Origin of the sequence: Limnothrix sp. FACHB-406, assembly GCF_014698235.1 — a bacterium.
Taxonomy (GTDB): Bacteria; Cyanobacteriota; Cyanobacteriia; order CACIAM-69d; family CACIAM-69d; genus CACIAM-69d.
Genome location: NZ_JACJSP010000004.1, coordinates 57,672 through 113,632, shown reverse-complemented (window position 1 = coordinate 113,632; position 55,961 = coordinate 57,672). Strand labels below are relative to the sequence as shown.

64 protein-coding genes (2 of these 64 cut by a window edge) are annotated in these 55,961 nt (G+C 55.1%); 15 read left to right on the top strand and 49 right to left on the bottom strand.

Translation table 11 applies throughout. From position 1 onward, the window contains the following. Positions 1-236 carry the end of a PEP-CTERM sorting domain-containing protein gene (locus tag H6G53_RS05725; RefSeq protein WP_190531413.1) on the top strand. The gene continues 946 nt to the left of window position 1, outside the view, so only the last 236 of its 1,182 coding nucleotides appear in the window; its start codon lies beyond the left edge, outside the window; it ends in the stop codon at positions 234-236. Between the two features lie 397 nt (positions 237-633). Here the strand turns inward: H6G53_RS05725 and H6G53_RS05720 are convergent, their stop codons facing one another. After that, positions 634-1,029 carry a type II toxin-antitoxin system VapC family toxin gene (locus H6G53_RS05720; protein WP_190531411.1) on the bottom strand — a complete coding sequence of 132 codons (396 nt, stop codon included), beginning with the start codon at positions 1,027-1,029 and terminating at the stop codon, positions 634-636. 392 nt (positions 1,030-1,421) lie between these two features. Here H6G53_RS05720 and H6G53_RS05715 point away from each other — a divergent pair, with 392 nt between their 5' ends. The 4 genes from H6G53_RS05715 (at position 1,422) to H6G53_RS05700 (ending at position 5,555) form a co-directional block, all read left to right on the top strand. Further along, the gene (locus H6G53_RS05715) at positions 1,422-2,057 is read left to right on the top strand and encodes a Uma2 family endonuclease (protein ID WP_190531409.1); all 636 of its coding nucleotides are present in this window, start codon (positions 1,422-1,424) and stop codon (positions 2,055-2,057) included. A gap of 88 nt (positions 2,058-2,145) precedes the next feature. Then, positions 2,146-2,763, top strand: coding sequence for a Uma2 family endonuclease (locus H6G53_RS05710; RefSeq protein ID WP_190531407.1), 618 nt, complete (start codon positions 2,146-2,148; stop codon positions 2,761-2,763). Positions 2,764-3,087: 324 nt separating this feature from the next. Further along, positions 3,088-4,017 carry a PEP-CTERM sorting domain-containing protein gene (locus H6G53_RS05705; protein WP_199309135.1) on the top strand — a complete coding sequence of 310 codons (930 nt, stop codon included), beginning with the start codon at positions 3,088-3,090 and terminating at the stop codon, positions 4,015-4,017. Positions 4,018-4,193: 176 nt separating this feature from the next. Next, on the top strand, positions 4,194-5,555 hold the full coding sequence (locus H6G53_RS05700) for a dihydroorotase (RefSeq protein ID WP_190531405.1): 1,362 nt from the start codon (positions 4,194-4,196) through the stop codon (positions 5,553-5,555). 129 nt (positions 5,556-5,684) lie between these two features. Here the strand turns inward: H6G53_RS05700 and H6G53_RS05695 are convergent, their stop codons facing one another. From H6G53_RS05695 to H6G53_RS05675, 5 genes are all read right to left on the bottom strand, one after another. Then, positions 5,685-6,320, bottom strand: a complete 636-nt coding sequence (locus H6G53_RS05695) for a hypothetical protein (protein ID WP_190531403.1) — start codon at positions 6,318-6,320, stop codon at positions 5,685-5,687. 362 nt (positions 6,321-6,682) lie between these two features. Beyond that, entirely contained in the window at positions 6,683-7,195 is a 513-nt protein-coding gene (locus H6G53_RS05690; RefSeq protein WP_190531401.1) for a hypothetical protein, read from the bottom strand. A 251-nt stretch (positions 7,196-7,446) separates the two neighbouring features. Continuing rightward, complete coding sequence (locus tag H6G53_RS05685; protein WP_190531399.1) at positions 7,447-8,388, bottom strand: tetratricopeptide repeat protein; 942 nt, start codon at positions 8,386-8,388, stop codon at positions 7,447-7,449. Between the two features lie 152 nt (positions 8,389-8,540). Next, on the bottom strand, positions 8,541-8,870 hold the full coding sequence (petJ, locus tag H6G53_RS05680) for a cytochrome c6 PetJ (protein ID WP_190531397.1): 330 nt from the start codon (positions 8,868-8,870) through the stop codon (positions 8,541-8,543). Between the two features lie 147 nt (positions 8,871-9,017). Continuing rightward, positions 9,018-9,971, bottom strand: a complete 954-nt coding sequence (locus tag H6G53_RS05675) for an NAD-dependent epimerase/dehydratase family protein (RefSeq protein ID WP_190356071.1) — start codon at positions 9,969-9,971, stop codon at positions 9,018-9,020. Between the two features lie 306 nt (positions 9,972-10,277). Here H6G53_RS05675 and purD point away from each other — a divergent pair, with 306 nt between their 5' ends. The 6 genes from purD (at position 10,278) to lepB (H6G53_RS05645) (ending at position 16,968) form a co-directional block, all read left to right on the top strand. After that, positions 10,278-11,636 (top strand): phosphoribosylamine--glycine ligase, encoded by a 1,359-nt coding sequence (gene purD / locus H6G53_RS05670; protein WP_190531395.1) that lies wholly within the window; start codon positions 10,278-10,280, stop codon positions 11,634-11,636. 31 nt (positions 11,637-11,667) lie between these two features. Then, positions 11,668-13,815 carry a HAMP domain-containing sensor histidine kinase gene (locus tag H6G53_RS18660; RefSeq protein WP_190356073.1) on the top strand — a complete coding sequence of 716 codons (2,148 nt, stop codon included), beginning with the start codon at positions 11,668-11,670 and terminating at the stop codon, positions 13,813-13,815. A gap of 165 nt (positions 13,816-13,980) precedes the next feature. Next, on the top strand, positions 13,981-14,319 hold the full coding sequence (locus H6G53_RS05660) for a phasin family protein (RefSeq protein ID WP_099534726.1): 339 nt from the start codon (positions 13,981-13,983) through the stop codon (positions 14,317-14,319). Positions 14,320-14,385: 66 nt separating this feature from the next. Then, positions 14,386-14,982 carry an FKBP-type peptidyl-prolyl cis-trans isomerase gene (locus H6G53_RS05655; protein WP_190531393.1) on the top strand — a complete coding sequence of 199 codons (597 nt, stop codon included), beginning with the start codon at positions 14,386-14,388 and terminating at the stop codon, positions 14,980-14,982. Positions 14,983-15,220: 238 nt separating this feature from the next. Next, entirely contained in the window at positions 15,221-15,946 is a 726-nt protein-coding gene (gene lepB / locus H6G53_RS05650) for a signal peptidase I (protein ID WP_190531390.1), read from the top strand. 329 nt (positions 15,947-16,275) lie between these two features. Further along, entirely contained in the window at positions 16,276-16,968 is a 693-nt protein-coding gene (gene lepB / locus H6G53_RS05645; protein ID WP_099534723.1) for a signal peptidase I, read from the top strand. Between the two features lie 180 nt (positions 16,969-17,148). Here lepB (H6G53_RS05645) and rpmE read toward each other — a convergent pair whose 3' ends face one another. From rpmE to H6G53_RS05485, 32 genes are all read right to left on the bottom strand, one after another. Further along, complete coding sequence (rpmE, locus tag H6G53_RS05640; RefSeq protein WP_099534750.1) at positions 17,149-17,373, bottom strand: 50S ribosomal protein L31; 225 nt, start codon at positions 17,371-17,373, stop codon at positions 17,149-17,151. A 201-nt stretch (positions 17,374-17,574) separates the two neighbouring features. Continuing rightward, positions 17,575-17,988, bottom strand: coding sequence for a 30S ribosomal protein S9 (gene rpsI, locus H6G53_RS05635; protein WP_099534722.1), 414 nt, complete (start codon positions 17,986-17,988; stop codon positions 17,575-17,577). Then, positions 17,988-18,452, bottom strand: coding sequence for a 50S ribosomal protein L13 (gene rplM, locus H6G53_RS05630; protein ID WP_099534721.1), 465 nt, complete (start codon positions 18,450-18,452; stop codon positions 17,988-17,990). The genes rpsI and rplM overlap by 1 nt, the downstream gene beginning before the upstream one ends. A gap of 82 nt (positions 18,453-18,534) precedes the next feature. Then, positions 18,535-19,386 carry a tRNA pseudouridine(38-40) synthase TruA gene (truA, locus tag H6G53_RS05625; RefSeq protein ID WP_190356077.1) on the bottom strand — a complete coding sequence of 284 codons (852 nt, stop codon included), beginning with the start codon at positions 19,384-19,386 and terminating at the stop codon, positions 18,535-18,537. Positions 19,387-19,421: 35 nt separating this feature from the next. After that, positions 19,422-19,772 carry a 50S ribosomal protein L17 gene (gene rplQ / locus H6G53_RS05620; RefSeq protein WP_099534719.1) on the bottom strand — a complete coding sequence of 117 codons (351 nt, stop codon included), beginning with the start codon at positions 19,770-19,772 and terminating at the stop codon, positions 19,422-19,424. Positions 19,773-19,853: 81 nt separating this feature from the next. Then, entirely contained in the window at positions 19,854-20,798 is a 945-nt protein-coding gene (locus tag H6G53_RS05615; protein ID WP_099534718.1) for a DNA-directed RNA polymerase subunit alpha, read from the bottom strand. 152 nt (positions 20,799-20,950) lie between these two features. Beyond that, positions 20,951-21,346 (bottom strand): 30S ribosomal protein S11, encoded by a 396-nt coding sequence (gene rpsK / locus H6G53_RS05610; protein WP_099534717.1) that lies wholly within the window; start codon positions 21,344-21,346, stop codon positions 20,951-20,953. Between the two features lie 51 nt (positions 21,347-21,397). Continuing rightward, the gene (rpsM, locus tag H6G53_RS05605; RefSeq protein WP_099534716.1) at positions 21,398-21,775 is read right to left on the bottom strand and encodes a 30S ribosomal protein S13; all 378 of its coding nucleotides are present in this window, start codon (positions 21,773-21,775) and stop codon (positions 21,398-21,400) included. 76 nt (positions 21,776-21,851) lie between these two features. Next, positions 21,852-21,965 carry a 50S ribosomal protein L36 gene (rpmJ, locus tag H6G53_RS05600; RefSeq protein ID WP_015186054.1) on the bottom strand — a complete coding sequence of 38 codons (114 nt, stop codon included), beginning with the start codon at positions 21,963-21,965 and terminating at the stop codon, positions 21,852-21,854. Between the two features lie 107 nt (positions 21,966-22,072). Further along, positions 22,073-22,309, bottom strand: coding sequence for a translation initiation factor IF-1 (gene infA, locus H6G53_RS05595; protein WP_099534715.1), 237 nt, complete (start codon positions 22,307-22,309; stop codon positions 22,073-22,075). Positions 22,310-22,474: 165 nt separating this feature from the next. Further along, positions 22,475-23,053 (bottom strand): adenylate kinase, encoded by a 579-nt coding sequence (locus tag H6G53_RS05590; RefSeq protein WP_099534714.1) that lies wholly within the window; start codon positions 23,051-23,053, stop codon positions 22,475-22,477. Continuing rightward, entirely contained in the window at positions 23,050-24,372 is a 1,323-nt protein-coding gene (secY, locus tag H6G53_RS05585; RefSeq protein WP_190356079.1) for a preprotein translocase subunit SecY, read from the bottom strand. The genes H6G53_RS05590 and secY overlap by 4 nt, the downstream gene beginning before the upstream one ends. Before the next feature lie 51 nt (positions 24,373-24,423). Then, a complete protein-coding gene (rplO, locus tag H6G53_RS05580) occupies positions 24,424-24,867 on the bottom strand; it encodes a 50S ribosomal protein L15 (protein ID WP_190356080.1) in 444 nt (147 codons plus the stop codon). A gap of 27 nt (positions 24,868-24,894) precedes the next feature. Next, positions 24,895-25,419 carry a 30S ribosomal protein S5 gene (gene rpsE, locus H6G53_RS05575; RefSeq protein WP_190356081.1) on the bottom strand — a complete coding sequence of 175 codons (525 nt, stop codon included), beginning with the start codon at positions 25,417-25,419 and terminating at the stop codon, positions 24,895-24,897. A gap of 23 nt (positions 25,420-25,442) precedes the next feature. Further along, complete coding sequence (gene rplR / locus H6G53_RS05570) at positions 25,443-25,805, bottom strand: 50S ribosomal protein L18 (protein WP_099534710.1); 363 nt, start codon at positions 25,803-25,805, stop codon at positions 25,443-25,445. Next, positions 25,805-26,344, bottom strand: coding sequence for a 50S ribosomal protein L6 (gene rplF / locus H6G53_RS05565; RefSeq protein WP_099534709.1), 540 nt, complete (start codon positions 26,342-26,344; stop codon positions 25,805-25,807). Before rplF ends, rplR begins: the two co-directional genes overlap by 1 nt. 26 nt (positions 26,345-26,370) lie before the next feature. Further along, positions 26,371-26,769, bottom strand: coding sequence for a 30S ribosomal protein S8 (rpsH, locus tag H6G53_RS05560; RefSeq protein WP_099534708.1), 399 nt, complete (start codon positions 26,767-26,769; stop codon positions 26,371-26,373). A gap of 18 nt (positions 26,770-26,787) precedes the next feature. Then, positions 26,788-27,333, bottom strand: a complete 546-nt coding sequence (gene rplE, locus H6G53_RS05555; protein WP_099534749.1) for a 50S ribosomal protein L5 — start codon at positions 27,331-27,333, stop codon at positions 26,788-26,790. 26 nt (positions 27,334-27,359) lie between these two features. After that, positions 27,360-27,728: a 50S ribosomal protein L24 gene (gene rplX / locus H6G53_RS05550; RefSeq protein ID WP_099534707.1), complete on the bottom strand. Its 369-nt coding sequence runs from the start codon at positions 27,726-27,728 to the stop codon at positions 27,360-27,362. Then, a complete protein-coding gene (gene rplN / locus H6G53_RS05545) occupies positions 27,728-28,096 on the bottom strand; it encodes a 50S ribosomal protein L14 (RefSeq protein ID WP_099534706.1) in 369 nt (122 codons plus the stop codon). The genes rplX and rplN overlap by 1 nt, the downstream gene beginning before the upstream one ends. A gap of 17 nt (positions 28,097-28,113) precedes the next feature. Then, positions 28,114-28,362, bottom strand: coding sequence for a 30S ribosomal protein S17 (gene rpsQ, locus H6G53_RS05540; protein ID WP_099534705.1), 249 nt, complete (start codon positions 28,360-28,362; stop codon positions 28,114-28,116). A gap of 18 nt (positions 28,363-28,380) precedes the next feature. Beyond that, positions 28,381-28,608, bottom strand: a complete 228-nt coding sequence (gene rpmC, locus H6G53_RS05535) for a 50S ribosomal protein L29 (protein WP_099534704.1) — start codon at positions 28,606-28,608, stop codon at positions 28,381-28,383. 6 nt (positions 28,609-28,614) lie between these two features. Then, a complete protein-coding gene (rplP, locus tag H6G53_RS05530) occupies positions 28,615-29,034 on the bottom strand; it encodes a 50S ribosomal protein L16 (protein WP_099534703.1) in 420 nt (139 codons plus the stop codon). A 3-nt stretch (positions 29,035-29,037) separates the two neighbouring features. Continuing rightward, the gene (rpsC, locus tag H6G53_RS05525) at positions 29,038-29,769 is read right to left on the bottom strand and encodes a 30S ribosomal protein S3 (RefSeq protein WP_099534702.1); all 732 of its coding nucleotides are present in this window, start codon (positions 29,767-29,769) and stop codon (positions 29,038-29,040) included. Positions 29,770-29,790: 21 nt separating this feature from the next. Continuing rightward, a complete protein-coding gene (gene rplV, locus H6G53_RS05520) occupies positions 29,791-30,147 on the bottom strand; it encodes a 50S ribosomal protein L22 (RefSeq protein ID WP_099534701.1) in 357 nt (118 codons plus the stop codon). A 21-nt stretch (positions 30,148-30,168) separates the two neighbouring features. After that, complete coding sequence (gene rpsS / locus H6G53_RS05515) at positions 30,169-30,447, bottom strand: 30S ribosomal protein S19 (RefSeq protein ID WP_099534700.1); 279 nt, start codon at positions 30,445-30,447, stop codon at positions 30,169-30,171. A 98-nt stretch (positions 30,448-30,545) separates the two neighbouring features. Beyond that, entirely contained in the window at positions 30,546-31,409 is an 864-nt protein-coding gene (rplB, locus tag H6G53_RS05510; protein ID WP_099534699.1) for a 50S ribosomal protein L2, read from the bottom strand. A 21-nt stretch (positions 31,410-31,430) separates the two neighbouring features. Beyond that, positions 31,431-31,757 carry a 50S ribosomal protein L23 gene (locus H6G53_RS05505; protein WP_190531388.1) on the bottom strand — a complete coding sequence of 109 codons (327 nt, stop codon included), beginning with the start codon at positions 31,755-31,757 and terminating at the stop codon, positions 31,431-31,433. Then, entirely contained in the window at positions 31,750-32,385 is a 636-nt protein-coding gene (rplD, locus tag H6G53_RS05500; protein WP_190531386.1) for a 50S ribosomal protein L4, read from the bottom strand. Before rplD ends, H6G53_RS05505 begins: the two co-directional genes overlap by 8 nt. A gap of 40 nt (positions 32,386-32,425) precedes the next feature. Beyond that, positions 32,426-33,070, bottom strand: a complete 645-nt coding sequence (rplC, locus tag H6G53_RS05495) for a 50S ribosomal protein L3 (protein ID WP_099534696.1) — start codon at positions 33,068-33,070, stop codon at positions 32,426-32,428. Between the two features lie 487 nt (positions 33,071-33,557). Then, the gene (gene glyS, locus H6G53_RS05490) at positions 33,558-35,714 is read right to left on the bottom strand and encodes a glycine--tRNA ligase subunit beta (RefSeq protein WP_099534695.1); all 2,157 of its coding nucleotides are present in this window, start codon (positions 35,712-35,714) and stop codon (positions 33,558-33,560) included. A gap of 198 nt (positions 35,715-35,912) precedes the next feature. Further along, a complete protein-coding gene (locus H6G53_RS05485) occupies positions 35,913-36,581 on the bottom strand; it encodes a hypothetical protein (RefSeq protein WP_190531384.1) in 669 nt (222 codons plus the stop codon). Positions 36,582-36,708: 127 nt separating this feature from the next. Between H6G53_RS05485 and H6G53_RS05480 the strand changes: the two genes are divergently transcribed. After that, the gene (locus tag H6G53_RS05480; protein WP_099534693.1) at positions 36,709-37,206 is read left to right on the top strand and encodes a hypothetical protein; all 498 of its coding nucleotides are present in this window, start codon (positions 36,709-36,711) and stop codon (positions 37,204-37,206) included. Here the strand turns inward: H6G53_RS05480 and H6G53_RS05475 are convergent. From H6G53_RS05475 to H6G53_RS05465, 3 genes are all read right to left on the bottom strand, one after another. Continuing rightward, positions 37,203-38,768, bottom strand: coding sequence for an adenylate/guanylate cyclase domain-containing protein (locus tag H6G53_RS05475; RefSeq protein ID WP_190531382.1), 1,566 nt, complete (start codon positions 38,766-38,768; stop codon positions 37,203-37,205). The genes H6G53_RS05480 and H6G53_RS05475 overlap by 4 nt on opposite strands. A gap of 381 nt (positions 38,769-39,149) precedes the next feature. Continuing rightward, a complete protein-coding gene (locus tag H6G53_RS05470) occupies positions 39,150-39,569 on the bottom strand; it encodes a hypothetical protein (protein ID WP_099534691.1) in 420 nt (139 codons plus the stop codon). 136 nt (positions 39,570-39,705) lie between these two features. Further along, positions 39,706-40,476: a hypothetical protein gene (locus H6G53_RS05465; protein ID WP_190531380.1), complete on the bottom strand. Its 771-nt coding sequence runs from the start codon at positions 40,474-40,476 to the stop codon at positions 39,706-39,708. Positions 40,477-41,088: 612 nt separating this feature from the next. On the opposite strand from H6G53_RS05465, the gene clpB reads away from it, so the two are divergent. Beyond that, on the top strand, positions 41,089-43,707 hold the full coding sequence (gene clpB, locus H6G53_RS05460; protein ID WP_099534689.1) for an ATP-dependent chaperone ClpB: 2,619 nt from the start codon (positions 41,089-41,091) through the stop codon (positions 43,705-43,707). 261 nt (positions 43,708-43,968) lie between these two features. Beyond that, the gene (locus H6G53_RS05455; RefSeq protein WP_099534688.1) at positions 43,969-44,538 is read left to right on the top strand and encodes a DUF4126 domain-containing protein; all 570 of its coding nucleotides are present in this window, start codon (positions 43,969-43,971) and stop codon (positions 44,536-44,538) included. 21 nt (positions 44,539-44,559) lie between these two features. Here the strand turns inward: H6G53_RS05455 and H6G53_RS05450 are convergent, their stop codons facing one another. From H6G53_RS05450 to ahcY, 4 genes are all read right to left on the bottom strand, one after another. Continuing rightward, a complete protein-coding gene (locus tag H6G53_RS05450; RefSeq protein WP_190531378.1) occupies positions 44,560-45,156 on the bottom strand; it encodes a Uma2 family endonuclease in 597 nt (198 codons plus the stop codon). A gap of 68 nt (positions 45,157-45,224) precedes the next feature. Beyond that, on the bottom strand, positions 45,225-45,647 hold the full coding sequence (gene ruvX, locus H6G53_RS05445; protein WP_190531376.1) for a Holliday junction resolvase RuvX: 423 nt from the start codon (positions 45,645-45,647) through the stop codon (positions 45,225-45,227). Positions 45,648-45,786: 139 nt separating this feature from the next. Next, entirely contained in the window at positions 45,787-46,410 is a 624-nt protein-coding gene (locus H6G53_RS05440) for a DedA family protein (RefSeq protein WP_190531374.1), read from the bottom strand. Positions 46,411-46,549: 139 nt separating this feature from the next. Continuing rightward, entirely contained in the window at positions 46,550-47,839 is a 1,290-nt protein-coding gene (gene ahcY, locus H6G53_RS05435; protein WP_190531372.1) for an adenosylhomocysteinase, read from the bottom strand. A 208-nt stretch (positions 47,840-48,047) separates the two neighbouring features. Here ahcY and H6G53_RS05430 point away from each other — a divergent pair, with 208 nt between their 5' ends. Further along, positions 48,048-48,731, top strand: coding sequence for a restriction endonuclease subunit R (locus H6G53_RS05430; protein ID WP_190531370.1), 684 nt, complete (start codon positions 48,048-48,050; stop codon positions 48,729-48,731). Between the two features lie 359 nt (positions 48,732-49,090). Here the strand turns inward: H6G53_RS05430 and H6G53_RS05425 are convergent, their stop codons facing one another. The 4 genes from H6G53_RS05425 to H6G53_RS05410 form a co-directional block, all read right to left on the bottom strand. After that, on the bottom strand, positions 49,091-50,377 hold the full coding sequence (locus H6G53_RS05425; protein WP_190531368.1) for a sensor histidine kinase: 1,287 nt from the start codon (positions 50,375-50,377) through the stop codon (positions 49,091-49,093). Further along, positions 50,367-53,000 carry a hybrid sensor histidine kinase/response regulator gene (locus H6G53_RS05420; RefSeq protein ID WP_199309134.1) on the bottom strand — a complete coding sequence of 878 codons (2,634 nt, stop codon included), beginning with the start codon at positions 52,998-53,000 and terminating at the stop codon, positions 50,367-50,369. Before H6G53_RS05420 ends, H6G53_RS05425 begins: the two co-directional genes overlap by 11 nt. Further along, positions 52,997-54,421, bottom strand: a complete 1,425-nt coding sequence (locus H6G53_RS05415) for an ABC transporter substrate-binding protein (protein WP_190531366.1) — start codon at positions 54,419-54,421, stop codon at positions 52,997-52,999. The genes H6G53_RS05420 and H6G53_RS05415 overlap by 4 nt, the downstream gene beginning before the upstream one ends. A 156-nt stretch (positions 54,422-54,577) precedes the next feature. Continuing rightward, on the bottom strand, positions 54,578-55,961 hold the 3' portion of the coding sequence (locus H6G53_RS05410) for an ATP-binding protein (protein WP_190531364.1). Its footprint extends 935 nt past the window's final position; the window shows 1,384 of its 2,319 coding nt (coding positions 936-2,319); the start codon falls outside the window, past its right edge; it ends in the stop codon at positions 54,578-54,580.

Below are 55,961 nucleotides of genomic sequence, written 5' to 3'. Positions count from 1 at the left end.
TTGATGTACCCGCCGGAGATCGTGCGAAATTCGACGTTACGTTGCGCGATCTAGCTGCCGACGGTCGTGGTAAAGATGACACACTTTATCTGACTGCCACAGGATATGGTCGGACTACTGTCAACGTCAGTGTTCCATCTGAGTCTGTGTCAGTACCTGAACCAGGCACTATTCTGGGTTTAGGGCTATTTGCTCTAGGTGGTTTAGCCACAACTCGTCGTCAGCAAAAGCAGTAACCTGCGTCTGGATGACACTTGCAAGATACAGGTAGAAGTGCCGCTTATTCTGATGCCCTATTTCCTATTTGCTGTATAGCAATGCGGAGATAGGGCATTCAACATGATGACAGACTATGATTCAGGTTAGTGACCGAACTAGCTGATCGCCCTTAGCCGCCATGGTCGTCACCATTCCCCTCAACTAGATTACTCTACGTCCCGGCAGCGGTTCTATGACTGTTTTGTCCAGTTGATGGGGGAGCGATCGCCCTTGCTAAACTGGGGACAAAGACAACATCGCCTCAACCGCCATGACATTAACCCAACTCGATCGCGCCACTGCCCAAATCTCGCACCTGGCATGGCGCGATCGAGTAGTTCAGTTCAGTACTTTTAAGTCGTTCTGACCCATTGTCTAGCCTTCCCAATCCTCCCAACGCAACCCCTCAACGCGGCAAAACTCACGAACATTATGCGTTACTAAAACCAAATTCCGCGAAAGGGCGATCGCTGAAATCTGGAGGTCGTAGGGGCCAATGGGCTGCCCCTGGCGCTTGAGTTGGGATCGAATCTCGCCACATTTAATCGCCGCAGCGGCATCAAACGGAAAAACAATCAACGGTTCAAAGAATGTATTCAGCAGTGCAACATTCTCCAGAGCACGGCGACTACTGAATGCGCCGTAGTACAGCTCAAAGCGAACAATTTCGCAAGTGCTGATCTGACTTCTCTCACAACTCAATAGCCGCTGCTGAATCTGAGCATTTCCATTGAGATATTGAATACAAACATTCGTGTCGAGCAGATACATTACCAATTAATCGCATCTCGATGATCAGCAGCCTCTTGACCAGGCCTGATTAAAGGCTCACCTTGCCATTGACCAGCCGTTTTTTGGGCAAACTCAGCCGGCCAACTGGGATGAATGGTTGATAGATGATTGGCTAATCCTGGGGCTGAATCTTCATCATTTAACTGCCCCTGTTGACCAGGCAATAAAGCGCCCAGCAACGATCGCCCCAACGACCACCAAAGCCGCCAGCGATCGCCCCACGATAGGCGCAAGGTTGCTGCCCGTAACTCCGCAAAAGTCATAACCGTAATCCGAGTTTGATGAGGCGATCGTAACACTATGATCGTGACCTATCTTGGGGCGATCGCCCTTGCTAGACTGGGATTCACAGCCGATCGCCCCTAGCCGCCATGGTCGTCACCGTTCCCCTCAATCGGATTACTTTGCGGCCCGGCAGCGCGATCGCAATCGCCGATCTCGACTGGGCAGCTTTCCAGCGGATTGCCGCCGAACTGGGGGACGATCGCCACACCCGCTTGACCTACTACCAAGGACAACTTGAAATCGTGTCGCCCCTTGCTCGCCATGAGCGCCCCCACCGGCTGATTGGCTACCTCGTGACGGCCCTGCTCGATGCCCGCAATTTGGACTGGGAAGATTTTGGCTCGACCCGTTTTGAGCGCGAGAACCTGGCCGGATTGGAACCCGACACCTGTTTCTATGTGGCCAATGCCGATCGCGTGCGCGACTGCCAAGGGCGGGTGGATGTGGCCCAATACCCACCGCCGGACTTGGCGATTGAGGCCGATGTGACTTCCAAAACCTCCCTCGCGGCCTATGCAGCCCTGGGAGTGCCAGAGGTCTGGATTTATGCCGATGGCTTGCTCAAGATTTTTGTGCTAGATGCGGGACAGTACCAACCGCGCGATCGCGGTTTGCTGTTTCCCGATTTGGATCTACCGGCGATCGTGACTGACCAACTCGCCAAGGCCCAGGCGATCGGCAGCGCCCGCACCATTCGTGAGTTTCGCCAAAGTCTCCAGTAATCTTGCGGTCTTGTCCATTTGATGGGGGCGCGATCGCCCTTGCTAGACTGGGGTTTAGTTCCCTTAGTTTGCAGCGTTGCTCACTCCGATGGTTGCTCTGCCCGATCGCCTCTCCGTTGCTGATTACCTCGCCCTAGAAGCCGTGAGTCCCACCAAGCATGAGTATTGGGATGGCTATCTGGTGGCGATGGCTGGGGCGAGCGATGCCCATGTGGCGATCGTGGGCAATCTGTTTGCGGCACTGTTGGGGCATATTGCGCCACCCTGTCGGCTCTATATGACCGATATGCGCCTGCAAATTGTCCACAAAAATCGCTATTTTTATCCGGATCTGTTGGTGACTTGTGACCCCAGAGATACGGTCATTACGCCTGAAAATAATTACGCCAAACAGTTCCCAACCTTAATTGTTGAAGTGCTGTCAGATACGACGGAAGTTCGCGATCGCGGCAGCAAGTTTTTTGACTATCAGCAAATCGAAAGCCTCCAAGAATATGCCCTGATTAACACCAGTTGCCAGCGCGTTGAATGCTTTCGCCGCAGCACGGGGGATGATTGGGTGCTAACCACCTACAGTCCCGATCGCGCCGATCAGTTTCAGTTGAAATCCGTTGATTTCACAGGAACCTTGACACAGCTTTATCGCAATGCGATCGCCCTGCCTAGTCATCCTCCATTGGACACCAGCCCACCCGATCGCCCTTAGTCGCCATCACCGTCACTATCTCCTGTGGCGGTTTTGTCCACTCAATGGGGGAGCGATCGCCCTTGCTCGGTCTGCTGGCCCCCGCTTTTGCAACGATTAAAGGCTTTTATTAAAGATTAAATGAAGGATTGTCTGAAAAAAGGTTTTTAGTTGATTGAATTAAAGATTTTGTGAAAAATAGACTCGAAAACGCCTGATTTGGCGGCTGTTTTTCAGGTTTCAATTGATACATCAAAGCTTATTTATCTCCGGATCTATCGATATAATCAATGCAGGGTGACAGTCATTGAATTGTCTTCATCTTGATATTCCCCCCATAGATCTATGAAGCTTCTTAAAACGGCTCTGAGCTTGACTGCGATTGTCGCTTCTTCAGTGGCCACTTGCTTGGCAGTTTCTGCACCAGCCCAAGCCTATCGAATGTTTTTAGGCGAAGATTTAAATTCAAATCCTTGGGTTCCGGCTGCCAATCTCACCAACTCTCAGGCAGCGGAAGCCGCTTTTTTGTCAAATTTGACCGGTGTGGGTACTGAGACCTTTGAAAGTCAAATCACCGGTACTAACAATCTTCTGAATGTGTCATTTCCCGGAGCTGGAACCGCAACACTCTCGGGAAATGGTCGAATTTCAAGCGTGCCCGTAGGCTGGACAAATGGCGTGGGTCGCTATGCCGTTTCCGGGACTCAATTTTGGGAAGTGGACGCTGGGGGGCGCTTCACAATCAATTTTAGTCAGCAGGTAGGAGCTTTTGGGTTTTATGGGGTTGATATTGGTGATTTTGGTGGCCAATTAACCCTGACTTTGGCGGGCGCGTCCACCACAAAACAGGTGACGGTTAATAACACGATCGGCTCGTCGGGCAGTACGGATGGTTCTGTGCTGTTTTTTGGCATTATTGCGGAAACCATGGAGGAGGCTTTCAGTAGCGTTTCCTTCAGCATGTCAACGGGTCAAGGCGATGTTTTTGCCTTTGACAACATGACGGTGGGCGGTCTGTCTCAGGTCAAGACTCCGGAGCCATCCCCTCAGCCCAGTCCTGAGCCAACTCCTGAGCCGACTCCGGAACCCAGTCCCGAACCCACTGTGACTCCGGAACCCGGCCCTAGCCCAACCCCCAGCCCCTCCGCAACGCCTACGCCGCAACCCACACAGCCCACGGATCCGGTGTCAGTGCCAGAGCCGGGATCGATCGGGGCGTTGTTGGTGGTGGGGGCGATGGGAGTCCTGGGGCTGCGTCGTCGCCGCGCTGACTAGGCTGATTAATAGGCACACCAAAGCTGTGCCACGGGATCACCGATCGGGGAGATCGCAGGAAATCTAAAGAAGCACCTGCAAGAGATCGAGAGGAATCGGAGACAATGCCAAGCTGGAAAGATTCCCAGCTCGGGTTTCTGCCGCTTGGTTCTCTCTTCCTTCAGTGGGTTAAAACCATGACCGATCGACCTACGCTGCTGATTCGGAACGCTCGTATCCTGTTGCCCGACGGAGATTTCCTGCAAGGTGATGTGTGGATCGAAGGCGATCAGATTCGGCAGGTGGCTCCTGAAATCTCCCCCGACACAATTGGGCCGATCGCCCGTGAAATTGACGCAACGGGTTTGACTCTGTTGCCGGGCGCGATCGACCCCCAAGTTCATTTCCGCGAACCGGGCTTAGAGCATAAAGAGGATCTCCGAACCGCCAGCCATGCCTGCGCCAAGGGCGGTGTCACCTCGTTTTTGGAGATGCCGAACACCAAGCCCCTAACCACCACCCAAGCCACGCTGCAAGACAAGCTCGATCGCGCGGCGAGTAAGTGCGTGGTCAACTATGGCTTTTTCATTGGAGCGACCGCCGATCGGTTGCCGGATTTGATCACGGCGAACCCCGTTTGCGGCATCAAGATCTTTATGGGGTCTATGCATGGCCCCTTGTTGGTGGATGAGGAGCCAATCCTCGATCAAATTTTTGCGATGGGGCAACAGCCGGGACAAACGGGCTATGGGCGCTTAATTGCTGTCCATGCCGAAAACCAAGATCGGATTCGTCAGCGCCGGGAGCAATTTGCGGGCATTACCGATCCGGCCATCCATTCTCAAATTCAAGACAACCAAGCCGCGCTGGAGGCCACACAACTGGCCCTCAAGTTGGCGCGGAAGCATCGGCGGCGGCTGCACATCTTGCACATGTCTACGGGTGATGAGGCGAACCTGATGCGTCAGGACAAGCCCGAATGGGTGACCTGTGAAGTTACCCCCCAACATTTGCTGATGGATGTGAGTGCTTACGAAACGATCGGCACTTTTGCGCAAATGAATCCCCCCCTGCGATCGCCCGAAGATTGCGCAATTTTGTGGCAAGCCCTGTTGGATGGAGTCATTGACTTCATTGCCACTGACCACGCCCCTCACACCCTGGAAGAAAAGGCGCAACCCTATCCCAACAGTCCCAGCGGAATGCCAGGGGTGCAAACCTCCTTGCCCCTGATGCTGACCCAAGCGGCGGCGGGGCGCTGCACGGTGGCTCAAGTGGCCCGGTGGATGTCAACCAATGTGGCGAAGGGGTTTGGCATTCCCAACAAGGGGGCGATCGCTCCCGGATTGGATGCGGACTTGGTGTTGGTGGATCTCGATAACTACCGTCCGGTGCTGCGGGAGGAAATGCTGTCCAAATGTGGTTGGAGTCCCTTTGAGGGTTGGAATCTCACGGGTTGGCCGGTTTACACGATCGTGGGCGGTCAGGTGGCCTATGAAAACGGCCAGGTTAATGAATCGGTGCGTGGTCGGGCCTTGAGGTTTGAACCGACGGTGTAGGGCTGATCCCTCACGTCACCGCTGGCAGATCGCGACAGATTGCGACAGATCGTGGCAGATCGTGAACGACAAGGGGCTTCAGCCCCTTGTTCCGACGATTGGGTCATGGACAATCAACCCTAGAAGCACCTAGGGCGTGGGGCGGCCCAGAAACCATTCCAACCGCAGGGCCGTTTGGTCATCGTCGGGGGCAAATTGGCTCAGGGGTTCTTGGCGGCCCAGATTCGATCGCAACTGGGTGGCCGCCCAACTGCTGGGCCGCGTGCGATCGCCCTGGCGACCAAATAGCCATAGGTTCGATCGCCCGCTGTCTTCGGTGCTGATTCCTTGGGCATAGCGGGCCTGCTGCTCGGTTTTGGCCCCAGCACTCAGCAACAACACGGATTCCCCTTCGGGCCCGTAGTAGACTTCCAAGCCGTCCCCTGGATCCACGATCGGCGGGATTTCTTCGGGGCCCCCTAGCCCATATTCCACCCATTGCTGGCAAGTGGCTAGCTCACTGTAGGGCAACTCAAGCTGCGCCAACATGGGCAAAATGGCCGCGCGATCGCACTCCAAACCGCCCGCCACCGTCAGGTCTTGGGCCTTGCCCTCGGGGAGCGGTGGCGTTTGGCTGGCCACACGCTGGGCCAGCACCAGCACCAACAACCCCGTCAACAAAGCAATGGCGCTCGATCGCGGCCAGGTTTTTCTCAGCCAGGTTCCTTCACCCCCAACTTTCCCGGTGTTGATTGGCGGCTGGTGTTGCATGATCCGATCCATCATCCCTGCCCTCCTACGAACCTGAATGGCTCTCGGATGCGGGTTCGATCGCCCGGTCTATGGCCAGAAAGCGGGAACCCGCAAGCGCCTTGGTCTCCATGAATGGGGAGGGGCCGGTTGGAGGTGTGTGAAGCGATCAACCCGAAACCAACCCCATTCCTTTTGATCCTAAAGATCACTAGGCACGGTGGTTTCGAGTGTGACGCGATCGATATTGAACGTTATGCAACGCCATCAGTTGCAACGCCATGTAACACTTCCCACCCTGAATTGGTCACAGAATTTCAGGGCTATTTTGACTGGTTTTGAAGCCTGTTTTTAAAGCCCTCCACCCTGCTTTTCATGGTCTCCAAACCAGCCATTTACTAGGGAACCTGAACCACCGTTTGGGCTTCAACCCGTTGACCATTGGCATACAAATCCTTGTGGTCATTTGTATTCAAGGTCACCTGGATTTGGTTACTGCCACTCGGCAGAGATTCCAAGTAATACCAGTTGCTGTAGAGCCGGGTGAGTTTGCGCCCGTTGAGGTAGAGGTGCGCGTGACCTTGGTTCCAAGCACCGGGTTGGTTAATTTGCTCCGGGGCAAATTGGAAATTTTGAACCGTAAGTTGCAGGTTCCAACCCTGTTTGGGATCCGGCAATACGGAAAGACTGACGGTGGGAATTGGCTGACCAGCAGGAATATCAAAGCGACCGTGCTGATGCTCGCCGCCATGACCGCTGCCATTGTGGGGGCTGTGCGGGCTGGCTGAAGGGCTGGCCGGGGGACTGGATTGGTGATGGTGATGATTGCCATCGGCCCGGGCGGGCTGGTAAATCGATTGGGCGATCGGGCTGAGGAGCGTCACCGCCAGAGTTAAGCCAACCGATCGCAAGGCAACAGGAGAACGAAATAAATAACGAAATAAATTCAGTGGCATAGCAGGCGAAGGGTAGTTTGGGGATTCAGAGGAAATCGTGAACCGGTGACCAACCTTCTCAAAGGGGACGGCGGGGTGAGGCGCGCACAACTGGACAACTCAGCAAACAACCCAACTAACAACCCACCCAACAGCTCAACGCATTCATTCAGCGCATTCATTCAGCGCGTGAACAAACTAAGCAACGGGCGGTCTAACTAGCAGCTTTAGCCGATCGCCACGGAACTGCTCTGCTGAAGTTGTTGCAGGGCCGTTAGGGCCGTTTGCAAAGCACCCCAATCGCCACAGTCATAGAAACAACGGACAGCACATTCCAAGTCATGAATCGCCGCTTGATGGCAATGCATTTGTTGGTGAAGCTGACTGCGGGCCATGTAGGACAGGCCGTTCATGGGAGCCAGGGCGATCGCCCGGTCAAAACTGCCGATCGCTTCCGTGGAACGACCCAGGGCTTGTAGCACCAAACCGCGCAGATGAAAGCCATTGGCTTGTTGGGGGCCGTAGCGCAAACTGCGATCGAGATCGGCTAGGGCTTGGGGCCGATCGCCCTGATCCAGCCAGGTCATCGCCCGGTCGTAATAGACCTGAGCGAGGCGATCGAGTGATTCGTGGCCGAATTGCAGAATGGCTCGGTTGAAATCTTCAATCGCTTCGCGCCCCTGCTGTTGTTCAGCCATCACCAGCCCGTGGTTATACCAAGCGCGTCCATCCAAGGGATGTTGATGCAGCACCGTTTCAAAATCCTGGGTGGCGGCGGCCCGGTTTTGTTGCCCGCGATAGGCCAAACCACGGTTCAGGTATGCATCCCAAAGCTGGGGATTGAGTTCCAGCGCCGTCGTGCAGTCCCCGATCGCGGCCGCCCAGTCGGCGAGCGCCAGCCAGGTCAGGCAGCGGTTGTGGTGGGCCCGGGCTTGCCGGTGGGCATCCGGGGTCTGATCGGCAGCGATCGCGAAGGCCGCTAGCGCATCTGCGTAATCACCACGGCTAAAAGCTGATGCACCCAGCGACATCGGGTCTTGCGGACTAGAAACCGGGACGCTAGCCGGAGTCAGTCGGGATGGCCAGTAGGTAGTAGCTGCGAGGCCCCAAACAACCACGCTCAGCAGCAGCGCGATCGCCCAGCGCCCGGTTCGATCGGGTTCGGACATAGGGTCAGAAGCCTGTTGAATGACCGAAAGGCAATTCAACGCTCGGGTTCAATTGGGTGGGTTAGCCAGAGGGAACAGCGCCAGGGCTGCCCGGCGCTCAAAACCGGTCAAGGCATCTGTGGAGGAATGTTGCCTTGACCGGCTTCCATGACTTACCAACCGGCTTCCGACTTGGACAGCACGAAGGATGCCACATCTTGAATACCGTCTGCCGTCAGCTTGCCCTTGAAGGCCGGCATCGCACCTTTACCGTTGGTGACCTGCTTCACGATCGCCTCGATCGAGTTCATGCCGTATTTTTCCAAGGCATCTTTCTTCAGGGTCTTGTCTGCCATCACCACGTTACGGCCACCCGCATGACAAGCGGCGCAGTTGGCGTTAAAAATTTTGGCTCCATTGGCCACATCAGCCGCATGGGCAGCACCAGCAAAGCTCAACCAAGCAGCAACCAGAGCGATCGCCCAAGATACAAACCGTTTCATTGTCCTTGATCCTGTCAGTCAGTACTGAAGCCGTGAAATGCTTCAGACCCATTTAGTCCAGATCTGTCCAAGACTGTCAAGCCCAGTATCAGTCAAGGTTTGGCAATGGTTTGCAATAATTTTTTAAAATGGTCGATCGAGCAATGGTCAAGCGGCGTAGAGGGTTTTAATCCACTCCCATTCCTGCTCAAGACCCTTGCGAATCGTGACTTGAGGGTCATAGCCCAAAAGATTGCGAGCCTTGGTCACGTCGGCGGAGGTGTGGCGAGCATCCCCGATCGCCCGATCCTGATAATCACGCGCGATCGGGTGACCCACGATCGCCTCCATTTGCTCCAGCACCTCCGTCAACACCACGCGACTGCCGCCACCGATATTGAAAATTTCCCCGATCGCCGCTGGAACCACCGCCGCCGCCAAATTCGCCGCCACCGCATCGCTGACATAGGTAAAGTCGCGGGTCTGTTGCCCATCGCCATAAATGGGAATGGCCTGATGGGCGATCGCCGCCTTAAAGAACTTGTGGAACGCCATATCCGGCCGCTGTCGGGGCCCATAAACCGTGAAGTAGCGCAGGGCCACAAAGGGCACGCCAAAATTGTTGCAATAGAGTCGCCCGAGCTGTTCGGCCGCTAATTTCGTGATCCCGTAGGGCGACACGGGCTTGGGACAGACCAACTCACTGGTGGGAAAGGTTTCCGCATCGCCATAGATGGACGACGTGGACGCATAGACCAACCGTTGCAAATTCGGGGCCTGCTTCGCGGCTTCTAAGAGGCGCTGGGTCGCCGTGATGTTGCGATCGGTGTAGTCCTGGAACCCAGTCCCCCAACTGGCCCGCACCCCCGCCTGGGCCGCCTGGTGATAGACCACATCCGCTTCCGCCAGCAGAGGGGCCCAGTCAATGGCTCGCAAATCCACCTCCAGCAGTTGGAATTGGCCATGATCCAACAGGGGCGCAACGTTTTGCCGCTTGAGGGCCGGGTCGTAATAGTCATTAAAGTGATCAATGCCAATGACCCGATCGCCTCGCAGTAACAGCGTTTCCGCCAGGTGGGAGCCAATGAAGCCGGCCGCGCCGGTCACGATGCTGGTAGTCATGGGGAGTTCAGAAATCGCCGTTTTGCAATAGTTGAGGGGAAATTGGCGCGATCGCCCGATCGCTGGTCTAGGTTTAGCCCAAGTTTTGGCCCAGCGCCTAGCCCAGTCTAGGAAGTTTTGCACCCAAACGTGGAAACAACCAACCCGGAAATGGTCGTTGATGATTGGCGATCGACCGCGATTGAGTCGAAATTGGACAAGATCCAGCCTCCCAGCGGGGATCGGTGGTGAGAGGAGCGGACGTGCGATATTCTGAGATACTGGCTCCTGGCCGAGTTCTGTTCACAACTGCGGGTTAAAGATTCTGTGAAGGTTTTAGTGGTTGGCAATGGTGGCCGTGAACACACGATCGCCCACATGTTGTTGAAGTCGGAACAGGTGGAGCGGGTCTTTTGTATTCCCGGAAATGGGGGAACGGCCCTGAATCCCCGTTGCCAAAACTTTGCCTTCGCTGCAACTGATTTTGAAGCGATCGCCCGCGTTGCCCAAACCCAAGGGGTCTCCCTGGTGGTGGTGGGCCCCGAAGCACCTTTGGCCGTCGGGATTGTGGACTTTTTGCGCGGGCGACAAATTCCCGTGTTTGGCCCCACCCAAGCGGGGGCCCAAATCGAAGCAAGCAAATCTTGGGCCAAGACGCTCATGGCCGAAGCGGGTGTGCCCACGGCCCAGTCCGCCACCTTCACGGAGCTGGCCCCCGCCCGCGACTATTTGCAGCAGACCGGGGCCCCGATCGTGGTGAAGGCCGATGGTCTGGCGGCGGGCAAGGGCGTAACCGTGGCCATGAACCTGGATGAGGCACTCAAGGCGGTGGAGTCTATTTTTGGCGGCCAATTCGGCTCCGCTGGCTCCAGCGTGGTAATCGAAGAATTTATGGAAGGGCGGGAAGTATCCGTCCTGGCCCTGACCGATGGCAAAGCCGTGCGCCCTCTGATTCCAGCCCAAGACCATAAACGGATTGGCGAGGGAGACACCGGCCCCAACACGGGCGGCATGGGAACCTATGCCCCGGCTCCCTTGGTTACGCCGGATCTGATGGCGCGCATTGAAACAGAAGTGTTGCAGCCCACGGTGCGGGCCCTGGCGGCGCGCGGCATTGATTACCGAGGGGTTTTGTACGCGGGGTTGATGATCACGCCTGAGGGGGATCCCAAGGTGGTGGAATTTAACTGCCGTTTTGGTGACCCGGAAACCCAGGTGGTGTTGCCGCTGCTGGAAACGCCGCTTCATGAGCTGATGCTGGCCTGTGTGGAACAGCGGCTGGCCCAGTTTCCCCCGATCGCCTGGAAATCGGGCGTGGCCGGCTGTGTGGTGGTGGCGGCCCAGGGCTATCCGGGCAGTTTTGCCAAGGGCACTCCGATCGCGGGCTTAGCAGAGGCGGAAGCGGTGGGGGCCATGGTGTTTCATGCGGGAACGCGGCTGGTGCGATCGAGCGGCAACACCGACCGACTGGTCAGCGATGGAGGGCGCGTCCTAGGGGTCACGGCGATCGGGGCAGATTTTGACGAAGCCTTCGGAACCGTCTACCGGGCGATCGAGGCCATTGACTACGCCGAAAAAACCTATCGTCGCGACATTGGCTATCAAGTGCGCCAACAACCTTGGGAAACCCTGCCCTTGCCCGGTGCGATCGCCGCCAGTGACCCTATGCCCACCGAAGCCCCTTAAGATCGAATCAATCTGCACGCTCCCCGAGACCATGCTTGAGGCGATCGTTACGTTGCGGCAAATCCTGCGTCGCTGGTGGTCAGAATTCACCCTCCAAACCCGATTGATGGCGGTGGCAACCCTGGTGGTGTCGCTGCTGACCAGCGGGCTAACCTTTTGGGCCGTCAACACCATCCAGCAGGATGCCCGGCTCAACGACACCCGTTTTGGGCGAGATTTGGGGCTGCTCTTGGCCGCCAACACTGCACCCCTGGTGGCGGAGCAAGACTTGGGCGGTTTGGCTGGCTTCTCGCGCCGGTTTTATAACAGCACTTCCAGCGTTCGGTACTTGCTCTATGCCGACGTGGACGGGGATATCTTCTACGGCATCCCCTTTTCCGACACGGAGGTGAAGAACTCCCTAACCTTGCGTCGTCGGATTCAGTTGCCGCCGGACTATGCGGCCGATCTCGATCGCCCCTTGGTGCGTCAACACCTCACCCCCAACGGTCAGGTCACGGATGTGTTTGTGCCCCTAACCCACGAGGGTCAATACTTGGGGGTGTTGGCCGTGGGTACCAATCCCAATCCGACGGTGGTGGCCTCGTCGGGATTGACTCGCGACGTGACGATCGCGGTGTTCGTGTCAATTTGGGTGATGGTGATTTTGGGGGCTGTGTTCAACGCCCTCACCATCACCAAGCCGATTAAGGAATTATTGATCGGTGTCAAAAACATCGCCTCTGGGGATTTTAAGCAGCGAATTACCCTGCCGTTTGGCGGTGAACTCGGGGAGCTGATTGCCAGTTTTAATGACATGGCGGAGCGCCTGGAGCGCTACGAAGAACAGAATATTGAAGAGCTGACGGCCAGCAAGGCCAAGCTCGAAACCCTCATCGCCACGATCGTCGATGGGGCCCTGCTGCTCGATACGGATCTGCGCGTGGTGTTGGTGAATCCCACGGCCCGCCAGATTTTTGGCTGGGATCGCGAAACGGACGGCCAGCCGATCATTGGCAAAAATGTGCTCTATGAGTTTCCACCCGAGGTACAGGTGAAGCTCACGCGCCCGCTCTACCAGTTGGCGGAAGGCAAGGCCGACGAGGGCGAAGAATTTCGCATTACCCTGATGGAGCCGGTGAAGCGAACGGTGCGCATTTTGCTGTCGCCAGTGCTATCCCAACGGGCGATCGGGGACGGGCACTTGTGCGACACCTGCGAGCACCATCAGCAGGATCAGTGCAGCGATGCCCAACGGCCCCTGGCCAGGGAATGTAATCTCTATGCCGATCAAGATGGTGAGGCCCCAGGCGATCGCTACCGCGAAAGCATCCGAGGGATTGCTGTCACGGTGCAGGATATTACCCGGGAAGTGGAGCTGAATGAGGCCAAAAGCCAATTCATCAGCAATGTTTCCCACGAGCTACGCACGCCGCTGTTTAACATCAAGTCCTTTATTGAAACGCTCCATGACTATGGCGATGAGCTGTCGCCGGAGCAACAGCGGGAGTTTTTGGACACCGCCAACCGCGAGACCGATCGCCTGACCCGGTTGGTCAATGACGTGTTGGATCTCTCTCGGTTGGAATCCAGCCGTAGCTACACTTTTGACGCGATCGACCTGGTACAGCCGATCGAACAAACCCTGCGTACCTACCAGCTCAATGCTCGCGACAAGGGAATTGAACTGACCCAAGAGCTGGCCCCCAGCCTGCCGCCCGTTTTGGGTAACTATGATCTGTTGCTGCAAGTGTTCGCCAACTTGGTGGGCAATGCCCTGAAATTTACCCCCAAGGGCGGCCAGGTGGCGATCCGAGCCTATGTTCCCCAAGACCCCGCCGTTCAGCCGGCCCTCTGGGATACCTGCCCGGTGAATGCGGCAACCGGCCCAGCCAAATCTCAGCCCGAGGTGGTGAGCGTGGTGCGGGTGGAAGTGGCCGACACCGGCATTGGCATTGGCCCCGAAGATTGTAATGCCATTTTCGATCGGTTCTATCGGGTCGAAAACCGGGTGCATACCCTCGAAGGCACGGGGCTGGGCCTGTCGATCGTCCGTAACATCATCGACAAGCACCAAAGCAGCGTCAAATTGATCAGTGAAGTGGGTGTGGGGACGATTTTTTGGTTTGACTTGTTGATTTATCGGGATGGGTTGACCCTGCCGGAACCGATGCCCGTCGTTTCCAGCACCCTGGGTTAGACCGGGGGCAATCCTGGGGCGAATCGGGCGGCGATCGCGACTGATCCGCATCCCACAAGGGTCGATCGCCCGTGTTAGCCTAACGATGATTGGCGGGGCCACTCAGTCCGAGCGTCAGCCCGAGCTGTTGATGAACCCTGGTAGGCATACGGAGTCGATCGTCCGATGGATGGAAATAACTGGCTGCAACAACTGCTGACCATTGGTCTGGGCACAACGGCCATTGTTGCAGAACGCCTCAAGGAAGCCAGCGATGAATGGGTTCGCAGCGGCCGCTTGGATCCAGAACAGGCCCGCAAGGTGGTGGATGACCTGATGCAGCGTTTGCAGTCCGGCGGCAATCCCTCCCCCAGCGAAAGTTTTGATTCCCTGATTCAGCAGCAGTTTCGGAAGGTGATGAAGGATTTTGGTGTGCCCGATCGCTCAGAGGTGGACGAACTGCGCGGCCGGATCGATCGGCTAGAGCGCCAAGTGCGCGACCTGGAAAATCGACTGTGGCGTTAGGGCGATCGCTCGTTAGGATCAAGAACGACCCACTTTGCTCGCAGATTGATCGAGGAGACTAGACCCTTGCGTGATGTGTTAATCAGCTTTGGGGTGATGTTGGTTTGCCTAGTGGCCGTGTTGATGGTCACCTTCACGGGCAAAGCCCCCACCGCCGAAGCGAACCCCCTATCCAGTCAACCGGCGGCCGAAGCCACTGCCAACGGTTCCAAACTGGCGGCCCGTCTCATTAGCGACGCGGCCGCCCAACTGCGATCGCCTGAGATCGCCACCCTGCCCACCAATACCCAGGAGACAACCCTCGTGGCCGACGCGAGCAACCTGACCACCACCGATTCTGGCCTGCAATACGAAGACCTCACCGTGGGAACCGGCGCAGCCCCCACTCCCGGTCAGAACGTCACGGTTCACTACACCGGCACGCTCACTGACGGCAAAAAATTCGACAGCTCGCGCGATCGGGGTCAGCCCTTCAGCTTCCGCATTGGCGTGGGTCAAGTGATCAAGGGTTGGGACGAAGGTGTCCTGTCCATGCGGGTTGGTGGTCGCCGCAAGCTGGTGATTCCGCCGGACTTGGGCTACGGGGCCCGGGGAGCTGGTGGGGTGATTCCTCCTAACGCCACCCTGGTGTTTGATGTGGAATTGCTGCGCGTGGGGGGTTAGTTCCCGCTCAGCGTCAGCACTGACAGTTTTTGGACTGTGGGAAGCATCCAAGATCTTGGATAGGGGCGATCACTCCGGCGGGGCGATCGCCCCTTGTGCTGGCCACCGATCGTCGGGAATCACGATCACACCCAGGCCGTATCAACCACCACCCTCCAGCAGATCCCCCGGTCTGGATTCGGTATCCTGAATGAGGTTGACCAGTCCCTAGGTCAACCGACAATCAAGCGTCACGCCCATGTCAACGCAACCCCCAAAGTCCAAGCGGTTGAGAAACGGGCAACCATTGCGCCCCTTTTCCCGCAACGCAGCATCCGCCACGGCTCCCCAGGGCAACCAGGGCGGGCGGTGGCATTGGCAGCAGTGGCTCCCTTCCCTGACGGCAACCCTGCGGCAAGCACCCGCTTGGACTTGGCAACGGCGACATTGGTGGGGGTCGGGATTGGTGGTGCTCTTGACCATGGGGGCCATGCGATCGCTCGTCATCGATTCCTATCTGGTGACCCTGCCGACCATGAGGCCCACGCTGCAACCGGGCGATCGCCTGCTCATTGACAAAGCAAGCTACCAGTGGCGCAACCCCGATCGAGGCGAGTTAGTGGCCTTCATGCCGCCCGGCACGCCGAATCAACCTCGGGGAGTGTTGGTCAATCGGGCCGTTGGTTTGCCCGGCGATCGGGTTGAAATCCAAAGCGGTCAACTCTTGGTCAATCAGCGCCCGATCGCCCATGGCCAGTCCCTGGCGATCGAAATTGGTGATCTTGCCCCCGTGCGAGTTCCCGCCGCCACCTACTTTGTCATGAGCGATGGTTCCGCCTTAGGTACTGCCCCAGCCCTGACCTTCACCTACGGTTACGTGCCACGTCAAGCCTTGGTGGGGCGGGTGATGTGGCGGTTTTTTCCTCTCGATCGCTGGGGGGCACCGACCACCCCCACAGCCTCGCCGAATCCAGTCCCTCAATAGTCAACGGCGATCGTTCGCGGTTTTTTCGCGGTTTTGCGGTATATCTTCTCAACAACAGACCAGCCGGAATTTTCACCGCTGTAATAGCCTGTAATAGGAGTTGAGAGTTTCCAGTTTCTGGCTAACGGCGCACGGATTGATTCCAAGTTTTCAAGCAGAATGGTCAATCATGCCGAAACGCCCGCATTCCCCAAGTCCCAGTCTTGGATCCTGAACCCCGATCGCGCTTCTCCTGGTTTGCGTTTCCCGGGCTTGGCCCAAGGTGCTCAGCGCCCAGCGTTTCAAGAAGCGCCCTCGTCTACTGCTTTAGTGCATTTAGGATTTTTCTCGTGACCGATCAACCCGCTTCCTCGCATAAAGAGCCATCCACCAATCCCCCCACCGACAGCGCTTGGGTTGAAGTCCTTAAAACCATTGGTCTCAGCATTATCTTGGCCCTGGGCATTCGTACCTACGTGGCCGAAGCTCGCTGGATTCCCTCTGAATCAATGGTGCCGACGCTGCTGGTGAAGGATCGGTTGATTGTCGAAAAACTGCAATACCGGTTTGGCGGCAGCCCCAAGCGCGGCGACATCATCGTCTTCATGCCGACCGCCGAACTGCGCCGCCACAACCTCAAAGATGCTTTTATTAAGCGCGTGATTGGTCTGCCGGGTGAACTGGTGGAGTTGCGAGATGGCCAGGTTTACATCAACGGCCAGCGCCTGAACGAACCCTACATTGCCCGCGAGTCCGTCTTAACAACCGGTCGCCCCAGTCCTGCGAGTGGCTCAGGGGAGCGCCCGGCCAGCCTTAGCGCGGATGGCAATGCGGTGCAGCGCACGGATACCAATGTTTGCGTAGGGGATCCACAACCTTTTCTGGCCCGGCCGGTGCGAGTGCCCCCCAACTCCTATCTCGTGCTCGGCGACAATCGCAACCGCAGTTACGACAGTCGTTGCTGGGGAGTCGTTCCGCAAGATTTGATTGTTGGCCATGCAGTTTGGCGGTTTTGGCCCCTCGATCGCATGGGTAATCTCTAGCCAAGCACCGAGCCTAGAAAAAATAGAGCCTAAAATAGCCCAGAAAATAAAAGCCCAGAAAATAAAAAGGAGCAGTTACTGGTTCAGCAACTGCTCCTTTTTTCTGCTTCTTCTGGTTGAAGAATTTTGAGTTTGCCAATTGTAGTTGGCCAATTAGTTGACCAACCAAACCAAGAAACCCTAGTCCTTTTTGGTTTCGGTTGCCATCCCATACTTGCGCAGGAATCGCTCCACACGACCTTCAGTGTCAATGATCCGCTGAGTGCCGGTGAAGAACGGGTGATTACCAGCCCAAATGTCCACATGCAATTCCGGTTGGGTTGAACCAACCGTCATCACCAATTCGCCGTTGCAATAGACCTTTGCATCGGGGTACCACTCGGGGTGAATGCCTTCTTTTGCCATGATGTGAACCTCAACCAAGGTTTAGGAAATTTAAGGGCGATCGAACTGCATTCAAGTGCATGGATTCGATCGCGAGGATTTGCACAAAAGAGCTGGCGATCACGACTTCCAAACGGGGTCTTTTGATCACCAGCCCCCAGCCTGCCCATTCGTTGGGGAAAGCCACCGAGGCCTCCCCTTCGAAAGTCGGCGCTTGGAAAATTAGCGCTTCGAGAACTGAGGAGCCTTCCGGGCTTTCTTCAAACCGTACTTGCGACGTTCCTTGGCGCGGGGGTCGCGGGTCAGGTAGCCTTCAACCTTCAGGGGCTTACGGTTTTCAGGATCAAGCTGAATCAAGGCCCGAGCCACACCCAAGCGGATCGAGTCAGCCTGTCCAGTCAGGCCGCCGCCCACCACACTCACCAGCACATCGTAATCCCCTTCCAAACCGAGGGTTTCCAGAGGTGCTTTGGCCGCAGCCAGATAAACCGGGTTGTATTGCAGGTAGTTATCGCCAGGACGACCGTTGATGGTCAGTTGGCCAGAGCCAGGCACCAGGCGCACGCGAGCGACCGAGGTTTTACGGCGGCCCGTGCCGCGATACATCACGCGCCCGTTGTTATCCGTTGCTTGCATTAGCCTTCACCTCCAGGAATGGTGTTGATCGTCAGGACTTGGGGTTGTTGTGCCGTGTGGGGATGGTCTGCACCGGCATAAACCTTCAGCTTGCGGAACAGTTGCCGACCGAGGGCATTTTTAGGCAGCATCCCTTTAACGGCATGTTCCACAATCCGCTCGGGCAGACGATTTTGCAGCTTTTCAAAGCTCTCCGTCTTCATCCCACCGGGACGGCCAGAGTGACGACGGTAGACCTTTTGAGTCCGTTTTTTACCGGTCACTTCCACTTTGTCGGCGTTCACGATCACCACAAAGTCACCGGTATCCAGGTGGGGCGTGTAGGTGGGCTTGTTTTTGCCCCGCAGGACGGAAGCCACTTCGGTGGCCAGGCGGCCAAGGCGTTGACCAGCGGCATCAACGACGTACCATTGCCGGTCAACGTCGTTTACGGAGGGCAGGGCAGTCTTGGTGGGAATGGACATAGGGGTTGGTTGGGTTGCGAAAGTCGCTGAATCGGGGAAGTTATAACTAGGGCGATCGCGTAGTGCGTTAAGCCTAGAATCTTTATGTAACGGGAGGGCTGAAGGTTGCCGGGCCGTCCTGGGTCAGGTCAAACCAAGGCAGGGTGTTGGTGCGAGCAATCTCTGGCAGGGGCGAGTTGGGGTAGCCAATGCGCAGTAGGCACAATCCCATGGGTGGCGCGGCATATTTCACCAGGTCTCGGCGTTCACTCTGCCAAATTTGGGTGAACTCTTCGACACTGAGGCGATCGCGCCCCACCAACACCAACATCCCCGCCAGCAGCCGCATCATGCCGTACAAAAAGCCACTGGCTTGAACTTCAAGTTCCACAATCGGCCCGCGCCGCCGACACCAGGCTTCTTGAACATCCACCCAAGAATGGGGACGTTTTGATCCGGCACGGTGGAAAGCGGCCAAGTGATGCCGACCCACGAGGGGGGCGATCGCCGCCTGCATCTTTTCCACTTGAATTGGCTCGTAATAGTGCCAACTGAAGGGTTTGAGGTACAGGTTCGGCTGTGGATCGGTGTAGAGAACATAGCGGTAACGCCGCCACGAGGCCGAGAACCGAGCGTGCCAGTTCCCCGGAACCGCACAGGAGGCCAGAATCAGAATATCATCTGGCAACCTTGTGTTGAGGACTTTCGCCCAACGGTGGGGGGGAATCGGGCTGGCCACGTCAAAGTGGGCCACTTGGGCAGAGGCATGAACTCCGGTGTCGGTGCGTCCAGCACCATGGATGACAACGGGATGCCCCAGAATCTCGGCGATCGTGTCTTCGATCGTGGCTTGAACGCTGCGATCGCGGATCTGCCGCTGCCAACCACAGAACCCTGTTCCCAGGTACTGAATCACCAAAGCAACACGTTGCTGATCGGCGGGACAGTCGGCCATGATTGTTGCTCTACACCCCAGCGATTGGTCTTGGCCTAGACCAATTCCAAAATGGCCATTTCGGCATTGTCACCACGCCGGGGCACGGTGCGCAAAATGCGGGTATAGCCGCCATTCCGCTGACCATAGCGCTGGGGAGCCTGCTCGAACAGGGCATGAACCAAGTCGGCATCATACAGATAGCCCAAGGCCCGACGACGGGAAGCCAAGGAACCGTCCTTGGCCAAGGTAATCATGCGATCAACCTCGGCGCGAACAGCCCGGGCCCGGGCTTTGGTGGTGGTGATTTGACCATTGCGGATGGTTTCCGTGGCCAGGGCCCGCAGCAGGGCGCGACGCTGGTCAGCGGGCTTACCAAGTTTAGGAACGCGACGACCGTGACGCATAGCTCCGATCTCTACTCAACTGATTAGTAACTAGGGGGGGCGGATCTAGAACGGGCTAGAGCCGGGGGTGAACGGTGGCAGCTAGGCTTTGGCCACCTTTTCTTGCGGCAGGGTGATGCCCAAACGCCGCTGCAACGCTTCGATCACTTCTTCAGCCGACTTGGCTCCGAAGTTTTTGATCTCCAGCAAATCTTCTTGGGTGAATTCCAGAAGATCGGCAACGGTGTTGATTTGCGCCCGCTTCAGGCAGTTGTAGGCGCGCACCGACAGTTGCAATTCTTCGATCGGGATTTGGCTGCTGGGGTCTTGGGACTCTGGGCGATCGCTCTTGGTGGCTTCGATGGTGAAGTCCTTGAGCGGGTTGAACAGATCCACCAGAAGCGTGGCGGCCTGACTAAGCGCCTGTTGGGGGGTGATGCTGCCGTTCGTCCAAATTTCCAGAACCAGGCGATCCTTCTCCAGGGATTCGCCCACCCGGGCATCCTCAACGGTGTAGTTCACCTTGCGGACGGGCATAAACATCGAGTCGATCTGCAAAAAGTCGATCGCCGACGCATCATCACGACCCCGATCGATCGCCCGATAGCCCACCCCACGTTCCACTCGGAACTCCATTTCCAACGTGGCCCCCTCGGCCAAGGTGGCAATGTACTGGGTTGGGTCAACCACTTCCACTTCTGAAGGCAAATCGAACAGGTCTGCCGTGACCACCCGCGGCCCTTTGGCCAACAAGCGACCAATTTGCGGCTGATCCGTGTGGCTGCGCAGCACCAATTCCTTCATGTTCAGCAGGATGTCCAACACATCCTCCCGCACACCGGGAACCGTCGCGAACTCGTGGTTCACGCCCGCAATCCGGACGGCCGTCACTGCGGAACCCACGAGGTTCGACAGCAGTACCCGACGCAAAGCGTTCCCCACCGTTGTGCCCTGCCCACGTTCGAGGGGGGACAGCACCAAACGGCTGTAGAGATTGCGATTGCTTTCCGTGCTCGATTCAACACACTCGATCTGAAATTGCGACACGCTTTGTGCCTCCCAACCGGCCTAGTCGATCCATATGCGGCAGTGAAGCCGCCCCGTAACAGAAAAAAATTCGCGGTGACCAAGGGTTACCGCTGGCTTGCAGGATGCGATCGCAGCGCCCGTGAGTTAGCGCGGGTCGATCGCGGGGTGATTTAGACCCGACGACGCTTCGGCGGCCGGCAACCATTATGCGGAATCGGCGTAACATCACGAATCAGCGTGATTTCCAGACCCGACGCTTGCAGGGCCCGAATTGCCGTTTCCCGACCCGAACCGGGGCCGCTCACCATCACTTCCACCTGCCGCATCCCCTGTTCAGAGGCACGACGGGCAGCAGCTTCAGCGGCGGTTTGGGCGGCGAAGGGCGTACCCTTCTTAGCTCCCTTGAAACCGCTGGAACCAGCCGAGGCCCAAGAGATTGCATCACCCTTGAGGTCGGTGATCGTCACGATCGTGTTGTTGAAAGTCGATTGAATGTGGGCGACACCGCTGGGGACGTTGCGCTTTTGCTTACGCGGGCCAGAGCGCTTGTTGGGTTGCTTTGCCATAGCTGTTGAACAGAACTAAAACGTTCGTAGAAAGGGGACAGAACCAGTCGATTACTTGCGAGGAGCCTTCTTCTTCCCGGCCACCGTACGACGACCACCACGGCGAGTCCGGGCATTGGTGCGCGTCCGTTGACCCCGCACCGGCAGACCTGCGCGGTGACGACGACCCCGATAGCAACCGATGTCCATCAGGCGCTTGATGTTCATGGCCTCAAAGCGGCGCAGATCACCTTCCACCTGGTAGTTATCCAACTCGGCCCGCAGGGCAGAGATGTCTGCATCGCCGAGGTCTTTGACGCGCGTATCCGGATTCACACCCGTTGCGGCCAAAATTTTCTTCGACAGGGTTAGACCAATGCCGTAAATATAGGTCAACCCAATTTCAATGCGCTTCTCGCGCGGTAAATCTACACCGGAAATACGTGCCACGTTGGTTCTCCCTAACGTTTTAATGCTCTGTCTTTAGATGGGTGCCAGGCAAACACAACCACCCTAACGCTGTCTTTTACCCTTGGCGTTGTTTGTGTTTGGGGTTTTGGCAAATGACCATGACGCGACCGCGACGACGAATCACGCGGCACTTTTCGCACATTTTGCGGACGGAGGCTCGGACTTTCATGATGGTTAAAATCTCCAAACTTGGAATTTTAGAGAAAAATGAGTACCGGATCAACCTATCGGGGCAAGTCTTTGGCTAGACCAGCGATCGGGTGGCTATTTTGGGGGTTATTTTTTGCCACCCGTGTTCTTTAAACGGTAGGTGATGCGCCCCTTGGTCAGGTCGTAGGGGGTCAGCTCAACCTTGACGCGATCGCCCGGCAGAATCTTGATGTAGTTACGGCGAATCTTGCCAGAAATATGTGCTAGGACGTTGAAACCGTTATCGAGATCCACCCGGAACATTGCGTTCGGGAGTGATTCGGTTACGGTTCCCTCCATTTCGATCAGATCTTGCTTGGACAAGGATCAGCTCTCCTGTATGAACGTCGAGTTGGTTGACAATCAGTGAACTTGCTGTTAAGCGCTATCTCACTGCCAAACTAGCACAATGGGCGATCGGGTCTGGGGTTCTGGTTTGGTTCCCGGCTTCAGCACGAAGCTTCAGCACCAAACTTCAGCGGAGGTGAACTAAGCCGCTAGGGCGATCGCCTGTTTCAGGTCACGAGTCACATCGCTGAGGGGCTGGTCACCATTGACCTCCGCCAATAGGTTCGCCTGCTGGGCCCTGTAGAACTTCAGCAGCGGTTCCGTCGTTTGGTGAAAAATCGCCAGGCGATGCTCAATGGTCGCCAAATTGTCATCCGAGCGACCTTCCGCTGTGCCTCGGCTCAGGAGACGGGCCTTGAGTACATCATCGGCAACCACCAAATTCAGCACTCGATCGCAGGCCTGACCCGTTGCCGCCAGCATGTCATTGAGTTTTTCGGCCTGGGCCACATTGCGCGGGAAGCCATCCAGGATCCAGCCCTGTTGAGCATCAGGTTCTGCGAGCCGGTCCTTGATGATCCCAATGATCAATTCATCGGGTACCAATTCACCGCGATCCATGAAGGACTTCGCCGCCTGTCCCAAGGAAGTGCCTTGGGCAACGGCCGCGCGCAAGATATCACCCGTGGAAATATGGGGAATGCCATATTCCTCAGACAAAATCTTGGCTTGCGTGCCCTTACCGGCACCCGGTGGGCCGAAAAAAATCAATCGCGTCACTGCTTCACCATTCCTTCGTAGCGCTGTGAAATCACGTAGGTTTGGATTTGCTTCGCCGTTTCGATCGCGACCCCAACCAAAATCAGAAACGACGTTGCTCCTAACCCTTGGAACGTCCGCACATTGGTGGCACTTTCCACGGCCGTCGGCACAATGGCCACCAAGCCCAAGAAAATTGCCCCCAAGAAGGTCAGCCGATTCAAAATCTGCTGCACCCGCTTACTCGTGGCTTGACCTGGGCGCACCCCGGGGATGCTCGCTCCCATCTTCTTCAGGTTCTGAGCCATATCCACCGGGTTCACCACCAGCGACGAATAGAAATAGCTAAAGAACAGAATCAGTGCCAGGTAAACCAACACGTACAGCCAGGGCGTGGGGCCCGTCGGACTCAGATAGGTGGCCACCCGAGCCAAGGCTTCATTGTTCGTGAACTGGGCCAGCGAGGCCGGAACCACCAACACCGCCGTCGAGAAGATGATGGGCATCACCCCCCCTTGGTTCAGGCGCAAGGGCAAGTAGCTGCTGCGCTCCTGATACTGGCGGCGACCCACCTGGCGGCGGGCCATCACGATCGGGATGCGACGGGCCCCTTCTTGAACAAACACAATGCCGACAATGGTGGCCATAAACGCCAACATCAACAGCACAATGCCGCCAATGGTCGATCGATCACCACTTTGAGCCAGCTCCAGTGTTTGACCCACCGACTTCGGAAAGGTCGAAACAATGTTCACGAAAATCAGCAGCGAAGCACCATTGCCCACGCCACGCTCCGTGATTAGCTCGCCAATCCACATCACAAACATCGAACCAGCCGTCAGGGCCAGCGCCGTCTTCACCACAAACAGGCCCGCTGGCTCCGTCGTGGCCCCCAACGCCGACACCCAGAGACCGATCCCCACGCTTTGGATCACGGCCCAAGCAACGGACACATAGCGGGTGATTTGGGCAATCTTGCGACGGCCCGCCTCCCCTTCATTCTTCTGGAGGTCTTCCAGAGAAGGCAGCGCCGCCGTCAGCAATTGGATGATGATGGATGCGTTGATGTAGGGCAGAATTCCCAACGCAAAGATCCCCAGCAGCGATAGACCGCCCCCGGAGAAGATATCTAAGAAGCCAACCAACCCACCTAGACCGCTGTTTTGGATCGCGTTGCCAAAGGCTGCACGATCAATTCCCGGTACCGGCAAAAAGATCCCAAGGCGCACCAGCACTAGCAGGCCGACGGTCACCAGCAACCGCCCCCGCAGGCCAGCCGCCTGGGCCATTTGCATGAAGGTTTCTTGGGCTGTTGGCGCTTTATCTCGACTGACGACCATGGTTGGTACACCTCAGGCAAATTTCAGCAACCGGATTTCCCAACTTCAATCTTAGACAACCGTGCAAGTTCCGCCGGCTGCTTCGATCTTTTCCTTGGCACTAGCCGTGAAGCGAGCGGCTTCCACCGTCAGCTTCACCGACAGGTCACCATCGCCCAGCAACTTCAGCGGGCCATCGTTGGTGGTAACAATCCCGGCTTCCATCAACGAGGCCAAGTTGACGGTCGAACCGGCCGCCAGGCCAGCCAGACTGCCGACGTTGACCACGGTGTAGGCTTGGCGGTTGATCACCGTGAAGTGCTTCAGCTTCGGCACCCGGCGGTAAAGGGGCATTTGACCCCCTTCAAAACCGGGGCGGGTGCTGCGACCGGAGCGCGACTTTTGACCGCGCATCCCGAAGCCACCGCTCGCGCCTTGACCGGCAGCAATGCCCCGACCGACGCGACGACCGCGCTTTTTGGAGCCTTTTTTAGGCTGTGCATCCGTGATTTTCATGGATTTGGTCTCCGTCGATGACCGGAACTATTTGTACAGGTGCTCGAGGGTCACACCCCGGTCTTCGGCCACTTCTGCGAAAGTCCGCAGGGAAGACAGGGCATCCAAAGCAGCACGGGCGTTGTTCAAGGGGTTGTCGGAACCCAGTTGCTTGGCAAGGATGTTTTTCACCCCAGCCAATTCCAACACGGTACGGACAGCACCCCCGGCGATTACCCCAGTACCGGGAGCGGCGGGGCGCATCATCACTTTGGAGCTACCACCACCGACACCGTTGGTGGGGTGGGGAATCGTGTCGCCCTTGATCAGGGGCACGTCAACTAGGTGCTTTTTGCCATCGGCTACGCCTTTTTTGACGGCTCCGATCACATCAGCGGCTTTGCCAACCCCAACGCCCACTTGACCGCGTTCGTTACCGATCACAACCACGGCGCGGAAGCTGAGCTTTTTACCGCCCTTGACCACCTTGGTGACGCGGCGGATTTGGACGACGCGCTCTTGCCATTCGGACTCTTTCTCGCGGGTGCGATTGCCTTTACGACGAGTTGCCATAGTGAATACTCCTGAGTTCTCGCCTAGAAGTTCAGTCCGGCTTCGCGCGCCGCGTCGGCCAAAGCCTTGACACGACCGTGGTAAAGATTACCGCCGCGATCGAACACAACTTGGGTAACGCCCTTGGCTTGGGCGCGCTCAGCCAGCAGCTTACCCACCGCTGCGGCTGCATCACAATCGCGGCTGCTTTCAAGCTGCGATTTGACATCGGGTTCCAGGGTCGAAGCGGCTACCAACGTGTGATGTTGGGTGTCGTCGATCACCTGGGCGTAAATGTGTTGGTGCGAGCGGAACACGCACAGGCGAGGCCGATCGGGCGTTCCCGAAACTTTGCGGCGCACCCGCCCGTGGCGACGGCGCACCATATCCTTGCGAGTGGCTTTCATTATTTCTTACCTGTCTTACCTGCCTTGCGGCGAACGACTTCACCTTGGTAGCGAATCCCTTTGCCCTTGTAGGGTTCCGGTTTGCGCACAGCACGGACACGGGCGGCGGTGTTACCCACCAATTCCTTGTCAATGCCGCTGACAATCACGTTGGTGTTGTTTTCTACCGCAAACTGAATCCCGTCGGGGGCGGGGATATTCACCGGGTGGCTGTAGCCCATGCTCAGGTTGAGCGTGGTGCCTTGAACAGCGGCCCGATAACCGACCCCTTGGATTTCCAGACGACGCTGGAAGCCTTGGGACACCCCTTCGACCATGTTGGCCAGTAGGGTGCGGCAGAGACCATGGCGCTGACGGGCGGGACGTGATTCATCCCGGCGCGTCACGAGCAATTGATCTGCTTCTTGGGAGAAGAGAATTTCAGGGGGGAAGGTGCGGGTCAGCTCGCCTTTGGAGCCTTTGACCGAGACGGTTTGGCCGTCGATCGTCACCGTCACCCCTTTGGGAATGGGAATGGGACGCTTGCCAATGCGGGACACGATTGAGAACTCCTTCGTCGTAGGGATTACCAGACGTAGCAGAGGACTTCGCCACCGATGCCCTGCTGACGCGCGTCGCGATCGGTCATGATGCCTCGAGAGGTCGAGACGATCGCGATGCCAATACCGCCTAGAACGCGGGGCAAATCGCGGCGATTGGAATAGACGCGGAGGCCCGGCTTGCTCACGCGCTTCAGGTTCGAGATGATCGGACGGCGCTGCTTGCCCTTGTATTTCAAAGAGATCACAAGCGTCTTCTTCACACCTTCCCCGGTTTCTTCCACTTCGGCGACGAAGCCTTCAGACTTGAGCACCTCGGCGATGCTGCGGGTCATCTTGGTGGCCGGAACTTCCGTTTTTTGGTGACGCGCCAGGCAGGCGTTGCGAATGCGCGTCAGCATATCTGCGATGGGATCGTTAACCATAGTTCGCTCCTTGCAACGCTACTTGTCCCGGAACGGCATGCCCATTTCCTTGAGCAGCGCGCGGCCTTCTTCGTCGGTGGTGGCGGTGGTCGTGATGCAAATGTCCATCCCGCGGATTTGGTCGATGCTGTCGTAGCTGATTTCAGGGAAGATCAGCTGCTCACGCAGACCTAGGGAGTAGTTGCCACGACCATCGAAGCTGTTAGGGCTGACACCACGAAAGTCCCGGATTCGGGGTAGGGACAATCGCACAAGGCGATCGAGGAAGTCATACATCTTGTCGGAGCGCAGGGTCACCATCATGCCCACGGGCATCCCTTGGCGCAGCTTAAAGCCGGCGATCGCCTTTTTGGCGCGGGTCACGACGGGGCGCTGACCGGTGATGGTGGCCAATTCCACTAGAGAAGACTCCAGGGCCTTGGCATTCTGCGACGCTTCGCCCAAACCACGGTTCACCGTGATCTTCACCACTTTGGGCACCTGGTGAATGTTCTCGTACCGGAACTGTTCCATCAGTTTCGGCACGATTGTTTCCTTGTAAATGGTTTTCAGTCGTGCTGGCATGGCTGTTTCAGCGATCGGGCGCAACATTAGTCGATGATTTCGCCAGTTTTAATCAGCTTGCGCACCTTCTTGCCTTGGTCGGTGAAGGTGTAGCAAACGCGGCTGGCGACCTTTTCTTTTTCGGAATAGTGCAGGACGTTCGAGCTGTGGATCGGGAACTCGCGCACCTCGACTTTGCCCGATTCGCCTTCCTGGGTTGGCTTGGTGTGCTTGGTCTTTTGGTTCACCCCTTCCACGATCACTTGGCTCGTTTTGGGGAAGACGCGCACAATCTTGCCAACTTTTCCCTTGTCACGACCGGAGATCACCTGAACGGTGTCACCCGCTTTGACATGCATTTTGAAGCGCACGGCTTTGCCGTTTGCATTCACTTGAATCTTGCCGGGCTTGGCCATTACAGCACCTCCGGAGCCAGCGAAACGATCTTCAGGTAGTTCTTGTCACGCAGCTCACGAGCTACGGGGCCAAAAACGCGCGTCCCACGGGGGTTGCCATCCTTGTTGACGATCACGGCGGCGTTGTCGTCGAAGCGAATGCACATGCCGCTATCGCGTCGGATGGTTTTCCGAGTGCGAACGATCACGGCTCGCACCACGTCGGACTTTTTCACTGCCATATTCGGAATGGCATCTTTGACGACGGCGATGATTTCATCACCGACATGGCCGTAGCGACGGTTGCCACCGCCCAGGACGCGAATACACATCAGCTTCTTCGCGCCGCTGTTGTCCGCTACGTTCAGATAGGTTTGCTGTTGAATCATGGGCGATCGAGCCTCCCTTACCGGGTCGCGCTTTCGAGAACTTCAACGACCGTCCAGCGCTTGGTTTTGCTCAGGGGGCGAGTTTCGCGGATGCGAACCCGATCGCCTTCCTTGCACTGGTTGTCTTCATCGTGGGCCTTAAAGCGGCGCGTGCGAACCACAATCTTGCCGTACTTGGAGTGGGCCGAGCGGTTTTCCACCGACACCACCACCGTTTTCTGCATCTTGTCGCTCACAACAACGCCAACACGTTCTTTGGCAGCCATAGGGGGTTAACTCCAGAACTACGCTTGGGTTGCTGCTTCAGATGCAGCCGCGAGCTTACGCTCATGCTCCACCGTGAGCAGTTGCGCCAACTCATGCTTTGCATGTTTGATTTCGTGCGACTTCACCTCTTGGCGAATCGCCTTCTTCATCCGGAATTGGAACAGTTGGCGCTTGAGTTCCAAAATGCGATCGCCCAGTTCGGTGTCACTAAGGGCGCGCGCGTCAGCAATCTTCGGGAGAGCCATAGGGCATTACGACTGGATGTCTTCGCGAACAATAAACTTGGTCTTCACGGGCATCTTGAACGCGGCCAGGCGCATTGCTTCGCGAGCCGTCTCTTCAGCAACACCCTTGATTTCGTACAGGATCCGACCGGGTTTGATCACGGCCACCCAGAACTCCGGTGCCCCTTTACCGGAACCCATCCGGGTTTCTGCGGGGCGCATGGTCACAGGCTTGTCAGGGAAGACGCGGATCCAGATTTTGCCACCCCGGCGGATGTAGCGGGTCATGGCCCGACGACCGGCTTCGATTTGGCGAGCCGTAATCCAGCCGCATTCCAGCGATTGCAGGGCAAAATCCCCAAAATTCAGCGAACTGCCCCGAGTGGCGAGGCCCCGCATCCGGCCGCGTTGTTGCTTGCGGAATTTTGTTCTTCTTGGACTGAGCATGGATTATTCCTCGTTCGAGCGGTCTTCAAACTGCTGACGACGACGGGGTTGGCGACGACGCGGCGCAGGCTGATTCGCCGGAGCCACTTCCTCTTGTCCAGGAATGATCTCGCCCTTGAACACCCACACTTTGATCCCCAACACCCCATAGATGGTGCTGGCGGTGCGGTAGCTGTAGTCGATGTCCGCCCGCAGGGTATGCAGGGGCACGCGACCTTCCCGCGTCCATTCCGATCGGGCAATTTCTGCACCGTTCAAACGACCGCCGACTTGGATTTTGATCCCTTCGATCCCAGCGCGTTGGGCCCGTTGGATCGCCTGGCGGACAACCCGACGGAACGACACCCGGCGCTCCAGTTGCTGAGCGATGTACTCGGCAATCAAGGTGGCATCGGCATCGACGCGGGCCACTTCGATCACGTTGATTCGGATCTGGCGATCGCGGCTACCGAGCAGGTTTTGCAGACCGACCCGCAGGGTTTCAATCCCACTGCCGCCCCGGCCCACCACCACACCCGGACGGGCGGTGTGAACTTCTAGGTCGATTTGGTCAGCCTTGCGCTCAATCCGCACCTTGGCAATGCCGGCATTGTTCAGGTTCTTCTCAACGTATTGCCGGATTTTGTGGTCTTCCTGCAACAGGCTGGAATAACGCGACGGATCTGCAAACCAGCGCGAGCGGTGCTCTTGGGTAATGCCGAGTCGCAGGCCGACGGGGTGAATTTTCTGTCCCATGGTTTCCTCGTCTCCTTATGCTTAGGCTTCTGCCGCCGGAGCAACCGCCACGGTGATGTGGCAGGTGGGCTTGCGGATTTGGTAGGCGCGACCTTGGGCGCGAGGGCGGAATCGCTTCAGGGTGGGGCCCTGGTCAGCGAAGGCCGTGCTCACCACCAAGGAGGTGGCATCGAAACCGTTGTTGTTTTCTGCGTTGGCCGCAGCCGATCGCAGCAACTTGCGAACGATTTCGCAGGCGCGATAGGGCATGAACTGCAGAATAATCAGCGCTTCGGCGTAGCTCCGACCACGGATTTGGTCGAGGACGCGGCGAACTTTGCGGGGGGACATCCGCACGAAGCGCACGCTTGCTTTGACTTCGTTGGGACTAAGTGCCATATCTGAGCGATTCTCCGGGGGTTACTTGCGTCCTTTCTTGTCGCCCTTGGTGTGGCCTTTGAAGGTGCGCGTGGGAGCAAATTCCCCCAGCTTGTGGCCCACCATTTGCTCGTTGACGTACACGGGGACGTGTTGCCGGCCGTTGTGGACGGCGATCGTGTGACCCACCATTTGCGGCAGGATCGTTGAGGCTCGTGACCAGGTTTTGATCACTTGCTTTTCGCCCTTGACGTTCAGCGCTTCTACTTTTTTGAGCAGCTTGTCAGCAACGAAGGGACCTTTTTTCAGAGAACGAGACATACGCTTTAGGAACTCTTAGGGATTCGCGATCTCAAGCGGCGATCGCCCAGGGCTGGAGGGTTAGACCAACGGGCGGGCGATCGCCACACTGAAAAAACCTATGCGTTGCGACCGCCGCGACCGCGCTTGGACGACTTACGACGACGACGCACAATGAGTTTGGTGCTGGCTTTCCGCTTGTCGCGGGTTTTGCGACCCAAAGCGGGTTTACCCCAAGGGGTGACCGGGCCAGAACGCCCAATGGGCGCGCGCCCTTCACCACCACCGTGGGGGTGATCCACCGGGTTCATGACGCTACCGCGCACTTCCGGACGGCGACCCAACCAACGCTTGCGGCCGGCTTTACCCAGGCTCAGGTTGCGGTGTTCGGAGTTGCCGACGCTGCCGATGGTAGCCATGCACTCTTTACGAACCTTGCGCACTTCCGTGGAAGGCAGCTTCAGGGTGACGTAGTTGCCTTCTTTAGCGACCACTTCAGCACCGGAGCCAGCGGAACGGGCCATTTGCGCACCGCGACCCGCCACCAACTCAATGTTGTGGACGGTCGTACCCAAAGGCATGTTGGCCAAGGGCAGGGCATTACCCACTTCGATCGGGGAATCGGGACCCGCCACGATCGTTTGGCCTACTTTCAGACCAACGGGGGTGATGATGTAGCGCTTTTCGCCATCTTCGTACTGCACCAACGAAATGCGCGCATTCCGGTTGGGGTCATACTCGATCGACAGCACTTCAGCGGTCATGCCCAGCTTGTCGCGCTTGAAGTCGATCTTCCGGTACAGACGCTTGTGGCCACCACCCCGGTGACGACAGGTGATCCGACCCAGGTTGTTACGACCCTTGCGGCGGTGCTTGTAGGAAGTCAGAGACTTTTCGGGTTCGCTGCGGGTGATTTCCGCAAAGTCAGCCACGCTGGCTTGACGAACCCCGGGGGTATAAGGACGGAAGGTACGAATTGGCATCGTCTTAAAACTCCTTCAGCGCTAGACTTCGGGGAACAGTTGAATCGAACTGCCTTCGGCCAGCGTGACGATCGCCCGCTTCACCTGAGGACGGTAACCCGACAGCCGACCCAGTTTCCGGGTCTTGCGCGGCGGGTTGTAGGTGTTGACCCTCTGGACTTTCACCTCAAACAGACCTTCGATCGCTGCCTTGATGTCCAGCTTGTTGGCGCGGGGATCCACATCAAACACGTACTGGTTGTTTTCCAGCAGAATCGTGGCCTTTTCGGTGATGATCGGCCGGCGAATCACATCCGCCAACGTGCGATCGTCCAAGCGCGTCTTGTACTTAGGAGTGCGCTTAATCATCGCCGTAAACCTCCTTGATCTTCTCCAGCGCGTCCGCCGTCACCACCACCTTGTCGGCGTTCAGCAGGTCGAACACATTCAGGTTCGTTGCCAAAATCAACCGCAGGCTTTGGACGTTCCGGGCCGACAGCCAAACGTTTTCGTCTTGGTCAGCCACGATCAACAGCACCTTTTGACCAGCGTCTACACCCCAACGGGCCAGAGCCGCCAACAGGTCTTTGGTTTTGGGCTGGCTGAGTTGGCTGGCAAAGTTTTCCACCACCACCAAGTCATCCAAGCGACCTTGGAACGCCGTGCGCAGAGCCAGGCGACGTTCCTTCCGGTTCATCTTTTGCGAGTAGTCGCGGGGCTTGGGGCCAAAGATCACACCACCACCACGCCACAGGGGAGAGCGGTTCGAGCCAGCACGGGCGCGACCGGTTCCCTTTTGCCGCCAGGGCTTGCGACCACCACCGCGCACTTCCGAACGGGTCTTGGTGCTGACGGTGCCTTGACGAGCGTTCGCCAATTGACGCACCAAAGCCCGGTGCACAATGTGCTGAGCGTTTTCTTCACGGGCGACGCGCAAGTCTAGCTCGGTATTACCGGCTTCCTTACCGTCCCAATTTTTCACAATGCAGTTGACCATTGCTGTGCTCCACGTTCGACGGACTTACGGGCGATCGCGCTTACTTTTGACGACCCACCAGGTTGGACGGTGCAATGCTGACCAGCGTCCCCGGCTTGCCCGGAACCGCACCCTTGATCAACACGATGTTGCGATCGGGGTCGATCCGCACAACCGTCAGCTTCTTGACCGTCACACGCTCATTGCCCATCCGGCCAGCCATGCGCTTACCGGGATAGACACGACCGGGGGTCGTACCCGCACCCGTCGAACCGGGCAGACGGTGGTTTTTGGAACCGTGAGACATCGGCCCGCGACCAAAGTTGTGGCGCTTTTGGTAACCCGCGAAACCACGACCAATGCTGTTACCCGTCACGTCAACGATTTGACCGACTTCGATGCAGCGATCGGCGCGGATTTCTTCACCAAGGGTAAAGCCAGCCACATCCACCAAACGGTATTCCCGCAGGTGGCGCAGGGGCTTCGCGTTGGCCTTGCTCAGGTGTCCGATTTCCGGCTTGCTGAGGGCCTTTTCTTTGACTTCTTGAAAACCCAACTGAACGGCCGTGTAGCCATCAGTCTCTTTGGTTTTGATTTGCGTAACGGTACAGGGGCCAGCTTGGATGACCGTTACCGGGATGGCCCGGCCCGTTTCATCAAAGACTTGGGTCATGCCCAACTTAGTACCTAGAATGCCAAGAGACATGGCGTTCTCCTTAGACTAGGGATGGTTAGGAGAGTCCTTCCCCCTAGCGTCAACCAGCCGTAACAAGAGCGCCTCTAGCGCGTAAGGGCTAGAAGCACTTTCCCGACGGACTTTGAGTTTTGGGCACTCTGATTGACGTAGACTGACCGCTTATCTGCACTGAGAAATCATTGAGAATCTCAAGGCTCGGATGTCAGTCAACCGAGGGAAGATTTTGCGCTGGAGCGGTTTGCATCGTTGCAGCGCGTTTGCTTGCTAGGACTTAAGCAGCGACCTGCTCAGTATCCGGTTCAGCAAAAGTTGCCTGGAAAATTTGCCAGATCGGCAAATGTTGTGGTTTTAAGGTTGCGTAGCGCAGGGAACCACAGTTTTGGCAACGGTTCAATATTATAGGGGTGTGGCAGTCTTTTGTCTAGCAATTGATGATTTTGCTACAAAACTGGCAGCACACCCCTTGGCCCTTAGGCCGGAAATGGGGATGAATGCTTTACCCCTTCACGATCGCCCCGAAATCTCCGAGCACCCTGGCATGGTTCCGCAACAGGCCCAGCAGGTTCAGCCGGTTACGCCGCACCGCTTCATCATCCACCATCACCATCACACTTTCGGAACCATCAAAGAAGTTCGCCACCACGGCCGCCGCCTGAGCCAGTTGATCGGCCAGGGGCTGGTAGTTACGGGTTTGGCGCGTGGCTTGGGTGATGGGCAACAGGGCAACCAGGGCATCATAAAACGCCTGTTCTGAGGGTTGCTCAAACAAGGCAGATTTCACGGAAGCAGCGGGATCCAAATCGCTGAAGTTGAGATCGCCCTTGGCGGCCAGTTTGGAGGCGCGGTTGATGGTGGCATAGAGGTTGGCCAATTGCCCCGATCGCCGCAGGGATTGCAAGAACTGTGCCCGTTGCAGCACGTCGGCGGGGTCGTAGAGAGCGCGTAGGGCCGCATCTCGATCGCCCGGTTCTCCGACCACTGCCAAGGCCAGGTCGTAATCAATGCCCTGTTCATCTTCGAGCAGGCTGCGGAACCGTTGCACAAAGAATTCCGCCAGTTGCGTGCCCATGCCAGAATCTGCCCAACGATCGACCGATTCCGGCTCAATCAGCGATTCCAAATTCAGAGACCAACCGGCATCCCAAATGATGTTCACCACGGCATTGGCGGCCCGGCGCAGGGCAAAGGGATCGGAGGACCCGCTCGGCAACAGGCCAATTCGGAACAGACTGCACAGGGTATCGAGGCGATCGGCCAGGGCCACAATGCGCCCGGTTTGGCTGGTGGGCAAAGCATCGCCCGCGCCCTTGGGTAGGTAATGTTCCCCGATCGCCACCGCCACCGCTTCCGGTTCCCCGCTGGCCCGGGCATACTTCTCGCCCATGATGCCTTGCAGTTCTGGGAACTCGAAGACCATGCTGGTCACCAAGTCTGCTTTACAGAGCAGGGCGGCCCAGTTCACCAAGTCCCGATCGTCCGCCGACAGTTGCAGTTGGTGGCAGAGTCGATCGGCCATGGACACGATTCGATCGACCTTGGCCCGCATACTGCCCAATTGGTCTTGGAAGGTGACCGTTTCCAGCTTGGCCAAGTAGCTTTCCAACGGCTTGGCAATGTCGGCCTTGTAGAAATACTGGCCATCGCTGAGGCGGGCCCGCACCACTCGTCCATTGCCCTCAGCGATGATGGCGGCCTTGGTCGGATCCCCGTTACTGATGGTGATGAAGTTGGGTAACAGTCGATCGGGCTGGCCCGGTTGATGGACGGGGAAATAGCGCTGATGGGTGACCATGACGGTTTTGGTCACCTCCGACGGCAACTCCAAAAATTCCTGATCAAAACCACCAATTACCGCCGTGGGAAATTCCACCAAGTCCCGCACTTCTTCCAGCAAATCGGGGTCAATTTCCGCTTCTCCACCCAGTTGGGCCGCTGCGGCCTGGGTTTGCTGAATGATCAGCGCCTGCCGTTGCTCGGGATTCACCAGCACGGAAGCCGCGGCCAAGGTAGCCACATAGTCCGTGGCCTGGGCGATCGAAACCGATGCAGGATGCAACACCCGGTGGCCGGTCGTGACTCGATCGGCCGTCAGCACTTCCGCCGGGCGCGTTTCGGTGGCCGCTCGCACGGTCAAAGACACCGGCAACACTTGATCATCCCAAAGGGCAATCAGGCTGCGAATGGGCCGGGGGAATCGGAATTCTCCATCTCCCCAGCGCATAAACCGCTTCCCTTCAAGGGCCAGCACCCATTGGGGAGCCAATTCCTGCAAGAGATCGGGGGTCGATCGCCCCGCCGTGAACACTTCCGCAAAAACAAATTCACCCTTGTCCGTGGCTCGCAACTCCAAATCGCTCAGAGCCACACCGTTTTTGCGCGCAAATCCTTCGGCGGCCTTGGTGGGTTGCCCATCCTTGAAGGCAGCACTGGCCGGCGGCCCTTTCACCGCCTCCCGGCGATCGGGCTGGCGATCGGGCAACCCTTCAATCACCAGGGCCAAGCGGCGCGGTGTGGCAAACACCTGCACCGATGTGGCGCTTAGGTTGGCTTCCGCCAAGCTCTGGGGCACGCGATCGCGCCACTGACGCACCGCACTGGCCACAAAACTTGCGGGTAATTCTTCAGTGCCGACCTCAAACAAAAAAGCAGGCATGGGAGCGCTGGAACTCGATGAACAGACTTGAAAAACCTAGCAGATCGCCAGCATAAACGATCCGAAACCATCCGACTGAGGGCGATTGTTTCGTTGCGTTGCGTTGCCTTTGTTAACTGGTCTTCATTGCCTGGCCGTCGTTAACGCGCCCAGCAAGAAGACTGGCCAATCGCCTCAGTCACAGCAGCCATCAGCCCCCTAGGCACGCCCCAGCCACAGAATTCCTGCAATCACCAGCAGCACCAGCAACAACCCAAAGCCCAAAAAGCGATTCTCATGGACAATCAGATCCGGATCGATCGGCTTTGGCTCCGGCATGGGACGCGATCGGGGCGATCGGCTCGGGGCCTGACCGGTGGCCGCCTTGAACCCCGCACCATCCGCCGCCTCCAAGCTCGACAAGTCAGGAATTTCCGTCAGCCATTCTGGGCGCTTGCTCAACACGGGCGCTTCCAAAATCGCCAACAACCGGCGAGCTTGCGATCGGGTTTCCAGGTGGGGATGCTTCGTCAGTTGCCGACACAGTTGCAACCCCGCGTCCCGCAGGCCCGCAGCCTCGTAGGCCGTCACCAACCACACCTGCATTTCACCCCCCAAGCGCCCATTGGCCGGCAACAGCGCCGCCCCCGTTTCTAAGGACTCGATCGATTCGCGATAGCGCCCTGCCTCAAACAGCCTCCGCCCCTGGTCATAAAGCGTTTGGGCCCGATCTAGGGTCATGGCCTCAAAATCCGTTACCGGCTTTGGATCGGCCGTCTCTGGCTCCGTACCGGTTTCCACAGCACTCGCCCCCGATGCAGGGTCTAGCGATGAATTCAGCGAGTGAAAGACTGCTTCTTGATCTGGTTGATCTTGCTCTGCCGCCACGCGATCGCCTCAAATTCCTCTCGGTTCAGAGCCTTTAGTTTAACCCCGTGCTCCATAACTCTTTACGCAGCGGCAAGACCTTGGGTTAATCTTAAAGGGCATTTTTTGAGAAACACCACCGCGCGCTATGAAACGGCCGCTCGCGATCGCCGCCCTCACCAGCCTTGGCCTTGGTTTGGCAGGACTGCACATCAACGCCCAAGCCCAAGACCGCAGCGCCCCCGTGGTGGAATGTCGCCGCCCCGTGCCCCTGATGCCCGTTGGTGGCAACGACCCCGAAGTAGTGAAGCGGGTTTCGGCCCCTAGCCTGCTGTTTACGCGCAACAATTGGAACACCGATTTTGTTGTTCCTAGCAATCAAAGCTTTACCAGTTTTCGAGTCAGTTTATTTTTTAAAGACTCCGGCAGCTACAAGTCTGAAATGTTCCTCAAATATGGGGACAGCAGCAACGATCAGTTCTATGACGAACGGGTGAATGCTGAAGCGAATCAACTGGTGCAAGTGCCTGCCTATCCACGTCGTCGGCCCGGCCAAAACATTCAACCGTTTCAGGTAAATGTGAAGGTAGGCAACACAGGATCGATCGGGAAAGTGTATGTCGTTTCCGTGGATGCTTGCCGTTAGTTCTTAGGGGCTTCCTCTAGCCAATAAACCAACATGTCGCCTCGGCCTTTCACAGCAATTACCCCCCGCTGGGTTAATCGATAAAGGCTCGCTTCTCCCCCCAGGCGATCGAACACCGCTTGAGTCACTTGAATTTTGCCTGGCGATCCTTGAGACTCCATGCGGCTGGCCACATTCACCGTGTCCCCCCACAAATCGTAGGCAAACTTTCGCAGCCCAATCACACCCGCCACCACGGGCCCCGAATGGAGTCCCACCCGAATGGAGAGGGGATAGCGGGACGTTTGATTCAATTGCTCGATCGCCCGCTGCATCGCCAAAGCCATATCCGCCGCCGCCGCCGCATGGTTAGGGTTGGGATTCGGCAAACCTGCCGCCGCCATGTAGGCATCGCCAATGGTCTTGATTTTTTCAAGGCCATGGAACTCCGCCAACTGGTCAAATAGCGAAAACATGCGATTGAGTAATTCAATTGTTTCGCCCGGTTGCAGTTGCGAAGCCAGGGGCGTGAACCCCACTAAATCCGCAAATAAAACCGTTACTTCTGGGAATAAATCTGCAATTTGGGACGAATCCGTCAAGAGTCGATCGGCAACACTGCGCGGCAAAATATTGGTGAGCAATTGATCCGAACGTCGCTGCTCTTGGCGCAGTTGTTTGCGAACTTCAAATTCAGTGCGAGATAGGCGTTCATAGAGGCCAACCACCAAAGTTGACATCAAAGAAATCCACACCATATCAAACAAAACTTGTCCAGGATCCAAAGGCTCTGGAAAAATTGCCTGACCCATCAAGCCATTGGTCAAAACATAATTCACATAGGCAATGAGGTGGGAAATGAGATGCCAATGCCAGCGAAACGGTAGCACAGCCGCAATACTAAAAAAACCTAATGTCCAGCCCTTCAAATCGGGCATGACGGGTGTTCCCCAATGGCTGGGTAAATTAGTCACCACCGAAATCGTGGTTGAAAGCAGTAAAAATAGACCAAATTGGGATGAAAAAATCACCGGATCCAAGCTCAAGCGCTCAGGCCGCTTCGGCTGAATCAGAGGTGGCAATTTTCCACCCTGGCTTAAGGGCTTTGGGACAATATTCTTAGGAGTTGGGTTAGGAGTTGGGTTAGGAGTTGGGTTAGGAGTTGGGTTAGGAGTTGTTTGACGAGAAACAGCAGAATAGCCCTCCGCAATCGATGCCGGAACCAAATATCGTTCAGTTAAAGACTGGGTTTCACGGCTGCCAGCAAAAATTAAAACAATTGCCATCAAATGGCGAATTAAACGCACGCTGAACAGGTCGCCTTTACTGGATTCTTCAAAGGCAATCAGAATTGAGAATGTGCTGAAATAAATGACTCCTAGGCGAAATCCCAGCATCAAGCGCTGATGAATCAGTGCCGATCGCCAGGCAACATAACTATCAAATTCCGCTTCATTGAGATGTCGCCCATCTCCCAAGAGAAGGTTGATGCAACGGGTTAAGCCAGCGCGCAACAGACTACGAAAGGATGGGATACCTCTAGGGCGATTGCGCCAAATCCGTCGCCAAGGGGTCAAGGGCACAGCAAGAGCAAGAGCAGGGAGAGATCGGAGAGTCTTGGAATTTTATTGGAATTTTAACGGAATTGAGCGACGAAATTAGGCAGATTCAGTTATCAGAATTTGGGATCATTCCCCCAGAAACTTCAACTGATCAGATCTGACGGATTGCAGTAGGCAAATTTGCCTAAATTAGTTTGAAAATGGCTAGCGATCAGTTGAAGTTATGGTCAGTCGCCATCAACAATAGCCCGTAGGGTGAGCAATGCTCACCGAATCATTACGTCATGGCATCTACCATATGGCATCTGCAATATGGCGTGCTAATCGTTTTAGGTAAGGGTCGTATGATCAGTCGCCATCAACAGGCATCAATTGACATTGAGAAAATGTCCTGAACAGCAATTAATTGGGACGGTAGGGATCGATCGAGGGATAGGGGCCAAATTGTACTTGGCGCAATCCACAGAGATCATAGGGCTGTTCTTCCAAGACCGTCTGGGAACCATCAGAATAAATGGCTTTGATTTTGTAGTTACACCCAGATTGATAAAGGTTGTCGTAATTAAATTCCAAGTCGATCGCTTCACCGGATTTTAAAATGCGATCGCCTAAGAGTTCCTGCCAATCCCCTGAATAGCGAGGTGCAATATAGAGGGCGTATAAACTACGAGGATTATTGTTGCGAAACCGAATCCGCGCAATGCGGTTTTCCGGTCGGGTATTGTCCCATTGGGCGAAGGCTCCTTCGATCGCTGTGCCGAGGACTGTAACCCCGATCAGACCCATGGCAATCAGTTGGCTGCTCCACCGCTTGAAATTCATAACTCAGGCTCTCTGCGTGAGGTTGCAATTGAGAAAAAGATTGCGTCCAGTGTACGCGCGATTGTTCAGTCCCTGCTAGGGGATGGCGAAAATTGTTGAGAGAATGCTGAATAATTTCTGAGTCATTCCTGCGAAATTAGTCAGAATTCCATTGATCTTGTCGATTATGCAACGTTTTTAGCTCGTTCCGAACCCGATCGCCCAGTTTTAATGCGTCATCAAGTACCTGACCATATTCAAGGGCTTGATCCGTCACCAGTTGCATATGCTGACCCAGGGTAGCCCCTTCAAAGGCATCCACTTGCGCCATCACCACATCTTGGTTTTCACGTAACACCCGTTCCACTTTCAAGGCATTTTCCAGCTCCGATCGCAGTTGGCTCAGGGTGGCAATTGTTTGGGCTTGTTCCTCAGGGCTAATTACCTTTCCAGAGGCTTGGGCCAGTTGAGCCTTCACATCCGTTGCGCGTACCAGTCGATTAAATTTTTCGACCTCTTGGGTCAAGGGCAGGAGCGATCGCAAGGTATCTTGTTTTTTCTCTTCATCCCAAGAAAACCAAATGGACATGGGAATCCCTGTCAGCAAACAAACACCGGCAGACCAGCGCACAATGTTAATGACACTGATTCCGGCAAACAAGCCCAACAGGCGAACTAAGTAAAAACCACCAATGGCAATTGGAATCACAAAAATTCCGAGCAAGATTGCCCAAATAATCGAAAACCAAAATCCATTCCAAGCATATTTCAAGCAACGCTTACCGATTGCTTGCCATTTAGACAATTTGCGATTTTGATACAAGGCTTTAGACAGATCTTGAGCATCTTTGAAAGGAACGCCAGTTAGGGTTTGAAAGTCCGTAGGCGACAGGAGCAAAGTTTGCCAATCGCTTGTTTTTTCAGTCATATTTTTCACTCATATTCAGTTTCCTTTAATGGTCAGTTTCGCCTGAGCTTTACCCGATTTAACGAGCGGCAGATTCGGTCAACCGTTCCTGATGGGTTGCGATTTGTTTTCTATCCTAAGCAGCTCCCCGCTTTTCGATCGCCCGGTCTGACCGCAACCCACAGCGTCCACTGATTCGACTCAAAGGGCTGACCATCGAACCGATGCAACTGACCCATGCAACTGACCCATGCAACTGACCCCGGAACGGCTAGACCTGACTCAGTTGGTCTTGGCTGAAAAGGAGGCGATCGCGCCGCGCCCCAGTCATCTGAATCCCCCTGCACCGCAGCAAAATCACGACAAAATCACGGCAAAATCGCGACAAGGTTGCCGGAAACGGATAACAGCAGCACCGGGGACAAAGGGCGAGCCTGAACGATGACCCGATCGGGAGTGGCTCAGCTCGGCGCGATCGCGTTCCTGCCAGGGTTGCCCCAGACGGCAAACCCCCACCCCTTGGGTCGTAAAAGCCGATCGCGCTCGATCGCCCTCCCTGCCTACAATAACGCTACGGTTGTGCAGCGGAGGCTGATCCCTACCGGAGTAATTCCTGCACACCCCAAACACCCCATGCAACCCACTGATCCCAATAAGTTCACCACCAAGGCTTGGGAAGTGATTGCCCAAATGCCAGAAGTTGCCAAGCAAAATCGCCAACAACAGCTAGAGTCAGAACATTTACTCAAATCATTATTAGAACAAGAGGGATTAGCCACCAGTATTTTTAGCAAGGCCGGAGCCCAGCCCAGTCGCTTACAAGAATTAGCGGATCAATTTTTGCAGAAACAGCCCAAAATTTCCGGTGATATTGGCTCCGTTTATTTGGGACAAAGCCTGGATAAGTTGCTCGATCGGGCCGAGGCTTTTCGCAAGGAATTTGGTGATGAATATCTTTCGATCGAACACCTCGTGTTGGGGTTTGCCAAGGACGATCGTTGTGGTCGCAAGATTTTTGATGAAGTTGGGCTAAATGAGGCCAAACTGCGGGAAGCAATTAAACAAGTGAGAGGCAATCAAACCGTGACCGATCGTGATCCAGAAGGGAAATACGAAGCTCTTGAAAAATATGGCCGAGACCTCACCCAATATGCCCGCCAAGGGAAGCTCGATCCAGTCATTGGCCGGGATGATGAAATTCGCCGCACCATCCAAATCTTGTCGCGTCGCACCAAAAATAATCCTGTTTTAATTGGCGAGCCAGGGGTGGGCAAAACCGCGATCGCTGAAGGATTGGCTCAGCGAATTGTTAAAGGAGATGTGCCAGAATCCTTGCAAAATCGCACCCTGATTGCCCTTGACATGGGCGCACTGATTGCTGGGGCCAAATATCGCGGGGAATTTGAAGAACGTCTGAAAGCAGTGCTCAAGGAAGTGACGGATTCTGAAGGGAATATCATTCTCTTCATCGATGAAATTCACACCGTTGTGGGCGCAGGGGCAACGCAGGGGGCCATGGATGCCGGTAACCTCCTAAAACCGATGTTGGCTCGAGGTGAATTGCGCTGTATTGGAGCCACCACCCTTGATGAGTACCGCAAATATATTGAAAAAGACGCGGCATTGGAACGGCGATTCCAACAGGTTTATATTGATCAGCCTTCGGTGGTGGATACGATTTCAATTCTGCGAGGATTGAAAGACCGCTATGAAACTCACCACAACGTCAAGATTTCCGATAGTGCTTTGGTGGCGGCGGCAACCCTTTCTAATCGCTACATTAGCGATCGATTTTTGCCGGACAAGGCGATCGATCTGGTGGATGAAGCCGCAGCCAAGTTGAAAATGGAAGTTACCTCTAAGCCAGAGGAACTAGATGAAATTGATCGCAAGATTTTGCAACTGGAAATGGAGCGCTTATCCTTGCAAAAAGAGAGTGATTCAGCGTCCAAGGAGCGACTGGAACGACTCGATCGGGAACTGGCAGACCTGAAGGAAACCCAAAGCCATCTGAACGCCCAATGGCAACAGGAAAAAGATCTGTTGGAGCAACGAAAAGCCCTCAAGGAACAGATCGATCGGGTGGAACTAGAAATTCAGCAAGCGGAGCGAGACTATGATCTCAACCGGGCCGCTGAATTAAAGTTTGGAACCCTGAATGAACTGCATCAACAATTGCAGACCATCGAACAGACCATTTCGACTCAGCAATCGAGCGGTCAAATTCTGCTGCGAGAAGAAGTCAGTGAATCTGATATTGCTGAAATTATTGCCAAGTGGACTGGCATTCCGGTCAGCAAACTGATTGCTTCCGAAATGGAAAAACTGCTGCATTTGGAAGACGAGCTACACCAACGAGTGATTGGCCAAGATGAGGCCGTCACGGCGGTGGCCGATGCTATTCAGCGATCGCGGGCGGGGCTGGCCGACCCTAACCGCCCGATCGCCAGCTTTATCTTCCTGGGCCCCACGGGTGTGGGCAAAACTGAACTCGCTAAATCTTTGGCGGCTTATCTATTCGACACCGAAGAAGCAATGGTGCGAATTGATATGTCGGAATACATGGAGAAACATGCGGTTTCGCGCTTGGTCGGCGCGCCCCCCGGTTATGTGGGCTATGAAGAAGGCGGACAACTCACAGAAGCCATTCGTCGTCGTCCTTATTCCGTGATTCTGTTTGATGAAATTGAAAAAGCGCACCCGGATGTGTTCAACATCATGCTGCAAATTTTGGATGATGGTCGAGTGACCGATTCCCAAGGGCGCACCGTTGATTTCAAAAACAGCATCATCATTTTGACCAGTAACATTGGCTCCCAATACATTTTGGAATTGGCGGCCGATAACAGTCGCTACGAAGAAATGCGAACGCGGGTGATGGCGGCCATGCGCGAGCAATTCCGCCCAGAATTCTTGAACCGAATTGATGACATCATCATTTTCCACGGTCTCGAAAAATCGGAATTGCGCCAAATTATCCAAATTCAAGCCCAGCGGTTGGAAGCCCGTTTAGCGGAGAAGAAAATGGCCCTGAAACTGTCAGAAGCGGCGATCGACTTCTTGGCAGAGGTTGGCTACGATCCCACCTACGGCGCGCGCCCCTTAAAACGCGCCGTGCAACGGGAATTGGAAACCCAAATTGCTAAGTGCATTTTGCGGGGTGAGTTTACCGAGGGTGACACGATTTGGGTTGATATTGAAAACGAGCGACTGGCTTTTAAGCGGCTGACGGCGGACTTGGTGGCACTCTAGGTTAGGCAACGGCGATCGCCCATGGCTCTCGATCGTGCTGAGTGAACCAAAATCGCCTAAAGTTCAAGGCCACTGGGAAATTTCCGAGTCGCATGGGTCGATCGTCCCGAGTTTGTGATTGGAGCGATCGACCCCCATCCTTTGCGGATCTCAACAACCGATCCTGGAAGAAACAGTTCAACAAGGGGCATTGACTCAAAAAGGGGCATCGATGGTGCAATTACAGACGAGTTCAGGTTTCTATGGGATGCGCCCATTGTCATGGTTGAACTCCTAGCGGTGCTGGCAGCTTCGGCGGCGGGAGGGATGCGCATTGCCCTGCCGCTGTTGTTGATTGGCCTCTTGCAGGGCGATCGTCTCTGGTCACGAGTGCCGCTGCTGTCGCAACTGTCGCCGCAATGGGTGCTTGGGGTGCTGGTCAGTTGGTCTCTGTTTGAGCTGTTTGCTTCCAAAAAACTGCTGGGGCAAAGAATTTTGCAGTTGGTGCAATTGGTATTTAGTCCCTTGGCTGGGGCCGTGATGGGAATGGCGATCGCCCAAGCAGCCGATCGGACGGATCAAATCACCGTGCTGTTGGGAATTGTGGGAGGCCTGTTGGCCCTGGTTTTGCAACTGGTGCAGGTGGGCTGGTTTTTTCGATTAGGAGGGCTGCCCCTTTGGGCAATTTTCACCCAAGATGCCCTCTGCATTTTTCTGGTGCTATTTGCCTTTGATGCGCCCACCCAAGGGGGCACGATCGCCCTGATGCTTTTGTGGTTGGCGATTCGCAGTTCCAAGGCCTGGTATTTCCATTACCAAGGACAACCGAACTCATCATCACCCAGAACCTAATGATCAAAATGATTAAAGCGATTAATCAACTGCTAGCCAATCAAAGAGCTGAACCAGCGTGAGTTGAAATTCAGCCGCGAACTCAGGCACAGGCAAGCGATCGTTTGCATCCCGAAAAACTGAAATTTGGCAATCATGATTAATTGTTAAAACACCATTTTGATCGGGGTCAATCAGCCAGCCCATTTGCGTTCCATGCTGAGCACAGTGCAATAGCTTGTCAATGATACCCAGGCTTTCTTGCTTGGGCGATAAGATTTCGATCGCCCAGTCTGGAGCTTCGGTAATTGGGCGCGAGACTAATCGATTATTAATGTCACGCGGGATTCGATCCCAAGTCAAAACCACCAAGTCTGGCACAATCGCTCGATCGCCAAAGGTACATCGCAACTCAGAAAAGGCACGGGCAACTTTACGAGTTTTCAAAGCCGCATTGATGGCCGCGCCCAAGTCCATTTGCAGTGCACTATGCTCAATTTGCGGCATTGGTTTTTGAATGATTTTGCCGTTAATGAATTCACTGGCCGGCTGGGTATCGGGCAGGGCCAAAAACTGGTTTAGGTCGATCGCCTCTGGGGCTGACTCAGCAGCAACCGGAGCGCTTAGGCTAGCGGTCATTTACCGATCCTCCAAAACCAATGCAGTGGGCTATCTCTTCCCAGGATAGCGACTGGTTCTGACTAAATTCAAATCCGCTGCTCATCCAGCCAGCGTTGCAAAATCGCCGCCGCCGCATAGCGATCGATGCTGCCCTTGTCTCGCGAGGGTTGGAGGCCGCGCGATCGCAACAGTTCCTCGGCTTCCACCGAACTCAGCCGCTCATCCACCAACACAAACGGCAGCCCGATCGCCGTGGCGTAGCGCTTGGCCCACTTGCGGGCGTGGCGGGTTTGGGCGCTGTCTTCCCCATCCATCGTCAAGGGCAACCCGGCCACCAACAATGTAGCCTGGCGTTCTTGGGCGATCGCCCGCAACGCTGCCACATCTTGCTCAAAAGATTGCCGCTCGATCGTGGCGATCGGGCTGGCCAGTAACCCAAGGCGATCGCACCCCGCCACCCCAATTCGTTTGCGCCCAATATCCAGGGCGATCGCCGCCACTTCTGTCATGGTTGTTGATCTCTAACCAGCTCAATTCATCCCAAACAAATCGGGGCAGGCCCAGCCCACCCCGATTCACGTGACTATTATTTTGGCAGTCATTTCGTAGGAGCGTAACGCCTTACACCCTCCACCAGTTACCCACTTTTTAACCGTTACCCTTGTTGCGTAAATCCAGGTTTTTCTTGAGCAACCAAGCCGCAAAGCACAACACCAAAATCCCCAACACGATCTTAGAAACCGGGCTGAGATATTCATCAACCAGCTCATAGTTGGAGCCAAGTTTGTAGCCCAAGGTGGTGAGAGCCGTTGTCCAAATGATCGTGCCAAGGGTGGTGTAGATCGTGAAGGGAACGAGCGGCATTTCTTCAATGCCCGCCGGGAGTGAAATCAGTGTCCGAATTCCCGGAACCATCCGACCCAAGAACACAGCTTTAGCGCCATGCTTTTGGAACCAGGTTTTGGATTTCCCCACATCCTCGCCGGAAATCCCGATCCATTTGAAGTATTTATCTGCCCAACGTTCTAGGCGCTCTTCATTGACCAGTTTGCCAATGTAGTACCAGGGATAGGCTCCCAAAACCGTGCCGATTACACCCGCTGCGATCGCCGGAATCAGTTCTAGGTTGTTATTGGGCTGCGAAGCCGTAAACCCCGCCAAGGGCATGATCAATTCGGAAGGAATCGGCGGAAATAGGTTTTCCAAAAACATCAGGAACCCAATGCCGAAATAGCCCAGGGAACCAATAATTTCAACAATCCACTCTTTCATAGAAAGCAAGAATAACGCGGTGAACAAAATCGATGAGTTGGGTGTGCGATCGCGCAATCAAACATCAAGCCCTTGAGGGCAAGACAAGGGGCTTAAGCCCCTTGCCCCGCACTAGGAATGAGGGTTCAGACTGGGGCGATTATGTGCCTTCAGTCCAGGAGTTCATGTACTCGATCTGTTCAGCGGTCAGGGAGTCGATCGCGATGCCCATGGCCGCCAGCTTCAGACGGGCGATCTCTTGATCCACCTCATCGGGAATCGAGTAGAGACCCGGCTCCAGTTGGCCCTTGTTCTTCACCAAATATTCGCAAGCCAGGGCTTGGTTGGCAAAGCTCATGTCCATCACGGCGCTGGGGTGGCCTTCCGCCGCCGCCAGGTTCACCAACCGGCCTTCGCCCAACACCACCACGGACTTGCCGCTGGTCAGGCGATATTCTTCGGTGAAGTTGCGGACGGTCTTCACTTCCGACGATTGGGCCTTCAGGGCCTTCAGGTCGATTTCCAGGTCGAAGTGACCGGAGTTGCAGACGATCGCCCCATCCTTCATCTTGGCGAAATGCTCGCCGCGAATCACGTGCTTGTTGCCGGTGACGGTGATGAACAGGTCGCCCAGGGCGGCGGCTTCGTCCATCGGCATCACGCGGAAACCATCCATCACGGCTTCGATCGCCGGGACAGGCAGCACTTCGGTGACGATCACGTTTGCGCCCAAACCGCGCGCCCGCATGGCCGTGCCCTTACCGCACCAGCCATAGCCAGCCACCACCACGGTTTTGCCGGCCAACAGGACGTTGGTGGCGCGGATGATCCCGTCGAGGGTCGATTGGCCCGTGCCGTAGCGGTTATCGAAGAAATGCTTGGTTTGCGCGTCGTTGACGTTCATGGCCGGGAAGGTCAACACGCCATCGCGCAGCATGGCCCGCAGGCGGACGATGCCGGTGGTGGTTTCTTCGGTGGTGCCAATCAGGTCAGCGATTTGGTCTTGGCGCTGTTGGATCAAGGTGGCGGTCACGTCGGAACCGTCATCGATGATCACGTTCGGTTTGTGGTCGAGGGCGATGTTGACGTGGCGCAGGTAGGTTTCGGTGTCTTCGCCCTTGTAGGCAAAAACCGAGATGCCTTCATCGACCACGAGGCTGGCGGCCACGTCGTCCTGGGTCGAAAGGGGGTTGCTGGCAATCAACACCGCATCCGCGCCACCGGCCTTGAGAGCGATCGCCAAGTGGGCGGTTTCGGTGGTGACGTGGCAACAAGCAACCAGGCGCAAGCCGGCGAAGGGCTTTTCGGTGGCGAAGCGATCGCGGATTTGACGCAGCACCGGCATTTCTCGGCCCGCCCATTCAATCCGCTGGCGACCCATGGGGGCCAAGGACAGGTCTTTAACTTCGTGTTTTACCAGTTGCGGCAAACTTACGGGCGCGACGGTCATTGGGTTAGAAATTCCTTACTTGAATCGTTGAAGGGCGGTTGAGGGGCAAGCGGCCAGGGCGATCGACCGGATCGCATCCGGCTGAGGGGCGATCGCAAGCCTGTTGCGGGGCAACTGCACCAGTGTATCAATTTCGTAACCCTCTGACCCGTGGGGAGCGATTAGGATCGGGGCCAAGGCGCGGTAATGGTTGAGGATTGAGGCACAGATGGCAACAACGGTGGCGATCGAACAACTGACGCTCCAGGATCTCGAACAGCGGTTTGGTCTCCAGCGCAGTGATGATCCTGATTTCTTTCGGGAGTGGCGCGATCCGTTGCCGGAGTTGGAGGCGATTGATCGCGATCGGCTGCAACGCATTCAAGCCAGCTATGCCAACTTGGAGCGGCGATCGGTGCTCGAAAATACGGTCAAGTTGGCGGTGGTGGCTCCGCTGTTGGATCTTGCCGGTTTCTTTTTGCCGCCGTTCTATGTGGATACGGAAACTTCAGTAGAAATTGTTGTTGATCGCCCCGTGGAGGCTAACCCAATGGGGGGCGAAAAGCTGCGCGGCCGGGTGGATATTTTGGTGTTGATGGGTCGTTTGTGGGTGTTGGCGATCGAATCTAAGCGGGCTGAATTTTCGGTCAAGGTAGGGATTCCGCAGGTGCTGGGTTATATGTTGGCAGCAGCTCCCGATCGGCAAGCGCGGTTTGGCTTAGTCACCAATGGCAGTAGTTTTGTATTCTTAAAACTAGCCAAGGTGCTGACATTTCCTGATGATGCCGATACGCCTCTCTACAGTTGGCAGTACGACAAATCACCAGAATTAATTCTCGATCGCGCGGATGATTTGGCAACGGTTTTGCAAGTGATGAAAAAACTTGGGGTGATCGTCAGTCAAGCTGTTTGATTTCACACGCGATCGCTGACAATAAACAACTGCCATCTCTATTCAAAAGCCATGATTTAGATTGTAGAAATAAGAGGACTAAACCCCTTGCTTCCTATGATTCAGATAAGAATTAGAGAGAGACTGTGTAGGGCAACCCAAAGAATTCAGCTAGCTGTTGTGCTTTTTTCTTAGAAGTATCGCACTGATAGAAAGATGGAAAGGGTGATTATAGATTGAATGATTGCGTTTCGCAGTGGCGGCTAACTTTAGCATCTTCTGCAACAATCTTTATGCCGCCGATACAACTATTTATTGTACTGCCTTGCCGCATTGAGTCTATCCGCAACTGTTTATGCAAATTATGCAGAATTGTCTGCTCAGTCCGCGATCGGCAGTCGAATACAGAACTCAGTGCCTTCGCCTGGGGTAGACTGCACCTCTAGGCTGCCGCTATGTTTGTCGATCACAATTTGACGGGCGATCGTCAGACCCAATCCCGTCCCTTTATCGACGTCTTTCGTCGTAAATAAATGGTCAAAAATTCGCTCCCTTACCTCTTCTGTCATACCTTTACCATTATCAGAAATCTGAATCTGTACTTGGTTTGCATCGGCAGTTGTCCGAATCGTAATCTCTTGGGGGTGAGCTGTTAGTTGATCGAAAGACTGTCCTTGAGCCATGTCATCAAACATATCGATCGCATTCGCCAAAATATTCATAAACACCTGATTCAGTTGTCCCGGGCAACAATTAATTACTGGAATATCCCCATAGTCTTTAATGACCTCGATCGCAGGTCGAAATTCGTTGGCTTTCAGGCGATATTTCAAAATCATTAAGGTACTGTCAAGACCTTCATGTAGGTCGGCTCTGACTTTGGATGCTACATCAGCCCGAGAAAATGTTCTGAGGTTGTTACTGATGGATGTAATCCACTCCGTAGCCTTCTTCATCGAGGCCAGTACTTTTGGAAAATCCTCGCTCAAGAATTCCAAATCAATATCATCGGCATGCTCTTGAATCAGCGGAACAGCCTGGGGATACTGTTGCTGGTATAGACTCAGATGCTCCAGCAAGGCTTCTGCATAGTCCTTGGTATGGCGGATGCTGCCACTGAGGAACCCAATCGGATTGTTGATTTCATGGGCAACTCCAGCCACCAGATTACCCAAGGCAGCCATTTTTTCAGCCTGGATGAGTTGCAATTGCGATCGCGACAGTTGGTCTAGGGTTAATTGCAACTCAGCAGTTCGCTCTTCAACCCGACGTTCAAGCTGTTTGGTTAAAGAACTGAGTTGCAGATGGGTATTCACCCGTGCCAACAGCTCTGCTTCTTGAAACGGTTTGGTGATGTAATCGACAGCCCCCAGCGAAAACCCTTTGACTTTGCTATCTATATCCGTTAGAGCAGTCATGAAAATCACGGGGATATGAGCAGTCACCGGATTCGCCTTCAACTGCTGACAGGTTTCAAATCCATCCATCCCCGGCATTTGCACATCTAGCAAAATTAAGTCGGGGATGTAGGTTTGCAGTCGCTTGAGGGCGCGCTCACCACTGATAGCTGTGGAGGTGGCATATCCTGCCAAGGACAGGGTTTCAGTAACCACTTCTAGATTGGCGGGCGTATCATCCACCACGAGAATTTTGATACTATCTGACATGAACTACTCCCCCATCAACATTCTCTAAATCTGCTAAATATTGTTGCAGCAAGTCCTCAATTTCTTCAGCCTGAAACTGCTGGGCAAGCTGAAGCAGCGGTTCAGTAAAGGAGGTATACCGTTGATCGGTACGGACTAAATGCTCCAACTGTTCACGTAGGGTTTTGATGTCAGCTTGTCGAGCTAAGACCAACAAGGCTGATAGGGTTTCGTAGGGGGGCGCAACCCAATCAGTGGTGCTAACTTCCACCTGATCTGAAACATCAGTTGGGGGTTCGTAGATCCACGCCACATTCAAATGCGCAGACAATAGCTCAAACAATGCCTGGGCATCGACAGGCTTGCCTAGGAAGTCGTCACCCCCACTCTTGAGTGCCATGTCTTGATCCAACTGAGCGACTGAGGCCGAGGAGACAATCACTTTAGTCTGGTGAAACTGGTTGCTGGTTCGGATCTGTTTTAAGAACTCAAACCCATCCATCACAGGCATTGATAGATCGGTCACCACGAGATCGGGCTGTTCAGATTGGAGGCAGGACAATCCCTCCCGTCCGTTTTGGGCTTCGATCACCCTAAAGCCTAGTGGTTCTAAGAGGTTCAGCAAGACCGCCCGGTTCTCCCAGCGATCGTCCACAATCAGGATCGTTCGCCGATCGCCGGCATAGCCCACAATGCGATCGCTCCCCTCTAGTCCCCCTTGCTGCTTAGCCCAGTCTTCTACTAATCGTAGGTCGAGCGTAAAGAAAAACTCACTGCCCACACCAAATTGACTCTTGACTTGGATCTGCCCTCCCATCAACTGCACAATCCGCTGACTAATCGCCAAACCCAGACCGGTGCCCTCAGATTGCTTGTGGCGATCGCCTACCTGCTCAAAAGCCTGAAATAGTTTGGTGCAGTCTGCTTCAGCAATCCCCACCCCCGTATCAATAACCTGAACGATTAAGGATGCCTGGGTCTCGGAGCAATGCAACACATCAACCCGCAGTGTTACTGTTCCGTGATCCGTAAACTTAATGGCGTTGCCTAACAAATTAATCAGCACCTGGCGCAACCGCTTTTCATCAGTGGCAACGCCATCGGGCAACCGAGAACTGGGTTGATAGACAAACTCAATGCCTTTTTGCTCAGCCCGAATCTTGCACATTTCCACCACGCTTTGGATCAAGGAGGGTAAGTGCACTGCCGTTGGGGCCAGTTCTAGTTTGCGGGCTTCAATTTTGGACAGATCCAAAATGTCATTAATTAGGGTCAGCAGATGGGAACCACATTGGTGAATAATTTTGACCCCCCGCCGCTCTTTATCGGGCAAGGCTTTGGAACGCCCAAGAATCTGGGCATAGCCCAAAATTCCGTTTAATGGAGTGCGCAATTCATGGCTCATGTTGGCCAAAAAGTCACTCTTGGCCTGGTTTGCCGCATCAGCTTGCTCCTTCGCCTGGGCCAGTTCAGCAGTGCGCTCTGCCACACGGTGCTCCAAGGTGCTAAACGATGCCTTAAGCTGGCCCGCCATTTGATTAAACGTTTGAGCGAGCTTACCCACTTCATCCTCTGTGAGCACAGGCACGGTTTGGGTTAAATCCCCGGCAGCCAGATGGGTGGCTGCATTGCCAATTGCCAAAATTGGACGGGTAATGCGTCGGGATAGGAGATAAACCGCAATCAAAAGTACCCCAGAAGACAGAAACCCAATCAACAGAATATTTCTGGCCAATTGTTGAGCCGGTAAGAAGGCTTGGGCTTGGCTAATTTCAGCGATGAGGGCCAAATTTTGCTCAGGTAGCCAACGATAAACGCCGACCACGGGCACCCCTTGATAATTGCTATAGCGACCAAAGCCACTTTGTTGGTTGATCGCATATTCAATGCCTTCGCTAGTGATGCTTTCAGTGTTGGGTGCAGCACTCGCGTTTACTGATGGGGTTTGCTTCGAGATAAAAACTGTTTTGCCTTTGGCGCGACCTACCAGGTAGGTTTCTGCGGTCTTGCCCAAACCTGTATTGTCGCGAATTAGCCTATCCACTTCTTCTAGATCTAAATCAACGACGAGGGCGGCCATCCGCTCACCCTGACTGTCCATCATCGGTGTTGCAACAGTAATGGCTGTCTTTTGCGTCTTGGGAGAAATGTAAAAATGGGGAACCACTACATTTAGGCGATCGCGGGTAAAGTAGGTTGCTGGATCGCCCAGGGGGCGGTATCTACCTTCGAGGGTTGGGTCATCGGAAGCAAAGACCACAAATCCACTGTTGCGGGTGATCCGAATGCTGCGCAAATTGGGTTTAATCGCGGTCAACTCAGCAATATATCGGTTCAGTGCTTGGCGGGCTGCTTGATAGGCCGGCTGGGCTGGCTCGGTCGTCAGCAAAGTATTAATCGCTGTTTGAATTTTACTGTCTTGACTGAGCCATGAAATGTCGCGCAATTGGTCTTTAACCCATTTGTTCAACTGAGAGGTTTTGAGCTGTGCAGCGACTGTGAGTTGATTAACAACTTCTGTCTCTAACGAGTCCTGCGCTTGAAAGTATGAACTGATTGCAACAGCACTGATGGTGACAATCGACAGTAATGAAAAGTAGCTGACTAACTGGGTTAGTAGGCTTTGATTGAGCCAACGTTTCATATGGATTGCTCCCACTTAGTCCAAATGGTTTTGATCTGATTAATCACCCAATCACTAGCTTCAGTGGTAGAGTCCTTGTCTTGCAAAACCTTGAGAACAGTTTTTGCCCAGAGTTGTTGACTTTGCACTTCACTGAAAGCAGGGTGGGTGACTTCGTAGGGAATCAAACTGGGGCGATTGTAAATCTTTAAGGCTGCTGCCAGATGAGGATCAGAAGTATTGCTCCAGAGGGAGTTCTCAAACAACTGGGGCATCACAGGCATGACTCGCCCCTTAAAGCCTGTGATCAACTGATTAATATTTTTGGGTTCAACTAAATAAGCTAGGAAATTTTTGGCCGTTTCTGGGTGTGGACAGGCTTTCGGCACAATGGCTTGTTTGATGCCCTTGCGCGTTAACAAGTTGGTGCCATCTGGCTTTTGAGGCCGCTCGATCGTAACAATTTGCTGATACCGTCTAGCTGCATCTTGGTTGTATTGGCTGGCAGGTAATTGTTGTGTTAGTGGAATCGAGAGGGTGAGATTTTGTGTCATTAAAATGTCCCCATCGATGAAACTGCTATTGTTACCTCCTCCAGTCCATTCCAAGGCGCTAGGAGGGACATAACCCTCTGTGAAAAAGCGAGTGAATTCGTCTAGGGCGGCAATCATCCGCTGCCGATTTTGGGGATCTTCGAGTGAAAATTCCCCCTCAGGGGTGACGACTTCGACATTGTAGGCATCGAGAAACATCATCAATGAGGTATAGGTGTCGAACCCAATGGATGACATGCATAACCCTATGCCATAAATGTCGGGATAGCCGCGCGATCGCAACTGGGTTTGTGCCGTTTGCCAAAACTTCCAAAAAGGTTCCCAGGTCATTGGCACATCGGCTGGGCTGAAACCAATTGTTTCTACTAAGTTTCCCCAGTAGTGGATGTAGTCTTCTGCCTGCCACAAGGGAAGGGCATAGTAGCCCCGTTCCCCTCGCACCTGGTTTCGGTAGTTCACATGGAAAAGGGCAACGGGGGTGTAGCGGTCTTTAATGGGTAGAATTACCTCTGATAGATCGAATAATTGATCCTGCCATGCCAATTTCGGTGCCAGGTTGGTATCAAGTCCAACGGAATAAACAATATCAGGAATATGGGGGTTGCCCGGTTCAGTTACCAACTGAGAAAGTTGCTGATCAATGAGATCTACAGGTAATAGCTTCAAGTTCACGGTCAAACCAGAGAGCTTCTCCCACCCTCGAACAATCTGAGTAACTCTCTCGTTCTCTTCTGGTAAAAAACCCTGTTCCCACCAAATGGTTAGATCGGCATCGAAGCGAGATTTAACCGAGTTACTGGGGGACTTTTTGGTAGGGGTCGTACAGTTTGCTAATCCCAACCCCAAGCTAAATAGAGAGAGTCGAGTGAAGTGGCGTCGGTTAAGCATGACAACCGGTCTCAGGCAAATAGCGTTTGAAAATTGAGTGGATAAACGACGATATTTACTATCATAATTTATGAGTCTAGAGGGTCATTATAGTTGACTGATTGAGGACTATCAAGCTCATTAGGTCTTAATTTAAGAGATATTGAGCTATGCTAATCAACCTTTCAACTGAGTCTTTTGAGGTACTACCCGATTTTCTAAATATTGTTGTAGCAAGTCCTCAATTTCTTCAGCCTGAAACTGCTGGGCAAGCTGAAGCAGCGGTTCAGCAAAGGAGGTATACCGTTGATCGGTATGGACTAAATGCTCCAACTGTTCACGTAGGGTTTTGATGTTAGCTTGTCGAGCTAAGACCAACAATGCTGATAGAGTCTCGTAGGGGGGCGCAATCCAATCAGTGGTGCTAACTTCCACCTGATCTAAAGCATCAGTTGGGGGTTCGTAGATCCACGCCACATTCAAATGCGCAGACAATAGCTCAAACAATGCCTGGGCATCGACAGGCTTGCCTAGGAAGTCGTCACCCCCACTCTTGAGTGCCATGTCTTGATCCAACTGAGCGACTGAGGCCGAGGAGACAATCACTTTAGTCTGGTGAAACTGGGTGCTGGTTCGGATCTGCTTTAAGAACTCAAACCCATCCATCACGGGCATTGATAGATCGGTCACCACGAGATCGGGCTGTTCAGATTGGAGGCAGGATAATCCCTCCCGTCCGTTTTGGGCTTCGATCACCCTAAAGCCTAGTGGTTCTAAGAGGTTCAGCAAGACCGCCCGGTTCTCCCAGCGATCGTCCACAATCAGGATCGTTCGCCGATCGCCGGTATAGCCCACAATGCGATCGCTCCCTTCTAGTCCCCCTTGCTGTTTAGCCCAGTCTTCCACTAATCGTAGGTCGAGCGTAAAGAAAAACTCACTGCCCACACCCAATTGACTCTTGACTTGGATCTGCCCCCCCATCAACTGCACAATCCGCTGACTAATCGCCAAACCCAGACCGGTGCCCTCAGATTGCTTGTGGCGATCGCCCACCTGCTCAAAGGCCTGAAATAGTTTGGTGCAGTCTGCTTCAGCAATCCCCACCCCCGTATCAATAACCTGAACGATTAAGGATGCCTGGGTCTCGGAGCAATGCAACACATCAACCCGCAGTGTCACTGTTCCGTGATCCGTAAACTTAATGGCGTTGCCTAACAAATTAATCAGCACCTGGCGCAACCGCTTTTCATCAGTGGCAACGCCATCGGGCAACCGAGAACTAGGCTGATAGACAAACTCAATGCCTTTTTGCTCAGCCCGAATCTTGCACATTTCCACCACGCTTTGGATCAAGGAGGGTAAGTGCACTGCCGTTGGGGCCAGTTCTAGTTTGCGGGCTTCAATTTTGGACAGATCCAAAATGTCATTAATTAGGGTCAGCAGATGGGAACCACATTGATGGATGATGTTAACCCCATGCCGCTCTTTATCGGGCAAGGCTTTGGAACGCCCCAAAATTTGGGCATAGCCCAACACGCCGTTGAGCGGTGTCCGCAATTCA

Excerpts from the sequence above, each read along its gene's own strand:
- H6G53_RS05720 (WP_190531411.1), bottom strand. The coding sequence starts at position 1,029 with ATGTATCTGCTCGACACGAATGTTTGTATTCAATATCTCAATGGAAAT.
- H6G53_RS05715 (WP_190531409.1), top strand. The coding sequence starts at position 1,422 with ATGGTCGTCACCGTTCCCCTCAATCGGATTACTTTGCGGCCCGGCAGC.
- H6G53_RS05710 (WP_190531407.1), top strand. The coding sequence starts at position 2,146 with ATGGTTGCTCTGCCCGATCGCCTCTCCGTTGCTGATTACCTCGCCCTA.
- H6G53_RS05705 (WP_199309135.1), top strand. The coding sequence starts at position 3,088 with ATGAAGCTTCTTAAAACGGCTCTGAGCTTGACTGCGATTGTCGCTTCT.
- H6G53_RS05700 (WP_190531405.1), top strand. The coding sequence starts at position 4,194 with ATGACCGATCGACCTACGCTGCTGATTCGGAACGCTCGTATCCTGTTG.
- H6G53_RS05695 (WP_190531403.1), bottom strand. The coding sequence starts at position 6,320 with ATGATGGATCGGATCATGCAACACCAGCCGCCAATCAACACCGGGAAA.
- H6G53_RS05685 (WP_190531399.1), bottom strand. The coding sequence starts at position 8,388 with ATGTCCGAACCCGATCGAACCGGGCGCTGGGCGATCGCGCTGCTGCTG.
- petJ (WP_190531397.1), bottom strand. The coding sequence starts at position 8,870 with ATGAAACGGTTTGTATCTTGGGCGATCGCTCTGGTTGCTGCTTGGTTG.
- H6G53_RS05675 (WP_190356071.1), bottom strand. The coding sequence starts at position 9,971 with ATGACTACCAGCATCGTGACCGGCGCGGCCGGCTTCATTGGCTCCCAC.
- H6G53_RS18660 (WP_190356073.1), top strand. The coding sequence starts at position 11,668 with ATGCTTGAGGCGATCGTTACGTTGCGGCAAATCCTGCGTCGCTGGTGG.
- H6G53_RS05660 (WP_099534726.1), top strand. The coding sequence starts at position 13,981 with ATGGATGGAAATAACTGGCTGCAACAACTGCTGACCATTGGTCTGGGC.
- lepB (WP_190531390.1), top strand. The coding sequence starts at position 15,221 with ATGTCAACGCAACCCCCAAAGTCCAAGCGGTTGAGAAACGGGCAACCA.
- rpmE (WP_099534750.1), bottom strand. The coding sequence starts at position 17,373 with ATGGCAAAAGAAGGCATTCACCCCGAGTGGTACCCCGATGCAAAGGTC.
- rpsI (WP_099534722.1), bottom strand. The coding sequence starts at position 17,988 with ATGCAAGCAACGGATAACAACGGGCGCGTGATGTATCGCGGCACGGGC.
- rplM (WP_099534721.1), bottom strand. The coding sequence starts at position 18,452 with ATGTCCATTCCCACCAAGACTGCCCTGCCCTCCGTAAACGACGTTGAC.
- truA (WP_190356077.1), bottom strand. The coding sequence starts at position 19,386 with ATGGCCGACTGTCCCGCCGATCAGCAACGTGTTGCTTTGGTGATTCAG.
- rplQ (WP_099534719.1), bottom strand. The coding sequence starts at position 19,772 with ATGCGTCACGGTCGTCGCGTTCCTAAACTTGGTAAGCCCGCTGACCAG.
- rpsK (WP_099534717.1), bottom strand. The coding sequence starts at position 21,346 with ATGGCAAAGCAACCCAACAAGCGCTCTGGCCCGCGTAAGCAAAAGCGC.
- rpmJ (WP_015186054.1), bottom strand. The coding sequence starts at position 21,965 with ATGAAAGTCCGAGCCTCCGTCCGCAAAATGTGCGAAAAGTGCCGCGTG.
- secY (WP_190356079.1), bottom strand. The coding sequence starts at position 24,372 with ATGGTCGTCAGTCGAGATAAAGCGCCAACAGCCCAAGAAACCTTCATG.
- rplO (WP_190356080.1), bottom strand. The coding sequence starts at position 24,867 with ATGAAAATCACGGATGCACAGCCTAAAAAAGGCTCCAAAAAGCGCGGT.
- rpsE (WP_190356081.1), bottom strand. The coding sequence starts at position 25,419 with ATGGCAACTCGTCGTAAAGGCAATCGCACCCGCGAGAAAGAGTCCGAA.
- rplR (WP_099534710.1), bottom strand. The coding sequence starts at position 25,805 with ATGAAAGCCACTCGCAAGGATATGGTGCGCCGTCGCCACGGGCGGGTG.
- rpsH (WP_099534708.1), bottom strand. The coding sequence starts at position 26,769 with ATGGTTAACGATCCCATCGCAGATATGCTGACGCGCATTCGCAACGCC.
- rplE (WP_099534749.1), bottom strand. The coding sequence starts at position 27,333 with ATGCCAGCACGACTGAAAACCATTTACAAGGAAACAATCGTGCCGAAA.
- rplX (WP_099534707.1), bottom strand. The coding sequence starts at position 27,728 with ATGGCCAAGCCCGGCAAGATTCAAGTGAATGCAAACGGCAAAGCCGTG.
- rplN (WP_099534706.1), bottom strand. The coding sequence starts at position 28,096 with ATGATTCAACAGCAAACCTATCTGAACGTAGCGGACAACAGCGGCGCG.
- rpsQ (WP_099534705.1), bottom strand. The coding sequence starts at position 28,362 with ATGGCTGCCAAAGAACGTGTTGGCGTTGTTGTGAGCGACAAGATGCAG.
- rpmC (WP_099534704.1), bottom strand. The coding sequence starts at position 28,608 with ATGGCTCTCCCGAAGATTGCTGACGCGCGCGCCCTTAGTGACACCGAA.
- rplP (WP_099534703.1), bottom strand. The coding sequence starts at position 29,034 with ATGCTCAGTCCAAGAAGAACAAAATTCCGCAAGCAACAACGCGGCCGG.
- rpsC (WP_099534702.1), bottom strand. The coding sequence starts at position 29,769 with ATGGGACAGAAAATTCACCCCGTCGGCCTGCGACTCGGCATTACCCAA.
- rplV (WP_099534701.1), bottom strand. The coding sequence starts at position 30,147 with ATGGCACTTAGTCCCAACGAAGTCAAAGCAAGCGTGCGCTTCGTGCGG.
- rpsS (WP_099534700.1), bottom strand. The coding sequence starts at position 30,447 with ATGTCTCGTTCTCTGAAAAAAGGTCCCTTCGTTGCTGACAAGCTGCTC.
- rplB (WP_099534699.1), bottom strand. The coding sequence starts at position 31,409 with ATGCCAATTCGTACCTTCCGTCCTTATACCCCCGGGGTTCGTCAAGCC.
- H6G53_RS05505 (WP_190531388.1), bottom strand. The coding sequence starts at position 31,757 with ATGATTAAGCGCACTCCTAAGTACAAGACGCGCTTGGACGATCGCACG.
- rplD (WP_190531386.1), bottom strand. The coding sequence starts at position 32,385 with ATGGTCAACTGCATTGTGAAAAATTGGGACGGTAAGGAAGCCGGTAAT.
- rplC (WP_099534696.1), bottom strand. The coding sequence starts at position 33,070 with ATGTCTCTTGGCATTCTAGGTACTAAGTTGGGCATGACCCAAGTCTTT.
- glyS (WP_099534695.1), bottom strand. The coding sequence starts at position 35,714 with ATGCCTGCTTTTTTGTTTGAGGTCGGCACTGAAGAATTACCCGCAAGT.
- H6G53_RS05480 (WP_099534693.1), top strand. The coding sequence starts at position 36,709 with ATGAAACGGCCGCTCGCGATCGCCGCCCTCACCAGCCTTGGCCTTGGT.
- H6G53_RS05470 (WP_099534691.1), bottom strand. The coding sequence starts at position 39,569 with ATGAATTTCAAGCGGTGGAGCAGCCAACTGATTGCCATGGGTCTGATC.
- H6G53_RS05465 (WP_190531380.1), bottom strand. The coding sequence starts at position 40,476 with ATGACTGAAAAAACAAGCGATTGGCAAACTTTGCTCCTGTCGCCTACG.
- clpB (WP_099534689.1), top strand. The coding sequence starts at position 41,089 with ATGCAACCCACTGATCCCAATAAGTTCACCACCAAGGCTTGGGAAGTG.
- H6G53_RS05455 (WP_099534688.1), top strand. The coding sequence starts at position 43,969 with ATGGTTGAACTCCTAGCGGTGCTGGCAGCTTCGGCGGCGGGAGGGATG.
- H6G53_RS05450 (WP_190531378.1), bottom strand. The coding sequence starts at position 45,156 with ATGACCGCTAGCCTAAGCGCTCCGGTTGCTGCTGAGTCAGCCCCAGAG.
- ruvX (WP_190531376.1), bottom strand. The coding sequence starts at position 45,647 with ATGACAGAAGTGGCGGCGATCGCCCTGGATATTGGGCGCAAACGAATT.
- H6G53_RS05440 (WP_190531374.1), bottom strand. The coding sequence starts at position 46,410 with ATGAAAGAGTGGATTGTTGAAATTATTGGTTCCCTGGGCTATTTCGGC.
- ahcY (WP_190531372.1), bottom strand. The coding sequence starts at position 47,839 with ATGACCGTCGCGCCCGTAAGTTTGCCGCAACTGGTAAAACACGAAGTT.
- H6G53_RS05430 (WP_190531370.1), top strand. The coding sequence starts at position 48,048 with ATGGCAACAACGGTGGCGATCGAACAACTGACGCTCCAGGATCTCGAA.
- H6G53_RS05425 (WP_190531368.1), bottom strand. The coding sequence starts at position 50,377 with ATGTCAGATAGTATCAAAATTCTCGTGGTGGATGATACGCCCGCCAAT.
- H6G53_RS05420 (WP_199309134.1), bottom strand. The coding sequence starts at position 53,000 with ATGAAACGTTGGCTCAATCAAAGCCTACTAACCCAGTTAGTCAGCTAC.
- H6G53_RS05415 (WP_190531366.1), bottom strand. The coding sequence starts at position 54,421 with ATGCTTAACCGACGCCACTTCACTCGACTCTCTCTATTTAGCTTGGGG.